Origin of the sequence: Streptomyces sp. KR80, from assembly GCF_052245555.1 — a bacterium.
Classification (GTDB): Bacteria; Actinomycetota; Actinomycetes; order Streptomycetales; family Streptomycetaceae; genus Streptomyces.
The window spans coordinates 1-57,671 of sequence record NZ_JBQQCD010000011.1; the positions used below are offsets into that span (position 1 = coordinate 1).

Sequence of the window (57,671 nt, forward strand, 5' to 3'; positions counted from 1 at the left end):
TCTGTCCCAGGGGTGGCCGGTCGGTATCTTCATAGTGTTTCGGTGGTTATTGCGTGAGGGAAACGCCCGGTTACATTCCGAACCCGGAAGCTAAGCCTTTCAGCGCCGATGGTACTGCAGGGGGGACCCTGTGGGAGAGTAGGACACCGCCGGACAATCATTGAGAGAGCCCTGTCGAGAGCTTCGGTTCCCGACAGGGCTCTCTGACGTTGTGCTGCGCGCCACGTGGAGTTCACGTTCCAGGGGCAGCATCCCTCTCATGGGACCGGGACAACCTGCTCAGACGCTTCAGCGAGCACTGACGACCGCCGGCGTGCGCGCCGGCGACGGGGTGGTCGTGCCGTCGTACGGGACTTGCGAGGTCGTGGAAGCCGTACGGCAGACCGGCGCGATGCCGGTGTTCGTCGACATAGACGCCGACAGCTACTGTGTCGATCCGGCTGCCGTGCAGGCGGCCGTGACACACCGCACCGCAGCGATCGTGGCTGTGCACCAGTTCGGCCATCGTGCCGACATGGCGCGGCTCGGCCAACTCGCCGAGCGCCGTGGCCTGTTGCTTGTCGCGCATGAGGGGGAGCAGTCCACGTCAGTGGAAACGGCGATGCGCCGCGCCAACGCTGCTTACCTCTCCCAGCGGCTCACCGACGTCATCACTCCTCGGGTCCGGCCCGGCGCCGCGCACACCTTCCTGCAGTACGTGGTGCGCGTGCCCGGTAACGGGCGGCCCGACCGGGACGCCTTCGCCCGCACACTGCGTGCGCGGGGCGTCCGCTGCCGGATTCCCGTCCAGACTCCGGTGCACCGAATGCCGCCGTTCCGGCGCGACATATGGCTGCCCGAGACCGAGCGGGCTGCGGACGAGTGTCTGGCGCTCCCGGTCGAAGCGGGCCTGACGCGACGCGAATTGCACCGTGTCGCCTCGGTCTGCAACGGACTCGGCGGCCTGCTGCAGCCGGCGTAGGTCTGCCGGCCCTGGGCTACTTCAGGTCCCGCGCGTCCTGGAGCGGTCGGTCATCAGGGGCGCATGCCCGTTCGGGTATCGTCTACGCCATTGCCGCGCCCCAATAGCTCAGTCGGCAGAGCGTCTCCATGGTAAGGAGAAGGTCTACGGTTCGATTCCGTATTGGGGCTCCATAGAGGATGGCCCCCCACCGTGCGCGGTGGGGGGCCATCCTCTATCGGGTCCGGTTTCGGGGGACGTTGGGCCGCACGGCGGCACTCAGACGTCCTGCGGCTCCGGCACACGCATCGCGAGGATCGCCATGTCGTCCGATGCCGGCTCCGCGGCAAAGCGCTCGACGGCCCGCAGGATGCGCGCCGCGACCGCGCCGGCCGTCAGCCCCGTACACGTCGTCAGGACGTCGACGAGGCCGTCGTCGCCGAGCATGCGGCTGCCCTCGCGGCGCTCGGTCACTCCGTCCGTGACACACAGCAGTACGTCGCCGGGATCGAGGCTGACCGTCTGCTCGTAGAGCTCAAGGTCGTCCATCACACCGAGCAGCGGCTGCGGTTCGGCGGCCGGCGCGACACTGCCGTCCTGACGCAGGCGCAGCGGTAGCGGGTGGCCGGCACAGACGACCTTCAGGAGCGCGCCGCCGTCATCCTGGGGCCACAGCTCGCCGTACAGGAGCGTGAGGAAGCGGCTGCGGGCGCCCTCGTCGAGGATCGCCGCGTTGAGCCGCTCGAGGACGGCCGGGGCGCTGAAGCCCTCACGAGCCAGGAGCCGCAGGGCATGCCGGGCGAGGCCGGTCACCGCAGCCGCTTCCGGACCCGTGCCGCAGACGTCGCCGATGGCGAAGCCGTATGCCCCGTCGCGGATCGGGAAGACGTCGTAGAAGTCGCCGCCGACCTCGTTCCCCTCGCCCGCCGCACGGTAGATGACCTCGACCTCGACGCCCGGCACCTCGGGGAGTTCGGGCGGCAGCAGGCTCCGCTGGAGGGACTGGCTGATGGCGGTGCGCTCGGAGTACAGCCGTGCGTTGTCGAGGGCCAGGGCCGCCCGGCGCGAGAGGTCCTCGGCCAACTCCAGGATCTCCTGGCGGAAGTGCTCCTCGGAGGGCTTGCCGAGGGTGAGCAGGCCGATGACCCGGTTGCGGGCCACCAGCGGCAGGACGACGGTCTCGCCGCCGACCGCGGAGGCGGTGGCCAGCGACGGGCCGGGTCCGGCGGTCAGTTGGGCAGGTTCGCCCATCTCGACGGCGCGCAGCGAGGACCGGAGCGCCGCCGCGTGCGCCGCCGCGCTGGGTGCGGTCCAGACACGGGCGCCGGGCGTCGGGACCGGGTCCGGCGGCGGAACCTTTCCGAGCAGCGTCTTGAGGCCGTCGATGCGGTCCTCGTCCTCATGGAGGACGTAGGACAGCTCGGGCTCGGAGGACTGGTCCGCGACGGTGTAGACGGCGCACCAGGTGGCGAGGGTGGGAACCGTCATCTGGGCCATCAGCGCCAGAGTCTGGTCGCGGTCGAGGGTTCCTGCGAGCAGATCCGAGGCCTCGACGAGGAAGGAGAGCGAGCCGCGGCGCAGGCGCTCGAGTTCGGTGAGGCGGGCCCGTTCGACGGCGAGGGCGATGCGATCGGCGGCGAACTGGAGGCGCAGCGCCTCCTCGTTGGTGTAGCGGCCGGGGGCCTCGGCCGCGACGCCGAGCGAGCCGGTCAGGCGGCCCTCGACCTTCAGCGGCACGGTGACGACGGAACGCATGCCGGTGCCGCCGAGGAGCGGTACGGCGCCGGGTACGACGGTGAGGTCGTCGTGGACGGCGGGCATCCGTGCCGAGCCGTAGCGGCCCGTACCGGCTTCGACGGGGACGCGGGCGAAGCGCTGGCGGGCCGAGGGGAGCCCGGTCGAGGCCCGTACCTCCAGCTCGGTCTCGTCATCGGTGGCGAGCAGGAGATACGCGGCGTCGCCGTCGAGCATGTCCCGCGCGCGTTCCACGGTGCGCTGGAGAAGGCCGTCGAGATCGTCGGGGGCGGGGGAGCCGATGAAGACCTCGAACGGGTCGGCGACGGGTCCGCGGCCGTCACCGGACGCCGCGCCGCTGTCGCCGGAGGACGGGCGCAGCGTGGTCTGGAGCACCGCCCGCTCATGGTCGCGGACGAGCAGGAGAACGGTGGAGGGCTCGCCTTCGGCGTCGCGCACCCGGAGGTGGGAGGCGTAGATGGGGACGACGCGGCCGTCGGTGTCGCGGATGCCGTACGAGCCCTCCCAGCGGGAGAGCTGGAGGGCCTCGGCGATGCCGGTGCCCGTGCCGGGCGTGTGCGGCCACGCGGCGAAGTCGGTGAGGGCCTTGCCGACGACCTGATCCGGGGGGTAGCCGAAGAGGTGCTGGGCGTCCTCGTTCCACGAGCTGACGGCGCCGCCCCGGTCGATCTGGACGACGGCGACGCGGACCCGGGCGTCGGCGACGGGCAGGGCGTCGGTGGGGAGGGCCGGACCGGCGGAGCGGGTGCCGGCGAGGCGTTCGGCGAGGTCGAGCTGGAACCAGACCCGCTTGCAGGCGGCGGTGTACTCGACGCCCCAGCTGCTCGCGAGAGCGCCGCACAGCAGCAGTCCGCGGCCGCCCTCACGGTCCGGATGCGCGAGGTGACGGCTCGCGTTCTGCAGCGGAAGTTCACGTTCGGGGTAGCGGTCGCCGACCTCGATCCGTACGCCCTGGTCGGTGCGCAGGCAGATCACATCGGCGGCCGTGCCCGCGTGGACCACCGCGTTCGTGACCAGCTCGCTGGTGAGGACGACGGCGTCGTCGACGATGTCGGGGAAACCCCAGCCCTGGAGCGTGTCGCGCACGAAGCCGCGGGCAGCGGCGACCGAGCGTCCGATCGGCTCGAAGGTGGCCACGGCCCGCGCGGTGATCACGTCTCTCCTCACGATGGGTGTTTCGTCGCCCGGCACAGGGGCCGGCCGTCCGTCTCTGGGCTCGGTGTGCGTGGCGTCGCCGGGGTCGTCGGCTACGTGGCCGATATCACTTCCCGCGCCGGCCTGCCGGACCAGGCCATCGCCGCGCTCCTTCATCCCCGCTCCCTACGACCGGACGGGCCCCCGTCGCCGCGCCCCTCCGATGCCTTGTCGCCCTTGCGCCACCGCCTCCCGTCGGGGAGGCGGATGGACAGCCGGATGCCAGGTTACTTACCTTCGCCGTCGGTGCGGATGCCGGTCGCGAGTGTTTCCGCCGGGAGAGTGCCCTAGGGCTTGTGCGATGCTGCCGAACTGTTATGGCCTGGTTCGGCCAAGGTGAAACACTGGGAAGTCTTCGAGCGAAGGCCTGACGAGAACGGTCGACCCTGCGGGAGGGACACGGTGGAGTCTGGCGCAGCGGCGCGCGGCGCAAGCACGCGCGCGAAAGGCGGGCGTTCCCGTAAGAACGGGACGACCGAAGTGGATACGGCGGCGCTGAACCGGCTTCTCACCGCTCTGGTGGCCATGCGGGACGGGAACGCCCGCAAGCGGCTCACCGTCTCGGGTGAAGGCGTGATGTCCGAGATCGCCGCCGTGTTCAACGAGGTGGCGGACCGCAATCTGCATCTGACCGGCGAGCTGGCCCGGGTGCGGCGGGTCGTCGGCCGTGAGGGAAAGCTCACAGAGCGACTCGAGACCGGGGCCTGTGAGGGCTCCTGGGCCGCGGCGATCGATGCGTCGAACGCACTGGTCGACGACCTGGCCAGGCCCGTGTCCGAGGTGGGCCGGGTGCTGTCGGCGGTGGCCGAGGGCGACCTCGAGCAGCGGATGGATCTGCGGGCGCTCGGCGCGAACGGCACGGCGCATCCCCTGCGCGGCGAATTCCTGAAGGTCGGCCGTACGGTCAACGGGCTGGTCGACCAGTTGTCGGCATTCACCGACGAGGTGACCCGGGTGGCCAGTGAGGTGGGCACCGAGGGCAAGCTCGGCGGGCAGGCCAAGGTGCGCGGAATGTCCGGTTCGTGGAAGGATCTGACCGACTCCGTCAACACCATGGCGTACCGGCTGACGGCTCAGGTCCGGGACATCGCGCTCGTCACCACGGCGGTCGCCAAGGGCGATCTGTCGCGGAAGGTCACGGTGCATGTGGCCGGCGAGATGCTGGAGCTGAAGAACACCGTCAACACCATGGTGGACCAGCTGTCCTCCTTCTCCTCCGAGGTGACCCGGGTGGCCCGCGAGGTGGGCACCGAGGGAGAGCTGGGCGGCCAGGCGCAGGTGCCGGGCGTGGCGGGCGTGTGGAAGGACCTCACGGACTCCGTCAACCTCATGGCGGGCAACCTCACCGCTCAGGTGCGGGGGATCGCCCAGGTGACGACCGCGGTCGCCAGCGGCGATCTGTCGCAGAAGGTCACGGTGAGCGCACGGGGTGAAGTCGCCCAGCTCGCCGAGACGATCAACACCATGACCGAGACGCTGCGCACCTTCGCCGACGAGGTGACACGGGTCGCCAGCGAGGTGGGTGCCGAGGGTCTGCTGGGCGGTCAGGCGCAGGTGCCGGGTGCCGCGGGGACGTGGAAGGACCTCACGGACTCGGTGAACACGGCGTTCCGTAACCTCACCGCTCAGGTGCGGGACATCGCTCAGGTGACGACGGCGGTGGCGAACGGTGATCTGTCGCAGAAGGTCACCGTCGATGTGGCCGGCGAGATGCTCGAGCTGAAGAACACCGTGAACACGATGGTGGATCAGCTGTCGTCCTTCGGCGCCGAAGTGACCCGGGTGGCTCGCGAGGTCGGTGTGGAAGGTGAGCTCGGCGGTCAGGCGCAGGTGCCGGGTGCCGCGGGGACGTGGAAGGACCTCACGGACTCGGTGAACACCGCGTTCCGTAACCTCACCGGGCAGGTGCGCAACATCGCTCAGGTGACGACGGCGGTGGCGAACGGTGATCTGTCGCAGAAGGTCACCGTCGACGTCTCCGGCGAGATGCTGCAGCTGAAGAACACCGTGAACACGATGGTGGACCAGCTGTCGTCCTTCGCCGACCAGGTGACCCGGATGGCGCGTGACGTGGGTACGGAGGGCCGGCTGGGCGGCCAGGCTCGCGTCGACGGGGTCTCGGGCACCTGGAAGGACCTGACCGACTCCGTGAACTTCATGGCCGGGAACCTCACCTCTCAGGTGCGGCAGATCGCCCAGGTGACGACGGCCGTGGCGCGCGGAGATCTGTCGCAGAAGATCGAGGTCGATGCGCGCGGCGAGATCCTCGAGCTGAAGAACACCATCAACACGATGGTCGACCAGCTCTCCGCCTTCGCCGAGCAGGTGACCCGGGTGGCCCGCGAGGTGGGCACGGACGGGCGACTCGGCGGCCAGGCGCAGGTGCCGGGCGTGGCGGGCGTATGGCGCGACCTGACCGACTCGGTGAACGGCATGGCGGGGAACCTCACCGCCCAGGTCCGTAACATCGCTCAGGTCGCGACGGCCGTGGCCCGCGGTGATCTGTCGCAGAAGATCGACGTGGACGCGCGCGGCGAGATCCTCGAGCTGAAGAACACCCTCAACACGATGGTGGACCAGCTGTCGTCGTTCGCGGACCAGGTGACGCGGGTGGCCCGCGAGGTGGGCACCGAGGGCATCCTCGGTGGGCAGGCCGAGGTGAAGGGTGTCTCCGGCACGTGGAAGGACCTCACCCAGTCCGTCAACTTCATGGCGAACAATCTGACCTCGCAGGTGCGCAACATCGCCGAGGTGACGACCGCGGTTGCGCGCGGTGACCTGTCCAAGAAGATCACCGTCGACGCCAAGGGCGAGATCCTCGAACTCGTCACCACCGTGAACACGATGGTCGACCAGCTGTCGTCGTTCGCCGAGCAGGTGACCCGGGTGGCCCGCGAGGTGGGTACGGAAGGCCAGCTGGGCGGCCAGGCCCGGGTTCCCGGCGTCACCGGCATCTGGAAGGACCTGAGCGGCAACGTCAACCTGATGGCCAACAACCTCACCATCCAGGTGCGCAACATCGCCCAGGTCGCGACCGCGGTCGCCAACGGCGACCTCACCAAGAAGGTGACGGTCGAGGCGCGCGGCGAGGTCGCGCAGCTCGCCGACACCGTCAACACCATGGTGACGACGCTGTCGTCGTTCGCCGACGAGGTGACCCGGGTGGCCCGCGAGGTGGGCACGGACGGCATCCTCGGCGGCCAGGCCCGCGTACCGGGCGTGGCGGGCACCTGGAAGGACCTCACCGAGTCGGTGAACTCGATGGCGTCCAACCTCACCGGCCAGGTGCGCAACATCGCCATGGTCACGACCGCGATCGCCAAGGGCGACCTCACCAAGAAGATCGACATCGATGCGCGAGGCGAGATCCTCGAGCTCAAGACGACCATCAACACGATGGTCGACCAGCTGTCGTCGTTCGCCGAGCAGGTGACCCGGGTGGCCCGCGAGGTGGGCACGGAAGGCCAGCTGGGCGGCCAGGCCCGGGTACGGGACGTCGACGGCACCTGGCGCGACCTCACCGAGTCCGTGAACGAGATGGCGGGCAATCTGACTCGCCAGGTGCGGGCGATCGCCGCCGTGGCCGCGGCAGTGACCCGTGGCGATCTCAACCTGAAGATCGACGTGGACGCGGCGGGGGAGATCCTGGAGCTCCAGGACAACATCAACACGATGATCGCCACGCTGCGCGAGACCACCCTCGCCAACAAGGAGCAGGACTGGCTCAAGGGCAACCTCGCCCGGATCTCGGGTCTGATGCAGGGCCGCCGCGACCTGAAGGACGTGGCCGGTCTGATCATGAGCGAGCTGACGCCTGTCGTCTCCGCGCAGCACGGCGCGTTCTTCCTTGCGATGCCGACGGGCGATAGCACGGAGGTCGGCGCTCCGCCCGGGGAGGGCTCGTACGAGCTGCGCATGATCGGGTCGTACGGCTACTCCATGGGCACCATGCCGACGTCCTTCCGGCCCGGTGAGACGCTCATCGGCACGGCCGCCGAAGAGAAGCGCACGATCCTGGTGGAGAACGTGCCGCCGGGCTATCTGAAGATCGCCTCCGGACTCGGTGAGGCGCCGCCGGCCCATGTGATCGTGCTGCCGGTGCTCTTCGAGGGCAAGGTCCTGGGCGTGATCGAGCTGGCCTCCTTCCAGCCCTTCGCGCAGATCCAGAAGGACTTCCTCAGCCAGATCGCCGAGATGATCGCGACGAGCGTCAACACCATCAGCGTCAACACCAAGACCGAGGTGCTGCTCAAGCAGTCGCAGGAGCTGACCGAGCAACTGCGGATCCGTTCGGCGGAGTTGGAGAACCGGCAGAAGGCGCTCCAGGCTTCAAACGCCGAACTGGAGGAGAAGGCCGAGCTGCTGGCCCGACAGAACCGCGACATCGAGGTGAAGAACACCGAGATCGAGGAGGCGCGGCAGGTCCTGGAGGAGCGGGCCGAGCAACTCGCGGTCTCCATGCGCTACAAGTCCGAGTTCCTGGCGAACATGTCGCACGAGCTGCGCACCCCGCTGAACTCGCTGCTGATCCTGGCCAAGCTGCTCGCCGACAACGCCGAGGGCAATCTGTCGCCGAAGCAGGTCGAGTTCGCCGAGACCATTCACGGTGCCGGCTCCGATCTGCTCCAGCTGATCAACGACATCCTCGACCTGTCGAAGGTCGAGGCGGGAAAGATGGACGTCAGCCCCACCCGTATCGCCCTGGTGCAGCTGGTGGACTACGTCGAGGCCACCTTCCGGCCGCTCACCGCCGAGAAGGGGCTGGACTTCTCCGTGCGGGTCTCGCCGGAGCTGCCGGCCACGCTGCACACCGACGAGCAGCGACTGCTCCAGGTGCTGCGCAACCTCCTCTCGAACGCGGTGAAGTTCACCGACAGCGGTGCCGTGGAGCTGGTCATCAGGCCGGCCGGGACCGATGTGCCGGACTCCATTCGCGAGCAGCTGCTGGAACACGGCTCACTGCGCGATCCGGAGGCCGAGATGATCGCCTTCTCGGTGACGGACACCGGTATCGGAATCGCGGCCAGCAAGATGCGAGTGATCTTCGAGGCCTTCAAGCAGGCGGACGGCACGACCAGCAGGAAGTACGGCGGTACGGGTCTGGGGCTGTCCATCAGCCGGGAGATCGCCCGGCTGCTGGGTGGTGAGATCCACGCGGCCAGCGAGCCCGGCCGTGGCTCGACCTTCACGCTGTACCTGCCGCTCAGCCCCATCGAGCTGCCGCCGCAGGGGTATCCGCAGCTGGCCCCCGTCGGGCCCACAGGGGCCGGGTCGGTGGCGGCGCCCGCAGGCGACCCGTTGCTCGGAGCGCTGGTCGCGGGCGCCGAGGCTGCGTCGGCGGACGTGCGTACGGCCGAGGACGCGGCCCAGGCCCCGGCGGCCGTCCCGCAGATTCCGCGGCGGGTGGCCGGAGGGGCGTCGCGGCTGCGTCGGCGGCCCGCGCCGCCGGCCGACCAGCGGCCCGCCGGTGGGGCCGCCCAGGGGGAGCCGGTCCCGGACGACTCCTGGCTGGACAACGGCCAGGACCTCGTGGACCCCAGCTTCGACGGTGGCTTCCGCGGCGAGAAGGTGCTCATCGTGGACGACGACATCCGCAATGTGTTCGCGCTGACCAGCGTGCTGGAGCAGCACGGTCTGTCGGTGCTCTACGCGGAGAACGGCCGCGAGGGGATCGAAGTCCTGGAGCAGCACGACGATGTGACCGTCGTGCTGATGGACATCATGATGCCTGAGATGGACGGCTACGCCACGACCGCGGCGATTCGACGCATGCCGCAGTTCGCCGGCCTGCCGATCATCGCCCTGACTGCCAAGGCCATGAAGGGAGACCGGGAGAAGAGCATCGAGTCGGGTGCGTCCGACTATGTCACCAAGCCGGTGGACACGGACCATCTGCTCACGGTCATGCAACAGTGGATCGGCCGTGCCGCCGACTGACGGTCAGCGAACACGTGTGGGAACGCGAGATCCGGGGAACCTTCTGGGCTTCCACTGCGTTTCTGCTACGTGCACAGTGACATCGCGGTGACAGGGTGTGGCGACAGGCGGGGTGCGGCTACCATGACCGGCACAAGGACGGGCGACGCAAAGGAGTCGTCCCCTGGGGCGGCGCCCGGTGCTTCCCCGAGCTCTTCGAGCAGGGGCGGCCCTATGCCGGGGCGAGGAGGACGGGCCATGGTGCAGAAGGCCAAGATCCTCCTGGTCGATGACCGGCCGGAGAATCTGTTGGCGCTGGAGGCCATTCTCTCCGCGCTCGATCAGACCCTGGTGCGGGCATCGTCAGGGGAGGAAGCGCTCAAAGCGCTGCTGACGGATGATTTCGCAGTGATCCTGCTGGACGTCCAGATGCCGGGCATGGACGGTTTCGAGACCGCTGCGCACATCAAGCGGCGGGAGCGGACCCGGGACATCCCGATCATCTTCCTGACGGCCATCAACCACGGTCCCCACCACACCTTCCGGGGTTATGCCGCGGGTGCGGTGGACTACATCTCCAAGCCGTTCGACCCGTGGGTGCTGAGGGCGAAGGTCTCCGTCTTCGTCGAGCTCTACATGAAGAACTGCCAGCTGCGGGAGCAGGCCTCGCTGCTGCGGCTGCAGTTGGAGGGCAGCCAGCCGGATCCGGGAGAGTCCAAGGAGCCCGCGGGGCTGCTGGCCGAGTTGTCCGCACGGCTCGCGGCGGTGGAGGAGCAGGCGGAGGCGCTGTCCAAGCAACTCGATGAGTCCGCGGATGCGGCAGCCGTGGCCACCGCCGCGCATCTGGAGCGCAAACTCACTGGGCTGCGACGGGCGCTGGACGCGCTGGAGCCGGGCACGGGCAGCGGCGCGTCGGCGGTGCCTTCCCAGAGCTGACAGCAGCGCTTCGGAACGGCTGTTGAGGGCAGTCGTACATTGACGCAGCGTCACCACGGCATCAGCACAAATGCGACACGAACGGCCTAACGTCTAGGCACAGGTGTCCCACCCGTCCATCACCGGTAACCTCGGCACCATGGCTGCACGTACGTCCGGCAAAGGTTCCCCGAGCGCGTCGGGCACCTCCAAAACGCGCGCCGGCCGTACGGGGAGCACGGCCAAGAAGGCAACAGCGAAGAAGACTCCGGCCAAAAGGGGCGCAGCGCCCGCCAAGAAGGCCGCGGCGAAGAAGGCTGCGGCGAAGAAGGCCGCCCAGAAGCCGGCGCCGTCCCCGACGGGCGGTATCTACCGTCTCGTCCGCGCCCTGTGGCTCGGGCTCGCCCACGCCGTCGGTGCCATCTTCCGCGGCATAGGACGCGGTGCGAAGAATCTTGATCCCGCGCACCGCAAGGACGGTCTGGCACTGCTGCTTCTGGGCCTGGCCCTCGTGGTCGCCGCCGGCACCTGGTCCAGTCTCCGCGGCCCCGTCGGCGACCTCGTCGAAATGCTGGTGACCGGGGCGTTCGGGCGCCTCGACCTGCTCGTGCCACTCCTGCTCGGCGGCATCGCGGTGCGGCTCATCCGCCACCCGGAACAGCCGGAGGCGAACGGACGGATCGTCATCGGGCTTTCCGCACTGGTCATCGGCGCCCTCGGCCAGGTGCATCTGGCCTGCGGGGCGCCCGGCCGCGGAGAGGGCACCGAAGCCATCCGGGACGCGGGCGGGTTGATCGGCTGGGCCGCCTCGCGGCCGCTGCTGCTGACCGTCGGGGAATCGCTGGCGGTGGCGCTCCTGGTGCTTCTCACCGTCTTCGGGCTGCTCGTGGTGACCGCGACTCCGGTGAACGCCATTCCGCGGCGCCTGCGGCTCCTCGGCACCAAGCTCGGACTCGTGAGCGGTCCCTCCGCGGAGCGGGACGAGGGCCGCGCGGAGGGGGCCGACGCGGGCGAGTACGCGGATGACTGGCGCGAGGCGCCCACCCGCAGGTCGCGCCGGGGCGCCGCACGCGCCGCGGCCGCGGTGAACGATCCCGACCGGGCCGAGGAGGAGGCGCTCGCGAAGCGGCGCCGGTCCCGCGGGCGGGCAGCATCGCCCGTGCCGGAGCGCGCAGATGACGCCGTGGACCTCGCAGCAGCCGCGGCGGCCGAACTGGACGGGGCCGTGCTGCACGGTGTGCAGCCTTCGCCGCTGGTGGCCGACATCAGCCACGGCATCTCCGCGGACCGGACGGCGACGGACGGCGTGCGGGATGCGCGTGAGGCCGAGGGGCAGGAGGCGCCATCGCCCGCCGAGGAAGAGCGCACCGAGAGCACATCGAATGCCCGTCCGGGCCGGGCCGGCCGGCGCAGCGGCGTACCGGATCTGACGAAATCCGCTCCCGAGCCCGCCGAACCTCTACCGCCCCGCGCCGAGCAGCTCCAGCTCTCCGGGGACATCACCTACTCCCTGCCCTCCCTGGACCTGTTGGAGCGCGGGGGACCGGGCAGGACGCGCAGCGCCGCGAATGACGCCGTCGTGGCGTCGCTCACCAAGGTCTTCGGGGAGTTCAAGGTCGATGCCGCCGTCACCGGCTTCACCCGCGGCCCCACCGTCACGCGCTACGAGGTCGAGCTCGGCCCCGCGGTCAAGGTCGAGCGGATCACTGCCCTGACCAAGAACATCGCCTACGCCGTCGCCAGTCCCGACGTCCGGATCATCAGTCCCATCCCCGGCAAGTCCGCCGTCGGCATCGAGATCCCCAACACCGACCGCGAGATGGTCAATCTCGGCGACGTGCTGCGCCTGGCGGACGCCGCCGGCGACGAGAATCCGATGCTCGTTGCGCTCGGCAAAGACGTCGAGGGCGGCTATGTGACGGCCAACCTGGCCTCGATGCCGCACGTGCTGGTCGCCGGTGCCACCGGTTCCGGAAAGTCCTCCTGCATCAACTGTCTGATCACCTCGATCCTGGCGCGTGCCACGCCGGAGGACGTGCGGATGGTGCTGGTCGACCCCAAGCGCGTCGAGCTCACGGCCTACGAGGGAATCCCGCACCTGATCACGCCCATCATCACCAACCCCAAGCGCGCCGCCGAGGCCCTGCAGTGGGTCGTGCGGGAAATGGACCTGCGTTACGACGACCTTGCGGCGTACGGCTTCCGGCACATCGACGACTTCAACGCGGCGGTGCGGAGCGGCAAGGCGACAGCGCCGGAGGGCAGCGAGCGGGAGCTGTCGCCGTACCCGTATCTGCTGGTGATCGTCGACGAGCTCGCCGACCTGATGATGGTCGCACCGCGCGACGTGGAGGACGCCATCGTCCGGATCACGCAGCTCGCCCGGGCCGCGGGCATTCACCTGGTGCTGGCCACCCAGCGCCCGAGCGTCGACGTGGTCACCGGCCTGATCAAGGCCAATGTGCCCTCCCGGCTCGCCTTCGCCACCTCCTCCCTCGCCGACAGCCGGGTCATCCTCGACCAGGCGGGCGCCGAGAAGCTCATCGGCAAGGGCGACGGGCTCTTCCTGCCCATGGGTGCCAACAAGGCCATCCGGATGCAGGGCGCCTTCGTGACGGAAAGCGAGATCGTGGCCCTCGTCGAGCACTGCAAGGCGCAGATGACGCCTGTCTTCCGCGACGACGTCACGGTGGGGACGGCGAAGAAGAAGGAGATCGACGAGGAGATCGGCGACGACCTGGATCTGCTCTGTCAGGCGGCGGAGCTGGTGGTCTCCACACAGTTCGGGTCGACCTCGATGCTGCAGCGCAAGCTGCGGGTGGGCTTCGCGAAGGCGGGTCGGCTGATGGACCTCATGGAGTCGCGGGGGGTCGTCGGGCCGAGCGAGGGGTCGAAAGCGCGCGATGTGCTGGTCAAGCCGGATGAAATGGACGGAGTGCTCGCGCTGATCCGGGGCGAGACTCACTCGTAAGGGCGGCGAGAGGCAACCGTTTGCCCATCCGATACGTCAAGTTGATGGAAACGATGAATGGGTAGGGAATCCTATAGTGGCGCGGCCGTCCTGATGGCGTACAAAGTTCGTCCTCCCGGTTGCCCCACCCTTTCGTACCACCCCTAGACTGAACATCCAGCAGGTGGCTCACGCTCGAAAGGCGCCCCCGTGTCCATCGGCAACTCCCCCTCAGACGACCGGCCTTCCGCTGACGACATCGTAAAAGTTGCAGTCGACGATCCTTCCGCCGACGGCGTCGAACTCGAAGAGGTCGCGGCCGACCGGCCCTCAGTCGGCCGCGCCCTGCAGCAGGCCCGCATCGATGCCGGACTGACCGTGGAAGAGGTCAGTTCCACCACGCGGGTGCGCATCCCCATCGTCCATGCGATCGAGCAGGACGACTTCACCCGCTGCGGCGGCGATGTCTACGCCCGCGGCCATATTCGGACGCTCGCCCGCACGGTCGGTCTCGATCCGGCAGTGCTCGTCGAGCAGTACGACGCCGACACTGGCGGGCGGCCTGCGCCGACCCCCGCGGCGCCGCTGTTCGAGGCGGAGCGGTTCCGGTCCGAGCCACGTCGGCCCAACTGGACGGCGGCGATGGTCGCGGCGATCGTGGTCGTCGTCGCGTTCGTCGGCTTCACGCTGTTCAGCGGTGACGACGCGGGCTCCGGCAAGAGCGTGGCCAGCCAGAGCACGGGCTCCAAACCGGATTCCACCCGGAACCCGAACAAGCCCGCCGATCCGAAGCCGGAGCCGTCCGACAGCGCCATCGCGGCTGTGCCGGCCGACAAGGTCACGGTGAAGCTCACCGCCGAGGAAGGATCGAGCTGGATCTCGGCGAAGGACCACAACGGGCGGCTGCTCCACGAGGGCGTCCTCAAGCAGGGTGACTCCAAGACGTTCACCGACAAGGAGCGGATCGACCTGGTGCTCGGCAACGCCGGCGCCATCGAGCTCTACGTCAACGGCAAGCAGATCGACGACCGGTACGAGAACGGTCAGGTCCAGCGGTTGAGCTACACCAAGGGAGACCCGGCGGCAGGCTGACACAGCGCCCCTGAGGGCAGGCAGAGCAGCCCCTGGCAGCGGATGGAGCGGCCAGGACAAAGTAGGCTGAGCGCATGCCCGAACCCCGTACCGTCGCTCTCGTCACCCTTGGATGCGCCCGTAACGAGGTGGACTCCGAGGAGCTCGCCGGCCGTCTGGCGGCGGACGGGTGGGAACTCGTCCAGGACGCGGCCGACGCCGACGTCGCCGTCGTCAACACCTGCGGCTTCGTCGAAGCCGCGAAGAAGGACTCGGTCGACGCCCTCCTCGAGGCGAACGATCTCAAGACTGCGGCTTCCGAGGGGGGCGGCCGCACTCAGGCCGTGGTCGCCGTGGGCTGCATGGCGGAGCGCTACGGCAAGGAGCTCGCCGAGGTGCTGCCCGAGGCTGACGGGGTACTCGGCTTCGACGACTACGCGGACATCTCCGACCGGCTGCAGACGATCCTGTCCGGGGGAGTGCACGCCTCCCACACGCCGCGGGACCGGCGCAAGCTGCTGCCGGTCAGCCCGGTCGAGCGGCAGGGCGTCGACGTGGCCCTGCCCGGGCACGGTGCTCCTGCCGATATCCGCCTGACGACGGGTGGTGCCGATATCTCCCCTCTCGTGGGGGACCGCCCCTCGGCGCATGCCGATCTGCCCGAGGGGATCGCTCCGGCCTCCGGGCCGAGGGCGCCGCTGCGCCGCCGTCTGGACGCCGGCCCCGTCGCCTCGGTCAAGCTGGCGTCCGGCTGTGACCGTCGCTGCTCGTTCTGCGCCATCCCCGCTTTCCGCGGGTCCTTCGTGTCCCGCCGCCCGGCCGATGTGCTGACCGAGACCCGCTGGCTGGTGGAGCAGGGCGTCAAGGAAGTGATGCTGGTCTCCGAGAACAACACCTCGTACGGCAAGGACCTCGGCGACATCCGGCTCCTGGAGAGCCTGCTCCCGGAGCTGGCAGCGGTCGACGGGATCGAACGGGTCCGGGTCAGCTATCTGCAGCCGGCCGAGATGCGGCCGGGGCTGATCGAGGTCCTGACGTCGACACCGAAAGTCGCGCCCTACTTCGACCTGTCCTTCCAGCACTCGGCCCCGGGGGTGCTGCGCGCAATGCGGCGGTTCGGCGACACCGATCGCTTTCTGGAGCTGCTGGACGCGATCCGGTCGAAGTCGCCGCAGGCCGGGGCAAGGTCGAACTTCATCGTGGGCTTCCCCGGCGAGACCGAAGACGACCTGGCGGAGCTGGAGCGCTTCCTCGTCGGCGCGCGGCTGGATGCCATCGGAGTCTTCGGGTACTCCGACGAGGACGGCACCGAGGCCGTCGGCTACGACAACAAACTCGACGAGGACGTCATCGCTCAGCGGCTGGCCCATATCTCGCGGCTCGCCGAGGAGCTCACGGCGCAGCGCGCCGAGGAGCGGCTGGGAGAGACGGTCGAGGTCCTGATCGAGACCGTCGACGAGGAGGACGGTGCGGTCGGCCGCGGGGCGCACCAGGCGCCCGAGACCGACGGCCAGGTGATCCTCAGCGACTCCCGGGGTCTCGCCCCAGGCCGTATCGTCGAGGCCAAGGTGGTGGCGACAGAAGGCGTCGACCTGGTCGCCGAGCCGCTCATCGGCGCAGCGTGTCCTGACGAGGAGGCGGGCACATGAGCGGAGTCCCCGCGTCCGCAGCGGGCGGTGCCGGCCGCGCGCAGCTCCGGGGCGGCCCGGTGGGTGCGCCGGTGACGTCGCAAGCCGGATTGTGGAACATCGCCAACATCCTCACCATGGTCCGGCTGCTCCTTGTGCCCGGCTTCGTCTTGTTGATGCTGCATAACGGGGGCTACGACCCGGCCTGGCGTTCCTTCGCCTGGGCGGCCTTCGGGATCGCCATGATCACGGACCTGTTCGACGGCCACCTGGCGCGGCGGTACAACCTGGTCACCGATTTCGGCAAGATCGCCGATCCGATCGCCGACAAGGCCATCATGGGCGCGGCGCTCATCTGCCTGTCTGCGCTCGGGGACCTTCCCTGGTGGGTGACCGGAGTGATCCTCTTCCGGGAGATCGGCATCACCCTGATGCGGTTCTGGGTGATCAAGCAGGCGGTGATCCCGGCGAGCCGTGGCGGCAAGTTGAAGACGCTCGCCCAGGGCACCGCGGTCGGGATGTACATCCTCGCCCTGACGGGGCCGCTCGCCACCCTGCGCTTCTGGGTGATGGCCGTCGCCGTGGTGCTGACCGTCGTGACCGGCCTGGACTACGTACGGCAGGCCGTGGTGCTGCGCCGGGCCGGGCCGGCCGCGGGGCGCGGGCGGGCGAGCGGAGCCCTGCAGCGATGACCGGCGTGCCGTCCGCTGATGTGCTCGCCGCTGAGGTGCTCGAGCTGCTGGTACGGCGTGGTCAGACGCTCGCGGTCGCCGAGTCCCTCACCGGGGGTCTGATCGCGGCGGAACTGACCGAGGTGCCCGGGGCCTCGCGGGTCTTCCGGGGCTCGGTGACTGCGTATGCGACTGATGTGAAGCGGGGCATGCTGGGCGTGGACGGTGCGCTGCTCACCGCTCGAGGAGCGGTGGACGTCGAGGTGGCCCGGCAGATGGCGGCAGGCGTGCGGCGGATTCTGGGCGCAGACTGGGGAGTGTCGACCTCGGGTGTCGCCGGCCCGGACCCCCAGGACGGACAGTCCGTCGGCACGGTCTATGTGGCCGTCGCGGGGCCTGACGGCACCGCAGAGTCCCGGGAGCTCAGGCTCGACGGAAACCGGACCCGGATCCGCCGGGAGAGCGTCCAGGAGGCGTTGGGCATGCTTCTGGGGGAACTGATCGAGAAGATGCGGGCACAGGATACGGAACAGAGCGCGGGGGATTGATGTTTGCAGCCCTGAGTGAACACGTCATCGCTCCCCGCACGGCCGCGGCCCGAGGCGGTACGGTGGGGCGAGAAGGATCCGGATCCGAGGTCCGAGGAGGGAGCCACCGATGATTCTGCTCCGTCGCCTGCTGGGTGACGTGCTGCGTCGGCAGCGCCAGCGCCAGGGCAGAACCCTGCGCGAGGTCTCCTCGTCGGCGCGGGTCTCCCTCGGCTATCTCTCGGAGGTCGAGAGAGGGCAGAAGGAGGCCTCCTCCGAGCTCCTCTCCGCGATCTGCGACGCGCTCGACGTGCGGATGTCCGAAGTCATGCGCGAGGTGAGCGACGAGCTGTCGCTGGCCGAGCTGGCGGAGTCGGCGGCCAGCGAGCCGGTGTCTGCGCCGATGCGACCGATGATCAAGTCGGTCTCGGTGACATCCGTCACGGGTGTCCCGGATGAGCGCGTGACGATCAAGCCGCCTGCGGGGGCGGTGGACGTGGTCGCGGCCTGACGACGGCCCAACATCGTTGATCCCGGCCCCGGGGCGGCACTGCCGCCCCGGGGCCGAGGGCATTCCGGGCTCGTGCGGGCCCCGGCCGCCGGGGCTTGGCATGCCCTCGGCCTGGGGTTCCTCATGCCGCAGGCCGGGGGAGGGTATGCGATGGTTGAGGGGGATCAAGAGGGATCAGTACGACGAATCGGGAGGAACCGAATGTCCGTCGTCAAGAGTCCGCTGTCCGACCAGGACCTCAAGACCGTCGGCGACGCCCTTCAGGGCGCGCTGGTCGACCTGGTTGATCTCTCCCTGGTGGCCAAGCAGGTCCACTGGAACGTCATCGGTCCTCGATTCCGCTCCGTTCATCTGCAGCTGGACGAGGTCGTGACGAGCGCCCGCGTGCACACCGACACGGTGGCCGAACGGGCTGCCGCCCTGGGTGTCTCCCCGGATGGCCGGTCCGGCACCGTCGCCCGGAGCAGCGGCATCGACACGGTCCCCGACGGCTGGACCAAGGATGAGGACGCGGTGCGGATTCTGGTCACTGCCCTCGGATCCGTGACCAGCCGGATGCGGGAGCGCATCGAGGCCACGGAGAAGCCCGACCCGGTGAGCCAGGGCATCCTCATCGACCTGACCGCCGATCTCGAGAAGCACCGCTGGATGTTCCAGGCGGAGCACGCCTGAGACGGGCCGGGGCGAGACCGCAGCCGGCGCCCGAGCCGGTGCCCGGATGGGCCGGCAGGCCCGATGCCCCAGTTGCCCGCGAGCCCGTACGCCCCGCTGCTCGGCCATCCCGGCCGACCGGCCGTCGGGGTCCCGAGGAGGCAGCCATGGCCGCGGTACGCCGGGGGCGCGAGGGGCGGTGCAGCACACAGGCCCGTGCGGCCACCGCCGCCGCCGTCGCCCCGGACCGAATACGGGTGCGCCGAGCCCTGCGCTGGGCGATCGTGCCCGCTTCCGCCGCCGCCTGGGGCTGGGCCGCGGTGCGCCTGCTGATACAGCCGGGCGGGGCCGGACCGCTCGAGACGGCACTCGCCGCCGGAGGGTGGGGACTGAGCCTGCTGCCCGTCCACTGTGTGCCCGGGCCGGCGGACGGCGCGGCTACCAGGGCATCGCGACGCCGCCGTTCGGACGCAGGATCTGACCCGTGGTGAACGAGGAGGCGTCCGAGGCCAGGTGGAGAACGGCGTGGGCGATGTCCTCCGCCTCGCCCACCCGGCCAAGGGGGGAGGCGCGGGCCATCGCCGCTTCCACCCGGTGCTGGGCTTGCGCGTCATGACGGTCCGTCATGGGGGTGCGGATCCAGCCGGGTGCCACCGCGTTGACTCGTATGCCGTGCCGCCCGACCTCGGACGCCAGCGTCCTGGTGAGCTGTACGACGGCCGCCTTGGCGACGCTGTAGCAGAGCAGGCCCGGGGTGCCGGTGTCGACCGCGCCGGAGGCCATGGTGACGATGGAGCCGGGGGTGTTCGTCGCGATCATTGCGCGGGCCGCTTCCTGGCAGCCGTGCAGGACACCCTTGAAGTTGACCGCCAGAACGCGGTCGAGGTCGGCGTCGGCCGTCTCCAGAACCGGACTGCTGTGCATGATCCCGGCGATGGTCGCCATCACGTCGAGGCGGCCCCCGGTGCGTACGACTTCGCCGATGGTGGCCGCGACTTGGGCGCGGTCGGTCACGTCCAGGGGGTGGGCCGTGCTGCTGCCGCCCTGGGCCTCGATCCGTTCGGTGGTCTCCCGTAGGCCCTTCTCGTCGAGGTCGGCGCAGTGGACCGTCGCGCCGGCCTGTGCGAGCAGGAGGGCGGTCGCGCGGCCGATGCCGCTTGCGGCGCCGGTGACGAGGGCGGCGCGTCCGGTGAGGTCGTACGCCTGGATGGACATGGGCGTGACGGTACGAGCGGAACTGACGGGCCGTCAATCAGGCTGCAGGGACGGCCCCCTCTGACAGGACGGACACCAGTACGTGGTGCGCTCCCCCGGGGAGGTCCGCTCGGCGGTGAGCACGGCGGTGCCACAGCGGCGACAAGGGCGCCCCGCTCTGCCGTACACCCACAGGCGCTGGTCGCGCCGCGGGTCGGCGGTGGTGGCGCGGGCGAGCCGGGTCTTGTTGGCCTCCAGCAGCTTCTTGGCCAAGGCGACCAGGCGGTCCGGGGCAGGTACCTCACCCACCGGGAGCCAGGGGGTGCAGCGCGCCAGAAAGCACAGCTCGGACTTGTAGACGTTGCCGATGCCGGCGAGGTTGCGCTGGTCGAGCAGCGCCTCGCCGAGGGGGACGCCCGGCGCGGAGAGCAGCCGTCGCAGGGCCTCGTCCGGGTCCCAGTCGGGGCCGAGTAGATCGGGGCCCAGGTGACCCACGACCGAGTCCTCCTCGGCGGTGCGCAGCAGGCCCAGCACAGGGAGGCGGTAGCCGACGGCGGCCCGCTGCCCGGTGTCCAGGATGGCGCGGATCTGGTGCTCCGGACCGCCGCGCCAGCGCTCGCCGGCGGCGTAGAGGTGCCATGCGCCGTCCATCCGCAGATGGGAGTGGAGAGTGAGACCACCCTCGAACCGGGTGAGCAGATGTTTGCCGCGCGAGACGACCTCGATGACCTTCCGGCCGGACAGGTCGACGGTGGCCAGCCTGGGCACGCGCAGATCGGAACGCACCAGACGCTCGCTCGCGATCCCCTCGTGCAGCGCGCGGGCCGTCCGCCAGACGGTGTCTCCTTCGGGCATGCAGCCATCATGCCGCTGGAGGACGGCCTCGTGGCGAGGGCCCTCGGCCGGCGGCGAGACCGTCGGCGGCACTTCAGCGCGGTCGATGGTCCGTGACGAGGCGCTCAGCGCCCGGCCGAGCGCTGTGTCGGCGGGTGCTGGCCCTCCTGGGTGCGGTCCGCTTCCGGTGGGGCCGCGTCCGGGGCGGGGACGAGCCTCACGTCGGGCGGAGACGAAGGCCGCGCGGAGTAGCGTGGAAACCGGCGGCTTCCAGGGCGCGGCCTATCGGGGAGGTCAGGGCGGGGGAGCCGTTGGCGCGCTCCACCGTGACCGTGCCGAGCGCGCCGTCCCGGGCCGCCCCGGCCAGCGCCTCGGCCGCCAGGTGCAGCCGTGCGTCGCTGTCCGGGCTGTCCGCCTCGGGCCCCGGCCACGCGAGGAGCGTCTTGCCACCGCGCTCGACGTACAGCACGAGCTCGCCGTCCACCAGCACCACCAGCGCCCCCGCCTTACGGCCCGGCTTGTGCCCGGCGCCGGTGGGCGGCTCCGGCCAGGGCAGCGCCGCGCCATAGGCGTTGGCCGGGTCCGCGGCGGCCAGCACCACCGCCTTGCCCCGGCCGGCGGAGTGGGCGGTTCCGTAGGCAGCGGGAGCCATCGGTGCCTCCGCGGACTCGCGCTCCCGGGCCGTGGCCACCGCCCGGAGGCGGTCGACCGCGCCGTCCATCGCGAACTGCGCGGCGCCCAAGCCCTCCACCACATAGCCGCGCCGGGCCTGCCCGGTCTCCTCGAACGCGGACAGCACGCGGTAAGCGGCCGAGAAGCCGCCCTCCACGCCCTCGGCCTGAACGGCGCCCCGGGTCACCACTCCGTGCCGGTCCAGGAGTGTACGAGCCAGAGCGTGCGCCCGATGGGTGACCTCGGTCTCGCGCTCAGGCAGCAGGGACCAGCGGCCCGCCACCGTCGGCGGCCCGCTCCGGGAGGCGGTCCCCCGGACCGTACGCGGGCTGAGGGCGGTCAGCGTGCCGTACCGGCCGCGCGGGACCGAGCGCTTCGCACGATGCGCGGTCGCGCCCGCGGTACGGCCGGAGCCCAGCAGGGAGCGCAGCGGGGACAGCGTGTCGTTGGTGAGCCGGCCGGACCACGCCAGATCCCAGACGGCGTCGGCGAGTTGCGGGTCGGTGCACTCGGGATGCACGGCGCGAACCTGATCGGCGATCTGCCGGAAGAACAGCCCATAGCCGCCCGACAGGGCGTCGAGCACCGCTTGGTGCAGCGGTCCGGTCTCGAACGGATGGGGCGGCGGCAGCAGCAGCGGTGCGGCGTCCGCGACGAACAGCGACACCCAGCCGTCCTTGCCGGGCAGCGCCCCCGCCCCGGCCCAGACGACCTCCCCTGCGGTGGTCAACTCGTCGAGCATTCCCGGGGCGTAGTCGGCGACCCGGGACGGCAGCACCAGCTTCTCCAGGGCGGAGGCAGGCACCGCGGCGCCCTGGAGCTGCTCGATCGCCCGCACCAAGCCGTCGACGCCGCGCAGGCTGTGGGTGCCCACGTGCTGCCACTGCGGCAGGAAGGAGGCGAGCGCGGTCGGCGGCACGGGCTCCATCTCCTGCCGGAGCGCGGCCAGCGAGCGTCGCCGCAGTCGGCGCAGCACCCCGCTGTCGCACCATTCCTGGCCGATGCCGGCAGGGTGGAACTCGCCCTGGACGACGCGCCCCGTCGCGGCCAGCCGGTGCAGGGACCCGTCCGTGACGGCGACGCCGATGCCAAAACGCTGCGCGGCCTCGGCAGAGGTGAACGGCCCGTGGGTGCGGGCGTAGCGGGCGAGGAGATCGCCGAGCGGGTCCTTGACCGGTTCGGTGAAGGCCTCGGGCACACCCACCGGCAGCGCGGTGCCCAGGGCGTCGCGCAGCCGCCCGGCGTCCTCGACGGCGGCCCAGTGATCGGCGCCCCCGATCCGTACCCGGATGGCACGGCGGGCCCCTGCCAACTCCCGCGCCCACTGCGGCTGCCCACCGCGCTCTGCCAGCTCCGCGTCGGTGAGCGGGCCGAGGAAGCGCAGCGCGTCGGCGAGGCTCTCCACGTCCTTGATGCGGCGGTTCTCGGTCAGCCACTGCAGCTCGCGCTCCAGCTCGGTCAGCACGTCCGCGTCGAGCAGTTCGCGCAGTTCGGCCTGGCCCAGCAGCTCGGCCAGCAGCCGGGAGTCCAACGACAAGGCGGCCGCGCGCCGTTCGGCCAGCGGGGAGTCACCCTCGTACAGGTACTGCGCGACATAGCCGAAGAGCAGTGAGCGGGCGAAGGGGGACGGCTCGGGGGTGGTGACCTCGACGAGCCGGACCCGGCGGGCCTCGATGTCGCCCATCAGCTCCACCAGACCCGGGACGTCGAAGACGTCCTGCAGGCACTCGCGCACGGCCTCGAGGACGATGGGGAACGAACCGAACTCCGAGGCGACCTGGAGGAGCTGGGCGGCACGCTGGCGCTGCTGCCACAGCGGGGTGCGCTTGCCGGGGTTACGGCGCGGCAGCAGCAGGGCGCGGGCCGCGCACTCGCGGAACCGGGACGCGAACAGCGCCGAGCCGCCGACCTGGTCGGTGACGACCTGGTCGACCTCCCCCTTGTCGAAGGCCACGTCCGCGGCGCCGACCGGGGACTGCTCGGCGTCGTACTCCCGCCCTCGCAGAGCCGGATCCGTCTCCATGTCGAGCAGGTCCAGACCCATCAGGTCCGCGTCCGGCAGACGCAGCACGATGCCGTCGTCAGCATGCATCACCTGGGTGTCCATGCCGTAGCGCTCGGCGAGGCGGGCGCCGAGCGCGAGCGCCCAGGGGGCGTGCACCTGGGCGCCGAAGGGGGAGTGGATGACGACGCGCCAGTCGCCCAGCTCATCCCGGAACCGCTCGACCAGGATGGTTCGGTCGTCGGGGATGTGCCCGCAGGCCTGGCGCTGCTCCTGCAGATACGACAGGACATTGTCCGTCGCCCAGGCGTCCAGCCCGGCCGCCAGTAGGCGCAGCCGGGCGTCATCGGGGGCGAGGCTCCCGACCTCGCGGAGGAACGCGCCCAGCGCACGGCCCAGTTCGAGCGGGCGGCCCAGCTGGTCGCCCTTCCAGAAAGGCAGCCTGCCCGGAACCCCGGGCGCGGGCGAGACCAGCACCCGGTCGCGCGTGATGTCCTCGATGCGCCACGTCGTGGTGCCCAGCGTGAAGACGTCGCCGACCCGCGACTCGTAGACCATCTCCTCGTCGAGTTCGCCCACCCGTCGCCCGCCACCGCCCCGAGCCGAAGCGCTTCGCGCTGCTGTGTCTGATGGGCCCCCGCCCTTCTTCGGGTCGGCACCGGCCAGAAAGACCCCGAAGAGCCCTCGGTCCGGGATCGTGCCGCCGGAGGTGACCGCGAGCCGCTGGGCGCCCGGCCGGCCCCTGACGGTCCCCGCCACGCGGTCCCACACCAGGCGCGGCCGGAGCTCGGCGAAGGCGTCCGACGGATAGCGGCCCGCCAGCATGTCCAGGACCGCGGTGAACGCCGACTCCGGCAGGGCGGCGAAGGGCGCCGCGCGGCGGACCACGGCCAGCAGCTCGTCCACGTCCCAGCTGTCCATCGCCGTCATCGCGACGATCTGCTGGGCCAGGACGTCCAGCGGGTTGGCCGGAACGCGCAGCGACTCGATGGCCCCGCTGCGCATCCGCTCCGTGACCACGGCCGCCTGCACCAGGTCACCGCGGTACTTGGGGAAGACCACGCCGGTCGACACGGCGCCCACCTGGTGTCCCGCGCGGCCGACGCGCTGCAGCCCCGAGGCGACGGAGGGCGGCGACTCGACCTGGACGACGAGATCGACCGCGCCCATGTCGATCCCCAGCTCCAGGCTCGAGGTGGCGACGACCGCGGGCAGCCGGCCCGCCTTGAGGTCCTCCTCGACCAGGGCCCGCTGCTCCTTGGAGACCGAGCCGTGGTGCGCGCGGGCCATGACGGCCGGCGCACCCCGGGCAGCGCCCGAGCCGCCCATCAGCTCCGCCGGTGAATGATGCTCGGGGGACGGCTCACCCGTGCTGCGCTCGTAGGCGATCTCGTTGAGCCGATTGCAGAGCCTCTCGGCGAGGCGGCGGGAGTTGGCGAAGACGATCGTGGAGCGGTGGGCCTCCACCAGGTCCGCGATCCGCTCCTCCACATGCGGCCAGATCGAGGGCTTCTCGCCGACCGCCCCGCTGTCAGGATCCGTCGCCGGGGAGCCTCCGAGCTCGCCCAGGTCTTCCACCGGCACGACCACCGACAGATCGAATTCCTTGCCGGCCGGCGGCTGCACGACCTGCACCCGGCGTTGCGGTGACAGAAAGCGCGCCACCTCGTCGACGGGTCGTACGGTCGCTGACAGCCCGATCCGACGGGCCGGGCGCTCGAGCAGCTCGTCGAGCCGCTCCAGGGAGACGGCCAGATGCGCACCCCGCTTCGTGCCCGCCACCGCGTGCACCTCGTCGACGATCACGGTTTCCACGCCGGTCAGCGCTTCCCGAGTGGCCGAGGTCAGCATCAGGAACAGCGACTCGGGGGTGGTGATGAGGATGTCCGGCGGCCGGTTGGCAAGGGAGCGGCGCTCGGCGGCGGGAGTGTCACCGGAGCGAATGCCGACCCGCACCTCCGGCTCCGGCAGCCCGAGTCGCACGGCCTCGTGCCGGATCCCCGTCAGCGGGCTGCGCAGATTGCGCTCCACATCGACCGCCAGTGCCTTGAGCGGCGACACATACAGCACCCGGCAGCGCTTCTTCGGATCGGCGGGCGCGGGACTGCTCGCCAGCTGGTCCAGGGCGGCGAGGAAGGCGGCGAGCGTCTTCCCCGAACCGGTGGGAGCGACGACCAGCACGTCCGAGCCCTCGTCGATGGCCCGCCAGGCACCCGCCTGTGCGGCGGTGGGCGCGGTGAATGCCCCGGTGAACCACGCACGAGTCGCCGGGGAGAACGCATCGAGGGCCGAGGCCGGCTGGTCCGACATGTTCCCCATCGTGCACCCAGGCACTGACAACAGGCCGGACTCGCAGGTCAGCGTCGCGTCCGGCCACCGTTCGGCCGGGACTCATCCGAGCGCCGGCCCGGTCGGCGATCCGCGGCACCTCGTCATCGTGGCGGCCTGCCGTGCTCGCCACCGCAGGCGTACGGGCGCTGGCCGGCCAGGACACCCTCCAGACCTAGTCCGGCCCGGCGAGCGGCCGTCCGAACGCGCGCAGCGTCAGCAGCGACTCGATGGTTACGATCGGCCGCCACTCGAGGCTCGTCCCAGGAGCCCACGACCGCCACCGGATCGGCCAGCCCCCGTCCTCCTGCTGCTCGTCCGCGAGAAAGTCCAGCGACCGCTCGAACTCGGCGTCGGTGAACCAGCGGTGGGCCAGCGAATCGGGGGTCCGGGCGAAGTCGTACGGGAAGTGGTACTCGCCCGGCCCGTAGCCGTCCGGCAGCGGATAGTCCTCCGCGCGGTCCGGCTCCAGCACCACAAGCCGTTGCTCCCGCACCAGCCGCCCGAGCCGCTCCGCGGCCGCCTCGGCGCGCGCCCGGTCGGGTGCGCCGTCCAGGAAGGCGACCGCCGCCTGCAGCTCGTAAGGATGGGACTTCTCCAGAGACTCGACGGCCGCCCAACAGAAGTCGGTAGCCCGGAAGAGCCACGCATGCCACACCTCGTTGCGATGCAGCAGCCCCACCACCGGACCGGTCGACAGCAGCGCGCTCGGCGGGTGGTCGACGACCGGGATCCACGGTGCCGCGGGGTAGCCGCGCAGGGAGGGGTGCAGCGCCGGCAGCGCACCGTCCTCGGTGGAGACCTCCGTCAGATAGCGGCAGATCTGCTCGACCCGTCGCCCCCCGCAGCGGCCGATGCCGTCCAGGACGCGCAGCGCGTGCGCGGTGTGCAGCGGCTGGCTGACCGGGCCCCGCAGGTCGGGTTCCAGGGCGTGTCCGTACCCACCATCGGGATTGCGGTACGCGTCCACAGCCGCCTCGACGGCATCGGCGGCCTGGGACCGCTCCGCCTCCGCAAGGTCCCCGGTGGCACCGGAGAGGAAGTGATAGGCGAACCTGCGCTGCTCGAGGACACGGGCGGTCAGCCAGACGAACCGCTCGGCGTGGGTGAGAGATGCTCCGGATCGGGCCATGGACAGACCGTAGGCCGGAATGCGCGTCCGGGCGGTGGCAAGTGCCCGGCTGCACCCGTAGGACGGGATACTGGATGCATGCGGTTGACGGTCTTCTGGCAGCGGATGGCGGACTACTTCGGCGAGGCGTACGCGGACTCCTTCGCGCGTGATCATGTGATGTCCGAGCTCGGTGGCCGGACCGTGCACGAGGCGCTCGTCTCGGGATGGTCGGCCAAAGATGTATGGCGCGGAGTCTGCGCGGCCATGGACATTCCGGCGGAGAAGCGCTGACGGGACCTGGGCGGCCGACGACGGGAACCGACTCTCGCGGACCGGCGATGAGCCGTGACGGGAAGGGATGGCGCGGCGGGGCGGTGCCGTAGGTCAGACTTGCCGGGTGGCAGTGACAGAGGAACCCAGCCAGAGCGCCCCCTCACCGGACCCGTCCCCGGCGCGCAGTGAGCAGATGCCCCGCTGGCTGCCCCGCGCCATGGTCCTGGCACTGGCCCTGTTCGCCGCCTTCCAGCTCGCCAACTGGGCCTTCCACCAGCTGATCGGGCTCCTGGCCAACATCCTGATCGCGTTCTTCCTGGCTCTCGCGGTGGAACCGGCCGTGGACCGGATGGCCGCCCGAGGAGTGCGCCGCGGCCTGGCCACCGCGCTGGTCTTCCTGGGCGTCCTCGTCTTCTTCGCCGGGTTCTTCACGCTGCTCGGCTCGGTACTGGCCAGTCAGATCGTGACCATGGTCGAGAACTTCCCCCAGTACCTGGACTCGGTGATCCGCTGGATCAACCAGACCTTCGAAACCACCCTGTCGCGCGTCGAGATCCAGAAGAGCCTGATCCGGTCCGACTGGCTGAAGAGGTACGCGGAGAACAGTGCCACCGGTGTCCTGGATGTGTCGGCGACCGTACTCGGAGGGCTCTTCAAGGTCCTGACGGTGCTGCTGTTCTCCTTCTACTTCGCCGCCGACGGGCCCCGGCTGCGGCGCGCACTGTGCTCGGTGCTGCCCCCCGCGCGGCAGGCGGAGGTGCTGCGCGCCTGGGAGATCGCCGTGGTCAAGACCGGCGGCTATCTCTACTCCCGTGGTCTGATGGCGCTGATCTCCGGGATCGCGCACTATGTGCTGCTGGAGATTCTCGGCGTGCCGTACGCCCCCGCCCTGGCCGTGTGGGTAGGCGTGGTGTCCCAATTCATCCCGACCATCGGCACCTATCTGGCAGGCGCGCTGCCGACGCTGCTGGCCTTCACCGTGAACCCCTGGTACGCGCTGTGGGTGCTCGGCTTCGTCGTGGTCTACCAGCAGTTCGAGAACTACCTTCTGCAGCCGCGCATCACCGCGAGGACCGTGGACATCCACCCGGCCGTCGCATTCGGTTCGGTGGTCGCGGGCGCCGCGCTGCTGGGGGCCGTCGGCGCGCTGATCGCCATTCCGGCGACGGCGACGCTGCAGGCCTTCCTGGGGGCGTACGTGAAGCGGTACGACGTCACCGACGATCCGAGGGTGCACGGGCGTCCGCGCCGGAAACGAGGTACACCGCCCCTCGCATGGGTCGGACGCGTACTGCGCCGCGGCCGCTGACACCACTGCACCGCCGTTGCCGCCGGGCGTCCCGCGGCGCCCCATCTGGTCCGGATGGCCCCGGCCCGATCGTGGGGCGGCCGTGCCCAGTCCACACTGGTCCGGATGACGCCCTGGCCGGGCGAGCCCGCACGCCGGAAGGACGCTGCCATGCCCACGGACGCCCACCCCGGTCCGCTGCGGGTACTCGTCTTCGGCGCTGCGCTGCGGACCGAATCCACCAACGCCCGCCTCGCCTCCCTCGTGGCCCGCCTGATCGCAGAAACCGGGGCCACCGTCGACCTCGCCGCCATGCGCGACTTCGCCATGCCCTCGTACGACGGCGATGTGGAGGCCGCCGAGGGGCTGCCGAGTGGCGCTCTGGCGCTGCGCGACCGGCTCGAGCAGTGTGACGCCTTTGTGATCTCCTCCCCGGAGTACAACGCCTCCGTGCCCGGAGCGCTGAAGAACGCGATCGACTGGGTCTCCCGCGTCCAGCCTCAGCCGTTCAAGACCAAGCACGCGCTGCTCGTCTCCGCCTCCCCGTCTCTGATCGGCGGCAACCGCGGGCTATGGGCGCTGAGGGTTCCCCTGGAACACCTCGGTACCCGCGTCTATCCGGACATGTTCAGCCTTGCCAGGTCACACCAGGGCTTCAACCAGGACGGTCAGCTCACCGATTCCGGACTGCAGCAGCGTCTTGCCGAGACGGTCACAGCCTTCCTCCGGCTCGTCGAAGCCGATGTGCGGTACGTCTGCCTGCGGCGCAGGTGGTACGAGTTCCCGGGAGACCGCACCGAGGCGCCCATCACCCAACGCGCGGAAGACTAGCCAGGACAATCGCTCGTGGGAGCGCTGCCTCGCCGCCTCGCCGCCCCGCTGCCTCGCCGACTCGCCGACTCGCCGCCCCGCTGCCTCGCCGACTCGCCGCCCGTCGTCGACACGTGTGCGCGGGCCTCGCCGGCCAAGACGCCAACCCGCCGGCGAGCCCGCCGACGAGGCGGCAGCCACACCACAACACCAGGGTCCGGTGGTGCACTTGACATCAAAATCGAACATCCATTCTCATGGTGATCCGGCCCTGGTTATCCACAGGCCGGACGACGCCCGGGCGCGTTGTCAGTGGCAGGCGTTAGCGTCGTGGACGTGAAGCGATCGACTCAAGCAAACCGGGTGGAACCCATGGCAGGAACCGACCGCGAGAAGGCGCTCGACGCCGCGCTCGCACAGATTGAACGGCAATTCGGCAAGGGCGCCGTGATGCGCATGGGCGAGCGGTCGAACGAGCCCATCGAGGTCATCCCCACCGGGTCGACCGCTCTCGACGTCGCCCTGGGCGTGGGCGGCCTGCCGCGCGGCCGCGTGGTGGAGGTATACGGACCGGAGGCTTCGGGGAAGACCACGTTGACGTTGCACGCGGTGGCCAACGCCCAGCGGGCTGGCGGCACGGTCGCCTTCGTGGACGCCGAGCACGCCCTGGACCCCGAGTACGCCAAAAATCTCGGGGTGGACATCGACTCGCTGATCCTGTCCCAGCCGGACAACGGTGAGCAGGCGCTGGAGATCACGGACATGCTGATCCGTTCCGGGGCCCTCGACCTCATTGTCATCGACTCGGTCGCTGCACTGGTGCCGCGCGCCGAGATCGAGGGCGAGATGGGCGACTCCCACGTCGGCCTCCAGGCGCGGCTGATGAGCCAGGCACTCCGCAAGATCACGGGTGCGCTGAACCAGTCGAAGACCACCGCGATCTTCATCAACCAGCTCCGCGAGAAGGTCGGCGTGATGTTCGGGTCGCCTGAGACGACGACTGGTGGCCGGGCACTGAAGTTCTATGCCTCGGTGCGGCTCGACATCCGCCGGATCGAGACTCTCAAGGACGGCACCGATGCGGTCGGCAACCGCACCCGCGTCAAGGTCGTGAAGAACAAAGTCGCACCCCCTTTCAAACAAGCGGAGTTCGACATTCTGTACGGCCACGGCATCAGTCGTGAGGGCGGACTGATCGACATGGGTGTCGAGCACGGCTTCATCCGCAAGTCCGGCGCCTGGTACACGTACGAGGGCGACCAGCTCGGCCAGGGCAAGGAGAACGCCCGCAACTTCCTCAAGGACAACCCCGATCTCGCCAACGAGATCGAGAAGAAGATCAAGGAGAAGCTCGGCATCGGTGTGAAGCCGGAAGACCCGACAGCGGAGCCGGGTGCGGACGCGGCGAGTGGCGCCGGTGCGGTGGCCGATGCGACGGCCAAGGCGGCTTCCGCTCCGGCGGCCAAGGCCACCAAGGCGACCAAGACCGGCACGGCCAAGAGCTGATCCGTACCGTGCCGGATTCACCAGCGAGGCGAACCGACGTCGGGGACGTCGGCCGCAGCGGCGGCAAGGTACGCACGGACAGCGGTGGCCCCGGCTCGTCGAGGGCCGAGCAGGGGCCACCGCGCAGCCCGGAGGAGCAGGCGCGGGCGATCTGCCTGCGCCTGCTCACCGGGACTCCCCGGACCCGCAAGCAGCTGGCGGATGCGCTGCAGAAGCGCGGCATCCCGGAGAACGTGGCGGAAGAGGTGCTCTCCCGGTTCGAGGATGTCGGGTTGATCGACGACGCGGCGTTCGCCGAGGCCTGGGTGGAGTCCCGGCACCACGGCCGGGGCCTCGCCCGCCGGGCGCTCGCGCGCGAACTGCGCACCAGGGGCGTGGATTCCACGCTGATCGACGAGGCCGTCGGACAGGTCGACTCCGAACAGGAGGAGGAGACAGCCCGGGAGCTCGTCGAGCGCAAGCTGCGCGGGACGCGCGGCCTCGACCGGGAGAAGCGGATTCGCCGCCTCGCGGGGATGCTCGCCCGCAAGGGCTACTCCGAGGGCGTTGCCGTCCGCATCGTCCGGCGCGCACTGGAGGAAGAGGGCGAGGATCCGGAACTGCTGGAGTACCACCTGCCCGAGGCCTGAGTCGCCGCCGCCTCGGGCAGATGCGTGCGCCATGACCCCCCTGGGAGCTGAGCTGGGCCCGCCGGTGTCCGCCGTCGATCAGCGGTCGGCCGACGGCGCGGCCGACCGGCCGCACCGTGGGACGGCCGGCGGCTCCACGGGCAGTCCCGGCGGCTCCACCGGCAGTCCGGCCGCGCGCCAGGCCTGAAAGCCGCCGTCCAGATCCGTGGCGCGATGGAGGCCCAACTGCCGTAGCGAGATGGCTGCGAGGCTGGAGGCGTAGCCCTCGTTGCAGACCACGATCACCTGGAGATCGTGGCTCGTCGCCTCCGCCGCGCGGTGGCTGCCCTGGGGGTCGAGCCGCCACTCCAGTTCGTTGCGCTCGACGATCAGCGCGCCCGGAATGGTGCCGTCGCGGTGGCGCAGTGCCGCGTACCGGATGTCCACCAGCAGCGCACCGGCCGCTGCGGCCTCGGCGGCCTGTTCCGGCCCGAGCCGGTCCAGTTCCGTACGGGCCTCGGCCAGCAGGACGTCGATGCCCTTCGGTTTCGGCTGTGCCGCGCTCACGGTATGGCTCACGCCCACTCCTCCGGTCGCTCGATGTCCTCCAGCCGCAGCACTGGACCCGTACGGCTGTAGCGCCGCATCAGCGGCAGCGGTGGATAGTAGGCGTGCACCGAGACCGCGTGCTCCTCGGCGGAGAGGTTCAGCACCTGGTGCACATGGTGTGGGCCGAAGGCGCGGCCCCGACCGCTGGGCAGCCGCCGTTCGCGGTCGACCCCCTCGGCCAGCTCGAGAGTCCGCCACCCCTCGGTGGGCAGCTGCGCGGCGAGGGACTGCTCCGTCAACTCGCCCGTCGCTGTGGCGAAGGCTCCCCAGGAACCTCCGTGGTCGTGCCAGCCGGTGCCGGTGCCCGGCGGCCAGCCGATGAGCCAGGCCTCACTGCCGCCGGGGCCGTCGAGCCGCGTCCAGGTGCGGCCCTCGGGGTCGAGCGGGAGTGCACCGACCAGTTCCTGGTCGGTGGCGGTACGGCGGGCGAAGTCCAGCAGCTCCGCGGCTGTGGGACCGGTGGCCGGGTGCGGGCGTTCGGCGCCCGGCATGTGGTGTGCGGGCGCCGAGGGAAGCGTGGGTGCGGAAACGGGTGGGATGGCGGTGAGGCCGCCGGAAGCAGTGAGAGACACTGGTCCGTCCTGGTGATCGCGAAGGGGCGCGGCACGGGCCGCGCGGAGGAAATGGGGGCACCGCCCAGCGATAGCTGGGGGAGGATCAGAAGGACGGACGACACACGCAGCCCGCGTAGCGGACCAGGTCCACGTGGACCCTCCGCCAGAAGCACGGCCGTGTGTCAGTCACGTTCCGGAGTGAATCATGCGCCTGTGCACGGGTCAACTTGGGGACGGCGGGCCGCGGCGGCACCATCGGTCCGTCACCTTCGGTCGGTCGACCCGCCTGCCTGTCCGTACCGCACGGGTTCAGCGGCGTGCCGACGCCCGCCCCTCGGCCTTCGTGGCGTTCTCCGCCGTGGCCTGTGGCGGGACCGTCGCCGCGCCTCGGGATGCATCGGCGCAGGCGTACAGTTCGGCCGGCCGTACGCCCTCCATCGCCGCGACGAGATGCCCGTCGGGCCGCACGAGGAGGACGGTGTGCGCCGCGGCCCCGGGGTAACCTTCCGTGACCAGGAGTTCGGCCCTGACCGGCAGTGCCGCGACAGCGGCCGCGAGCCGAGGCATCAGTCCGGCGCTCATCCAGTGGCGCCGGTCCCATACGCACGTCCCGGGCGCGACCAGCAGCACGAGCAGGTCGCGCCCCAGCCGGTCCCGCAGCCGGGCCGCCGACCCGTCCGGCGCGGTGACCGGCACATCGACAACCTGGGCTCCCGGAGCCGTACCCGCCGGAACCGAACTCGGTGGCGCGGGAGGTGTGAGGGGGGAGTCCGCGTACACAGGTGGCGCGCCCAGTGGCCCGTTGCCCAGTCGGCCGTCGGTGAGCAGCGCGTCGAGGCCGCGCGCCGCGCCCGGCAGCAGGGAGCGCCGTACGGTCGGCCATCCGCCGTTCGATCGCACCAGCGGCAGCGCCTGGTCGGCCGCGCGTAGCCGGGCGGCGACCGCGGCGCGGCGCTCGGCCTGGTAGCTGTCGAGGATCGGGTCGGGGGCGTGCCGGTGCCAGGCCAGGGCGAGTTTCCAGGCGAGGTTCTCGGCGTCGCGCAGCCCTTCGTCGAGCCCTTGGGTGCCGAGTGCGCCCAGCAGGTGGGCGGCGTCGCCGGCCAGGAAGGCCCGGCCCGCGCGCCAGCGCAGGGCGAGCCGGTGATGGACGGTGTGCACGCCGGTGTCCAGCAGTTCGTACGGGGGTGTCCGGCCGCACCACAGGGCGAGCGTGTCGCGGATCCGGGCGACGAGGGCGTCGGGGGTGACGAGGTCGCCCCGCGGTGGCAGCAGCCAGTCGATCCGCCAGAGGTCGCCCGGCAGCGGACGCGCCGTCACTTCCTCGCCGGGCGACGGGGACAGGTGCAGCGCGGCCTCACCGGGCCAGGGCAGCTCGGCGCGCAGCGCCGCCACGGCGTGCCGCTCCACGGCCGTACGCCCCGGGAAGCGCACCTCCAGCAGCTTGCGGACGGTGGACCGAGGGCCGTCGCAGCCGACCAGATGGCTGCCGCGCCACCACGTCCCTGTCTCCGAGTGTGCCGGGGCGCTTCCCGGGCCGCGAGTGTGCGCGGTGAGACCGGTCTCGTCTTGTTCCAGTGCGTCGAGTTTGCTGTCGGTGGCGATCTGGGCGAGGCGTTCGTCGGTGAGGGCTGCTCGCAGCCGGCGGGTCAGCACGTGCTGCGGTACGTGCAGGGGGGATCGCGGCGCGACGACGCCTGGGTCCGAGTCGCCGGCGGCGAACTCCACCCGGCGCTCGGGGTGTCGGCGGCGCATCGTCCGCCAGGCGGTCCACCCGCCGCCCTCGTGGGGCGTCGGCGTGCAGCCGAGACGCGCGAGGAATCCGGCGGTGTCCGGGCTGAGTACGGCGGTGCGCGCGGACCGGACCTCGTCCTGTCCCGAGCCCTCGTCAAGAACGACGACGGGTACGGCGCGCCGGGTGAGGGCGAGGGCGAGTGACAGCCCGACCGGCCCCGCCCCGACGACGATCACCGGGTCCACGGCGCGACTTCCTCGGCCAGGCGGGTCGTTGAGGGATAGGCAAGGGGGGCCCGGTGCGCGATCACAGCAAAAGTATGCAGCCCCTCGGGGTGCTTATACCAAAGCGAAGCGGCAGCGGCCGGGAGGCCGCTGCCGCGCGCAGTGTTCTCAGGAACCGATGGGCCGTCAGGCCGGGGCCTTAGGGTCGCGAGTCGACGAGGTCGGCTGCGTGGGGACTCTGATGTTGAGCCCGATCGCGGAGCCCTCCGACCCCGCGGCTCCCGCTGCCCCGAGCTCGTCGCCGACCCCGGCCGTCACCACCGCACCGGTCCCGCGCTTGCCCCGTCGGATCCGGCCTTCGAGCCAGCTCGCGAAGCTGGTGAGCAGGAAGTTGAGCACGATGAAGATCACCGCGACCACGATGAAGCTGGGGATGACGTTCGCGAAGTTCGCGGCCAGCGTCTTACGGGCACTGAGCAGCTCGGTGAAGTTCAGCACCGCGCCGCCGAGGGCGGTGTCCTTCACGATGACGACGAGCTGGCTGACGATTGCCGGCAGCATCGCCGTCACGGCCTGCGGCAGCAGCACGGACATCATCGTCTGTCCCTTGCGCAGACCGATCGCCTTGGCCGCCTCCGTCTGACCCTTGGGCAGCGCCAGGATGCCGGCGCGCACCACCTCGGCGAGCACGGAGGCGTTGTAGAGCACCAGACCCGTGACGACCGCGTACAGCGGGCGGACGTCGACGTCGATCCCGGTGGAGATCGCGTAGAACTGGTTGGCGAAGATCATCAGGAGGAGCACCGGGATCGCCCGGAAGAACTCGACGATGGTGCCAGCCGGAACCCGGATCCACCGGTGGTCCGAAAGACGCGCGATGCCGAAGATCGCGCCCAGCGGGAGGGCGATCAGCATGGCGAGGGCCGCCGCCTTCAGCGTATTGCCGAGGCCGGGCAGCAGATACGTCGTCCACGCCTGGTCAGTGAAGAAGGGGCTCCACTTGACCCACTCCAGCTGCCCCTTGTCGGCCATGGCGCCCCAGGCCCACCACAGCACCAGTGCCAGGACGGCGACGAAGGCCACCGAAAAGACGATATTGCGCCGCTTGGCGCCGGGGCCGGGGGTGTCGTAGAGGACGGAGCTCATCGCTTCACCGCCAGTCGCTTGCTGAGCCACCCGAAAAGGAAGCCGGTCGGCAGGGTCAGCACCAGGAACCCCAGAGCGAAGATGGCGGAGATGAGGAGCAACTGTGCCTCGTTCTCGGTCATTTCCTTCATCAGCACGGCGGCCTCGGCCACACCGATGGCCGCCGCGACCGTCGTGTTCTTGGTCAGTGCGATCAGCACGTTGGCGAGCGGGGCGATGACCGAGCGGAACGCCTGGGGCAGCACGATGAGGGTGAGGACCTGGGTGAAGCTCAGCCCGATGGCGCGCGCCGCCTCGGCCTGACCGACGGGCACGGTGTTGATGCCGGACCGCAGCGCCTCGCAGACGAAGGCGGCTGTGTAGGCGGTGAGACCGAGCACAGCCAGCCGGAAGCCCAGAGCCTCAAAGTCGTCGACCGCGCCGAGGGTGACACCGAAGACGTCGGCGAGGCCGAGTGAGCTGAACACGATGATGACGGTCAGGGGGATGTTCCGGACGATGTTCACATAGGCGGCGCCGAATCCGCGCATGAGCGGAACCGGGCTCACCCGCATCGCGGCCAGCACGGTGCCCCAGATCAGGGAGCCCACGCCGGAGAGGAGGGCGAGCTGCACCGTCGTCCAGAACGCCCCGAGCAGGTCGTAGCCTTCAAGAAAGTCGAACACGATCTCCCGCGCTCTCGCATGTGGTGGTGGCCGGGCGCACCGCCGCCGCTACGGGCGGCGGCGGTGCGCCGACAGGGCGCTTCTGCCAAGCGGCTCGGCCGAGGGGTCAGCTGACGATGTCGCCGATCCTCGGGGCGGGCTCGTACTTGTAGTCCGGGCCGAAGTTGGCCTTCACGGCCTTCTCCCAGGAGCCGTCCTTGACCATCTTCTCCAGGGCGGCGTTGATCTTGTCCTTGAGCTCGGTGTCGCCCTTCTTGACGCCGACGCCATAGTTCTCGTTGCTGAGGTTGAGCCCGGCGAGCTTGAACTTGCCCTTGTGCTGGTCCTGTGCGGCGTAGCCGGCGAGGATCGAGTCGTCCGTGGTGATCGCGTCAACAGCTTCGCTCGCCAGTCCGTCGATGCACTCCGAGTACGTGCCGTACTCCTTCAGCTGGGCCTTCGGGGCGATCTCCTTCTTGACGTTCTGCGCCGACGTGGAGCCGGTGACCGAGCAGAGCTTCTTGCCGTTGAGGTCGTCACCCTTGCTGATCTTGTCGTTGGACCGGACCAGCAGGTCCTGGTGGGCGAGGAAGTACGGGCCGGCGAAGTCGACCTTCTGCTGGCGCTCCTCGTTGATCGAGTAGGTCGCCGCGATGAAGTCCACGTCGCCGCGCTGCAGCGCGGTCTCGCGGTCTGCGCTCGGGGTTTCCTTCCACTCGATGTCCTTGGCGTCGTAGCCCAGCTCCTTGGCGAGGTACGTGGCCACGTCGACGTCGAAGCCCGCGTACGTGCCGTCCGGCGTCTTCAGTCCGAGTCCGGGCTGGTCGAACTTGATGCCGACCGTGATCTTCTTCCCCCCGCCGGAGCTGTCGCCGGAGTCGGAGTCGGAGCCGCCCGAGCCACAGGCGGTGGCGGTGAGGGCGAGGGCGGCTACAGCAGCGGCCGCGGTGGTGACCTTGCGGATCCTCATGGTGAACTTCCCTAGGGTTTTAGGACGGTGGAGTTAAGGACGCCGGGCGTCTGTCAGTGGTGAAGGATCTTCGACAGGAAGTCCTTGGCGCGGTCGCTGCGCGGGTTGTTGAAGAACTGATCCGGCTGGGCTTCTTCGACGATCCGGCCGTCCGACATGAAGACGACGCGGTTCGCTGCCGATCGTGCGAAGCCCATCTCGTGGGTGACGACGACCATCGTCATGCCGTCCCGGGCGAGCTGCTGCATGACCTCCAGCACCTCGTTGATCATCTCCGGGTCGAGAGCGGAGGTCGGCTCGTCGAAGAGCATCACCTTCGGGTCCATGGCCAGGGCTCGGGCGATCGCCACCCGCTGCTGCTGGCCGCCGGAGAGCTGGGCCGGGTACTTGTCCGCCTGGCTGGCGACGCCGACCCGGTCGAGCAGGGCGCGGGCCTTCTCCTCGGCCGCCTTCTTGTCCTTCCGCCGGACCTTGACCTGGCCCAGCATCACGTTCTCCAGCACCGTCTTGTGCGCGAAGAGGTTGAAGGACTGGAACACCATGCCGACGTCCGCGCGCAGCCGGGCCAGTTCGCGGCCCTCCTGGGGCAGCGGCTTGCCGTCGATCGTGATGGAGCCGGAGTCGATCGTCTCCAGGCGGTTGATCGTGCGGCAGAGCGTCGACTTGCCGGATCCGGACGGTCCGATGACCACCACGACTTCGCCGCTCGCGATGGTCAGATCGATGTCCTGGAGCACATGCAGCGCGCCGAAGTGCTTATTGACGTTGTCCAGCACGACCAGCGGTTTCGCCGTGGGTGCGGCGTCCTTGGTCACCGATACTTCGGTCATCGGCCTCTTGCTCCGTCCTCCTCGGTTGGGAGGACCTTAATGAGCTGTGCCGACCAGCGTCAGTACATCTGAGCTGAAATTGAGCATAACGATACGGCCACCGACCAGGACTTTTAGTGAGGAAAGCCGCATCCTTGATCCCGTCGCCCACGGTTTCGCTACCGGCTCCGTAACGGATGGCCGGGCACCGCCGGACGCCCCTTGACGTTCACCGTGCGCATCGGGCTGGATGCAGAGGGACCGCATACTCATACGTTCATGACCCGGGACAGGGACAGGGAGAGGGATCGATGCGACTGCTGCTCGTCGAGGACGACGATCATGTCGCTGCTGCCCTGTCGGCCGTCCTGACCCGGCACGGTTTCGAGGTCACGCATGCCCGCAGCGGTGAGGAGGCCCTGCGCGCCCTGCTGCCCGACCAGGGTGCGCCCTTCGGCGTCGTCCTGCTCGACCTCGGGCTCCCCGACCAGGACGGCTTCGAGGTCTGCGGCCGCATCCGCAAGCGCACGGCGACTCCTGTGATCATGGTGACGGCGCGCGCCGATGTGCGCTCCCGGATCCACGGGCTCAACCTCGGCGCCGACGACTACGTGGTCAAGCCGTACGACACCGGTGAGCTGCTGGCGCGAATCCACGCCGTCAGCCGCCGCACCGTCCCCGGCGAGGGCGGCCCCGAGGACCCGGGGGCGGGCGACCCGGCCGATCCGCTGCGCCTCGGACCGGTTCTCATCGAACTGCCCACCCGCCGGGTCTCGGTCGACGGGGTCTGCGTCCCGCTGACCCGCAAGGAGTTCGATCTGCTCGCTCTCCTCGCCCAGCGCCCCGGTGTCGTCTTCCGCCGTGAGCAGATCATCAGCGAGGTGTGGCGGACCAGCTGGGAGGGGACCGGTCGCACGCTCGAAGTGCATATCGCCTCGCTCCGCTCCAAGCTGAGCATGCCCGCCCTCATCGAGACGGTCCGCGGGGTCGGTTACCGCCTCGTCGCGCCGGCCGCCTGATCCCGGAGAGACCGTACAGCCCCGTGCGCGCCCGACTCCTTCCGCTGCTCATCGTCCTGATGGCAGGTGTGCTGCTCGCGCTCGGCTTCCCGCTCGCCGGGAGCCTGGCGGCAGCCGAGCAACAGCGCGTGGTCGTGGACCGGATCGACGACACCGCGCGCTTCGCGGCCCTCGCCCAGTTCGTCACGGCCCGCCCCGCGGCCAGCAAGCCCGAGGACGAGGGCGGCCGGTTGGCCACGCTGCGCTCCGAACTCGACCGGTACCACGAGGTGTACGGGATCCGGGCCGGAGTCTTCTACCGCGACCGATCGGCCATGGCCGTGGCTCCCCGCGGTTGGTCACTGCCCACCGAGGGCGAGGGCGATCAGGCCTTCCGGGAGGCGCTGGCGGGCCGCCGCAGCCATGATCCGCGACAGGTGTGGCCCTGGCAGGACGGGCGGCTGCCGGTCGCCTCGCCCGTGGTCCGCGATGGTGACGTGGTCGCGGTCGTCGTCACCGATTCGCCCACCGGGCAGATGCGGTCCCGGATCCTGCGCGGCTGGCTGCTGATCGGCGCGGGCGAGGCCGCGGCCATGCTGCTCGCCGTGGGGGCCGCGATCCGCCTCACGGGCTGGGTGCTCCGGCCCGTACGCATCCTGGACGCGGCCACCCACGGCATCGCGACCGGCAGGCTGAACTCCCGAGTCGCGGCGGCCGGGGGGCCGCCGGAGCTGCGCCGGCTGGCCCGGTCGTTCAACGAGATGGCCGACCATGTGGAAGAAGTCCTGGAGCAGCAGCGCGCCTTCGTCGCCGACGCCTCCCATCAGCTGCGCAATCCGCTGTCGGCGCTGCTGCTGCGGATCGAGCTGCTCGCGCTCGAACTCCCCGACGGCAACGAGGAGATCGCCTCGGTCCGCACCGAGGGCAAGCGCCTCGCCCGCGTCCTGGACGACCTCCTCGACCTGGCCCTCGCCGAGCACGCCGCCGCGGACCTCCAGCTGACGGACATCGCCGAGCTGGTGGAGGAGCGGGTCGGGGCCTGGCGTCCGGTCGCCGACCGCGAGGGTGTCCGGCTCGCCTACGAGGGTCCGTCCGGGGCCGCCGGGTGGGCGGATCCGGTGGCTCTGTCCAGTGCGCTCGACGCCGTGGTCGACAACGCCCTCAAGTTCACCCCGGAGTCGGAGACGGTCGCGGTCGGAGTGGCCGTGGACGGCGAGACCGTACGCATCACGGTCGCGGACGGCGGTCCCGGTCTGACCGAGGACGAGCTGGAACGGATCGGCGACCGCTTCTGGCGGAGCAGCCGCCACCAGAACGTCTCCGGGTCGGGCCTGGGTCTGTCCATTTCGCGCACGCTGCTGGCGGCGGGCGGTGGCTCGATCGCCTATGCGCCGAACGAACCGCACGGCCTGCGGGTGACGGTCGCGGTGCCGCGCACGGCGCCGCAGGTCTGACCACCGCGCAGCGTCGCCTCGTACGGACGCCGCCTCGGTGCGAGGTGGCCCGAAGGGTATGAGGCGGAGGAGGTCTCGAGGGCCACCCGGCGGGCTGGTTCAGGGGGACCCGGCGGGCGGCCCTCGAGAGTCAGGAGGACTCGGCCGCGAGCTCGGCCGGCGCGCCGTGCGCCCCCGGCCGGGTCGCGGGCTCCGCCGCGCCGTCACGGAGCTTGTCCTGCGGCCGCTTGGCGACGAGGTAGAGAAGGCCGGTGGCGAGGACCACCCCCGTGCCGATGAGCCCGGCCCACACCTGGTACCAGGGAGCGCCGGGCGGAGCGAGGATGGCGCGCGGCCAGCAGACGTTGACCACCTCGAAACCGGTCCACAGCACCGCCAGCACATTGAGGAAGGTGCCCTTCCGCCCCAGCCGGACGTGTCCGTTCGGCACCCAGCTGCCGCGTAGCCGGGCTATCAGTGCGGCCAGGGAGACGAGGAAGAACGGCAGGAAGGTGGCCGCGGTGCCGAAGGCGATCAGGCTGCCGATCGCGGTGGCGTTGAGCCCCAGGAGCAGGGCGCTGCTGCTCACCAGGGTGGACGCGATGAGACCGCCGATGGGGGCCCGGCGCTTGTTGACCTTGCGGACCTGCCGGGAGAAGGGGAAGACGCCATCCCGGGCCAGGGAGTAGAGACCGCGGGCGGCACCGCCCTGGGAGGCCATCGCACAGGCCAGGAAACCGACCAGCACGACCGCGACGAAGGGCTTGTCGGACCAGGAGCCGAACGAGTGCACCACCGCGGTGGTCACCGGATCGATGTCCTCGCCGAGAACGACGGACTCCGGGTCGGGGTGGGCGAGTGCGACCGCCATCGCGTTGAGGATGACGACCACGCCGACGCTCAGCAGCGCCCACCACATGGCCCGTGGCACCTGTCGGCCCGCGTCCTTGGTCTCCTCCGCTGTGGAGACGCAGGCGTCGAAGCCGATGAAGGCCCAGCCGGCGACTGCGAGGGCCGCGAGGAACGCCATCGTGGTGGAGCCGCCGGACAGCGCCTCGGCGCCCAGGGTCTCGGTGAACAGCGCGAAGCCGTGCTCCCGGAAGAACAGCAGCAGGGCGAAGCCGACCAGCACGGATGCGATCGCCTCGGCGGCGATGCCCAGGGAGACGAACCAGCTGAGGATCTTGATCCCGTAGGCGTTGATCAGCATGCACCCCAGCAGGACGGCGACCGACACCGCCACCATGGCGCCCGGCGTGGGAGTGGCCCCGAAGAGGGCGAACACCCAGGGAGCGGCCAGATAGGCCACGGTCGTATTGCCGAACATCACCGAGAACTGCCATACCCAGCCGCCCAGCCAGCCGAAGGACGGGCTGAGCAGGCGCCGTCCCCACTGGTACGGGCCGCCCGCGAGCGGCCATTGCGAGGTCAGCTCTGAGTAGACCGTCACTACCAGGCACTGGCCGAGCAGGGCGAGCGGCAGGGCCCAGATCCAGGCGGGCCCGGCGATGGTCGTGCCGACCATGGCCACCGCGTAGAGCGCGACCACGGGAGAGACCACGGCGAAGCCCATGGAGATGTTGCCCAGCACGCTGAGGCTGCGGCGGAGCTCCTGCTGATAGCCGAGGTCGCGCAGGCGGGCGGCGTCGCTGTCCTGGGGCGTCTCGGCGGCGATGCCGCTGGGGGAGGGTTCGTTCACGGTGTGCACCTCGGGGGAGGGGAACGGGCCGACCGAGTCGGCGAGGGCGTTCACCCGCTAAATCTAACGTCGTTAGATATTGGGGTTGCGGGGACCCTAACCGGCAGGTGCGCGCTTGTGAAGCCCCCGCCGGGTAATCTGGCGGCCGGAAGAGGGGGAGCTGACCATGGGCCGACCCAGTCGGGCACTGCTGAGCCGCGAGATCATCGCGCGTGCTGCCCTGGAACTCCTCGACCAGGAGGGGCCCGCCGCCCTGACGATGCGGACGCTTGCCCAGCGGCTCGGGGTGCGCGGTGCGTCGCTCTACCACCACGTCGCCTCGAAAGACGATCTGCTCGACGCCGCCTCGCAGCTGATCAACGAGGAGATCGATCTCAGTCCCCTCGAGGATCCCCGGTGGCGCGAGGGCATCGCCGCGTACGCCCGCGGCTACCGGCAGGTGTATCTGCGCCACCCGAACATGATCGCGCTCGTGGCGCGCCGCCGGGTCGAGGCCGAGAAGGCGCTCCTCGGGTACGACGCGCTGCTGGCCGCGCTGATCCGGGCCGGCTGCACGCCGGCCGAGGCGTCCGAGGTCGCCGCCGCCATCGACTATCTGGTGCTCGGCTCCGCACTGGAGACCTTCACCGCCGGCTTCACCCGCTCGCCGGACGGCTACCGCCCGGCCTACCCCGCCCTCGCGGACTCGCTCGACGGAGCGGCCGGTCATCCCGGCGGCCTGCGCGGGCTGGACGATCGTGGCTTCGAGCTGGGGCTTGCCCTGGTCCTCGACGGACTGGCCGCCCGGTCGCCCAGTCGGCCGGGCTGAGGCGCGTCACGGCCCGGCCGACCGGGCGGAGGTCACAACAGGTCGAGTCCGAGGACGTCGTTCACGAGGTTGCCGAGAAAGCCGTTCAGGATGTTGATGTCCAGGAAGTCCCGGTCTCTGGAGTTCGGGAATTCCTTGACGTCGGAGTTCGGGAAGTCCCTGACTGACGAGGTGCCCTCGCCGTCCCTGCCTCCGTGGCAGGACTCGCTTCCGTCGGGCTTCGTGGCGCACTTACGGATCTCCGGGCCGAGGAGCGTGTCGCCGGTCCGGAAGACGAGGACCGCGGTCTGCCGCGGGTCTCTCGGGTTGACTGCCCCCTTCGCCGTCGCGTGGCCGGTGAAGCGGGTGCCGTACGCGCTCTTCACCTGCCTCTGCTTGCGGTGCGGTGCGTTGACCTGCAGCTCGGCGATGATGCTGGTGGGGCGCCGGCAGGAGATCGTCCAGCTCGCGGTCGTTCTCGCGGTTCTGTGGTCCGGGTCCACCTTGACGGAGAGACGGTGCCGGCGAAGGGTGCAGTCCGGATCGGCGATCGTGCCGGTGCTGGACGGGGCGAGGCGGGGTGGAGTGCTGTGTGACGCTGCTGCGACGGCCGGTGGGCCGGCCGTCAGTCCGGCCAGGACGGTCAGGGCGAGCAGGGCTGTTCGAGGCAGGTGAGGGCGCATCGGCGATTCTCCCAGCGAGTCCGAAACGAAGCGTCCGGACATTTCCGGACAATCTGAATATTCGCCGGTCGCGTGGTCACGATGGCTGAGCCGCGCGGTCCCTCAGTCCGGAATGCACCCCTTTACACCACCCTCCGCGCCGCGGTTGAACGCCCTGATGCGCTCGGAGGCATCGCCATGGTCGGTCGCCTCGGTCCAGGGCGTGTCGTCGGCGAGCACGGTCAGGGCCTGGGTCAGCTCGTCTGTGTCACCCGCCTCAAACTGAATCGTCCCGTCTTCGGCGGCACCGACCAGCACCGCCCCCGCCAGGCAGTCGGCCTGCAGTTCCAGCTCCAGGGCCACCAGGTCGGTGTTGAGCCGGTTCTGGACCGCGTGTCCCCACTCATGGGCGATCACCAGATAGACCCAGGCGTCTCCGGCGCGATGGCCGGCGGTCATCAGGTCGACGTCCCATGCCAGATAGTCACCGGGCGGGCAGTAGACCGCGTTGTCGTCGGCCAGTGGCTCGCCCCCGCAGGTGGGAACCTCCCGCGTATCGCCGTCGTAGGCGCCGACGACACGCGGCGGGCGGTACGACCCGGTGAACAGCTCGGACCAGTGCGTGGACCAGTACCGGTCCACGGCCGCCACCGCCGACTCGATGTCCTCCGCGACGCTCTTCTCCACGGTGACCGCAGGCGGCGAGGCGGTCCGCGGCGGGGGAGAGGCGGTCGGCGTCGGCGTGGTCGTCCGGGTGCCGTCGCCCTGCGTGCCGTCCCCGATGCCGCAGCCGGCCAGCAGAGCGAGCAGCAGCGCCACGACCGCGACGAGAGCGGATCGCGTGCTCTCGGACCTCCGAGCGATCATCGCCGCCTCCGCGTGCGCTCATCCGCCGGTGCCCTGTCCTCCCACACAACGCCCGCACCGCGGAACCCGCAACCGACTGGCGGTGGGTGCGCATGATCCGCGTTCGGGGCCACAAGGCGTCGCGTCCGGGCCCATTTCGCCGGAACCGGGTCGACGGGCCGGACGTATGACCCCGGCTCTTTGGGTATCACCGAGGTCGTCCGTCCGGATCAACAGGACCGGATCAGCAGGGACCCGATCAACAGGACCGGATCCGCAGGGACCCGATCAACAGAACCGGATCCGCAGAACCATCGCCCACCAGCAGCGACGGGAGCGCCCCCACATGCACGACGACCGCAGCCTCATCGAAGCCCGCCTGCAGCGCGTCCTCGACGAGCGCATCCGCCCCGCCGTCCACCCCGAGTCGGTTCCGCTGGAGGTGGCGGCCTGGACCGCCCCGGGCGAGCCGGTGCCCGTCGCCGAGGGGCTGGCCGCCGCGTACTCCCCGATCGCCGTGGGCGAGAAGTGGGGCGCGCCCTGGGGGACCACCTGGTTCCGGGTGTCCGGCACCGTACCGACGGCGTGGGCGGGCCATACCGTCGAGGCTCTGCTCGACCTGGGATTCGACGAGCGCATGCCGGGGTTCCAGTGCGAGGCGCTCGTCTACGAGCCGGACGGTTCGCCCGTCAAGGGGCTCAATCCGCGCAACCAGTGGGTCCGGGTCGGCTCGCCCGTGTCCGGTGGCGAGGAGGTGCTGTGGCACCTGGAGTCGGCCTCGAACCCGGTGATCCTGGGGGACTCCGGGTTCCGGCCGACCCCTTTCGGTGACAAGGAGACGGCCGGAACCGATCCGCTCTACCGGCTGACCCGGATGGATCTCGCCGTCTTCGACGAGACGGTGTGGGCGCTCGTACAGGACCTCGAGGTACTCGGCGAGCTGATGCACGAACTGCCCGTCGACGGGGCCCGCCGCTGGGAGCTGCTCCGCGCCCTGGACCGCGCACTCGACGCGATCGATCTGCAGGATGTGAACGGCACCGCGGCCGCGGCACGGGAGCGGCTCGCCGGCGTGCTGGCCACCCCGGCCGGTCCCTCCGCGCACCGGATCAGCGCCGTCGGACACGCGCACATCGACTCCGCCTGGCTGTGGCCGCTGCGCGAGACGGTCCGCAAGGTGGCCCGTACGGCCTCCAACATGACCGCGCTGCTCGCGGACGAGCCGGACTTCGTCTTCGTCATGTCCCAGGCGCAGCAGTTCGCCTGGCTCAAGGAGCACCGCCCGGAGGTCTACGCGAAGGTCAAGAAGGCCGTCGCGGACGGCCGGTTCGTGCCGGCCGGCGGCATGTGGGTGGAGTCCGACACGAACATGCCCGGATCCGAGGCCATGGCCCGTCAGTTCGTCCACGGCAAGCGGTTCTTCATCGACGAGTTCGGCATCGAGAACGAGGAGGCATGGCTGCCGGACACCTTCGGCTTCGCCGCGGGACTGCCGCAGATCATCAAGGCCGCCGGAGCACGGTGGCTGCTCACCCAGAAGATCTCCTGGAGCCGGACCAACCAGTTCCCCCACCACACCTTCCTCTGGGAAGGCATCGACGGCACCCGGATCTTCACCCACTTCCCGCCGGTCGACAGCTACAACTGCTCCATGCAGGGCCGGGAGATCGCCCACGCCGCCCGCAACTTCAAGGACAAGGGCGTGGCCCGGCACTCGCTGGCGCCGACCGGCTGGGGCGACGGCGGTGGCGGCACTACACGGGAGATGGTCGCCAAGGCCGCGCGCATGCGGGACCTGGGCGGCTCGGCGAAAGTCGTCTGGGAGACGCCGTCGGAGTTCTTCGCCAAGGCCGAGGCCGAGTACCCGAACCCGCCGGTGTGGGTGGGCGAGCTGTATCTGGAGCTGCACCGGGCCACGCTGACCAGCCAGGCCAGGACCAAGCAGGGCAACCGGCGGAGCGAGCATCTGCTGCGCGAGGCCGAGCTGTGGGCCGCCACCGCCGCCGTACGGACCGGGTTCGGCTACCCGTACGAGCAGTTGGACCGGCTCTGGAAGACGGTGCTGCTGCACCAGTTCCACGACATCCTGCCGGGTTCCTCCATCGCCTGGGTGCACCGCGAGGCGGAGGCGACGTACGCGGCGGTGGCCGAGGAACTGAACGGAATCATCGATCGCGCCCAGCGCGCTCTCGCCGGTGACCCGAGCTCGGGCGGAGAGCTTCTGTTCAACCCGGCGCCGCACGCGCGGGGCGGTATCGCTGCGGGAGGCGCCCGCCCAGTCGCGCCGAACGAGGGCCGGGCCACGGTCGCACCGCGCCCCGGCGGGGGCCACATCCTCGACAACGGCCTGCTGCGTGTCGCGATCGACGCGCGTGGCCTGGTCGTTTCCGCCTACGACCTGGCGGCGGGCCGGGAGGCGGTCGCCCCGGGCCATGCGGCCAACCTGCTGCAGATCCACACCGACTTCCCCAACATGTGGGACGCCTGGGACGTCGACGCCTTCTACCGCAACACCGTCACCGACCTGGTCGATGTGGACGAGGTCGCGGTGGTGGCCGACGGCCCGGAGGCGGTGTCCGTCCGGGTGGTCCGCTCGTTCGGAGCGTCGAAGGCGACCCAGGTGCTGACCCTCGCGGCAGGTGCCAAGCGCCTCGACATCGACACCGAAGTGGACTGGCACGAGACCGAGAAGTTCCTCAAAGCGGCCTTCCCGTTGGACCTGCACACCGACCGGTACGCGGCCGAGACCCAGTTCGGCCACCTCTTCCGGCCCACCCATACCAACACCAGCTGGGAGGCGGCCAAGTTCGAGGCCTGTAACCACCGCTTCGTGCACCTGGAGGAGCCCGGCTGGGGCGTCGCGCTCGTCACCGACTCGACGTACGGGCACGACGTCTCCCGGACGGTCCGCGACGACCGGGGTACGACCACCACGGTGCGAGTGTCCTTGCTGCGGGCGCCGCGTTTCCCGGACCCCGAGACCGACCAGGGCGTGCACCGCTTCCGCCATGCCCTCGTCCCGGGTGCGCAGATCGGCGACGCGGTCCGCGAGGGCTACCGGATGAATCTGCCCGAGCGACGCGTCCCCGGCGACGCCGAGGTCGCCCCACTGCTGGCCGTGGACAACGACGCCGTGGTGATCACCGCGGTCAAGCTCGCCGACGACGAGAGCGGTGACGTGGTGGTGCGGGCCTACGAATCCCGCGGCGGCCGAGCCGCCGCCCGCTTGACCGCCGGGTTCGGTGTCACCGGTGTCACCGTCTGTGACCTGCTGGAACGGCCGCTGGCGGAGGTGCCTCAGCCGGAGCGGGCCGGCGATTCGGTGCTCTTGTCGTTGCGGCCCTTCGAGATCGTCACCCTGCGGCTGTCCCGAGCCCGGGCCTGAGCGTCCGGGGGCCACGGACCTCCGGTCGCGTCGCTTCGGATGGCACCTGCCGGAGGCGACGCGACCGGAGTCAGGACTTCACCGAGCGGTAGTAGCGGCGGGCGCCCTCGTGCAGCTCCAGCGGGTCCGTGAAGATCGCCGTACGGAGGTCCACCAGCTGTGCGGCGTGCACCTGGCTGCCGATGCGGTCGCGGCTGTCGATCACGGTCCGCGTGACGCCCTCGGTGAGCCCGGGGTCCGTGCGGTCCGTGGTCACCAGCAGATTGGCCACGGCGACCGTCTTCACCGCCCGGCCGTTCTGCACATCCGAGTACGCGTCGGCCGGCATCACCGCCGCGCGGTAGTGGCGCGTCGGCGCGCCCTGGGCGTGCAGCTCGTCGACGAGGTCCCCGAGCTGCACGAGCCGGATGCCGAAGTCGTCCGCGAGATCCGAGACGGCGGCGGTCGGCAGTCCGCCGGACCAGAAGAAGGCGTCGATCTCTCCAGCGCGCAGCAAGTCGGGCATCTTGTCGATGCCGACCCGGACCGGGTCGATGTCCGTCTCCGGGTCGAGTCCAGCGGCCTTGAGCAGGCGGGCTGTTATCAGGCTCACGCCGGATCCCTCCTGGCCTATGGCGACGCGCTTCCCCCGTAGATCGGCTGTCCGGTCCACGTCCGATCCGGCGGGGACCACCAGTTGCATGTAGTCGTCGTAGAGGCGGGCGCACGCCCGCAGCCGGGCCGCGCGCTGGTCGCCCCCGTCTTGGTAGGCGGCGACGGCATCGGCGGTGGAGATGGTGAAATCCGCCTCTCCCGACACCAGCCGCCGGATGTTCTGGACCGACCCCTCGCTCGGGCGCAACCGCACGTCGACGCCGGGGAGATCCTTGGCCAGATAGCGCTTCAGCAGCTCCCCGTAGCGCGCGTACACCCCCGTCGGTACACCCGTCGTGAACGCCACCGTGCCCCGCGGCGACGGCGCCTTGCCGAGCGGCAGCAGCCACCACAGCAGCAGCGCGAGTGCCACCGCGGCCGCGACCGCGGCCTGCACGGCGCGGCGCCTGCCGATCCGGCGGGGGCACCCCCGGCGGTAGCTGGGGGAGAGTGCCGTAACCATGGGCGAGATCCTGCCAGGTCGCTGACGAGCCGTGCCAGCCGTACCGGCCGGGGCCCGAGCTCGCCCTGGTCAGAGGCGGGAGGACCGTGGGCAAGGAAAAGTCCCCCGGGCAGTCCAAGGCGACGGCCCGAGAGACCCTTCCCCTCATGTCAGGGAACTGCCGCGCAGACCTCGTCAGCCGAGGGTCGCGACGGCCTCGTTGAAGATCTTCGACGGACGCATGACAGCGGTCGCCTTGGCCTGGTCGGGCTGGTAGTAGCCGCCGATGTCGGCCGGGGAGCCCTGCACCGCGATCAGCTCGTCGACGATCGTCCGCTCCTGCTCGGTCAGCGTCGTCGCCAGGGGCTTGAACGCCTCCGCGAGCTGCGCGTCGTCGGTCTGCTTGGCCAGCTCCTGCGCCCAGTAGAGCGCGAGGTAGAAGTGGCTGCCGCGGTTGTCGATGCCCCCGACCCGGCGGGTGGGCGACTTGTTCTCCTCGAGGAAGGTCGCCGTCGCGCGGTCGAGGGTGTCGGCGAGGATCTGGGCGCGCGCGTTGCCCGTGGTCTGCGCGAGGTGCTCGAAGCTGGCCGCGAGCGCGAAGAACTCGCCCAGGCTGTCCCAGCGCAGGTAGTTCTCCTTGACGAGCTGCTGGACGTGCTTGGGCGCGGAGCCGCCGGCACCCGTCTCGAACAGGCCGCCGCCGTTCATGAGCGGGACGACGGAGAGCATCTTGGCGCTGGTGCCGAGCTCGAGGATCGGGAACAGGTCGGTCAGGTAGTCACGCAGCACGTTGCCGGTGACCGAGATGGTGTTCTCGCCGCGGCGGATCCGCTCGAGGGAGAACGCGATCGCGTCGACCGGCGACATGATCTCGATCCGCAGACCCTCGGTGTCGTGCTCGGGGAGGTACTGCTTGACCTTGGCGATGAGGTTGGCGTCGTGCGCGCGGCCCTCGTCCAGCCAGAACACGGCCGGGTCGCCGGTCGCGCGGGCGCGGGTCACGGCGAGCTTGACCCAGTCCTTGATCGGCGCGTCCTTGGTCTGGCACATGCGGAAGATGTCGCCGGCGCTCACGGTCTGCTCAAGCACGACGGTGCCGCCGGCGTCGAGGACCCGTACGGTGCCGGTGGTGGGGATCTCGAAGGTCTTGTCGTGGCTGCCGTACTCCTCGGCCTTCTGCGCCATCAGACCGACGTTCGGCACCGAGCCCATCGTGGCGGGGTCGTAGGCGCCGTTGGCCCGGCAGTCGTCGACGACGACCTGGTAGATGCCGGCGTAGCTGCTGTCGGGGATGACCGCGAGGGTGTCGGCCTCGTTGCCGTCCGGGCCCCACATGTGGCCGGAGGTACGGATCATGGCCGGCATGGAGGCGTCGACGATGACGTCGCTCGGCACGTGCAGGTTGGTGATGCCGCGGTCGGAGTCGACCATCGCCAGCTCCGGGCCCTGGGCGAGCTCGGCCTCGAAGGACGCCTTGATCTTCGCGCCCTCGGGCAGCGACTCCAGGCCCTTGAGGATGCCGCCGAGACCGTCGTTCGGGCTCAGGCCCGCCGCGGCGAGCGCCGCACCGTGCTCGGCGAACGTCTTCGGGAAGAAGGCCCGTACGACGTGGCCGAAGATGATCGGGTCGGAGACCTTCATCATCGTGGCCTTCAGGTGCACGGAGAACAGCACGCCCTCGGCCTTGGCGCGGGCGACCTGAGCGGTGAGGAACTCGCGCAGCGCGGCGACGCGCATGACGGCGGCGTCCACGACCTCGCCCGCGAGCACCGGCACCGACTCGCGCAGCACGGTGGTGCTGCCGTCATCTCCGGCCAGCTCGATGCGCAGCGCGCCGTCCTCGGCGATGACCACGGACTTCTCGGTGGAGCGGAAGTCGTCGACGCCCATGGTCGCGACGTTCGTCTTCGAGTCGGCCGTCCACGCGCCCATGCGGTGCGGGTGCGCCTTGGCGTAGTTCTTGACCGAGGCGGGGGCGCGGCGGTCGGAATTGCCCTCGCGCAGGACCGGGTTGACGGCGCTGCCCTTGACCTTGTCGTAACGGGCGCGGATGTCCCGCTCCTCGTCGGTCTTGGGATCGTCCGGGTAGTCCGGCAGCGCGTAGCCCTGCTGCTGCAGTTCGGCGATCACGGCCTTGAGCTGCGGAATCGAGGCCGAGATGTTCGGCAGCTTGATGATGTTGGCCTCGGGCGTCCTGGCCAGCTGACCGAGCTCGGCGAGCGCGTCGTCGATGCGCCGGCTCTCCTCGAGGTACTCGGGGAACTGGGCGATGATCCGCCCGGCCAGGGAGATGTCGCGGCTCTCGACGCTGACCCCGGCCGTCGAGGCGTACGCCTGGACCACGGGCAGGAACGAGTACGTCGCCAGGGCCGGGGCCTCGTCAGTATGCGTATAGATGATGGTCGAGTCAGTCACCGGTACTCCGCTTCACGTTACTCCATCGTCTCGATGTCAAGATATCTCGAGATCGTCCCTGCCGGACACCGGCCCCCGCGTCGGCCCCCGGTCAGGACCGGACGAGAGGGCCCTGGCGGACCGCCTACCCTGGGGGGCATGGGCAGCAGCGACCGGAGTCAGGCAGTGGGCGTTAACCGAAGCTACGAGATCCGCACCTACGGGTGCCAGATGAACGTCCACGACTCCGAGCGGCTCGCCGGCCTGCTGGAGGACGCCGGTTACGTCCGGGCCCCCGAAGGAATCGCCGAGGGCGAGGCCGACATCGTCGTCTTCAACACCTGCGCGGTGCGGGAGAACGCCGACAACCGGCTCTACGGCAATCTCGGCCGGCTCGCCCCGATCAAGGCGAAGCGGCCCGGGATGCAGATCGCCGTGGGCGGCTGCCTGGCACAGAAGGACCGCGACACCATCGTCAAGAAGGCCCCCTGGGTCGATGTGGTGTTCGGTACGCACAACATCGGCAAGCTGCCGGTACTGCTCGAGCGGGCGCGCGTCCAGCAGGAGGCCCAGGTCGAGATCGCCGAGTCCCTCGAGGCCTTCCCGTCCACGCTGCCGACCCGCCGCGAGTCCGCCTACGCCGCCTGGGTGTCGATCTCCGTCGGCTGCAACAACACCTGCACGTTCTGCATCGTGCCCGCGCTGCGGGGCAAGGAGAAGGACCGTCGGCCCGGGGACATCCTCGCCGAGGTGGAGGCGCTCGTGGCCGAGGGCGTCACGGAGATAACGCTGCTCGGCCAGAACGTCAACGCCTACGGCTCGGACATCGGCGACCGCGAGGCGTTCTCGAAGCTGCTGCGCGCCTGCGGAACGATCGACGGGCTCGAGCGCGTCCGCTTCACCTCTCCCCATCCCCGCGACTTCACGGACGACGTCATCGCGGCGATGGCCGAGACGCCGAATGTCATGCCGCAGCTGCACATGCCGCTGCAGTCCGGCTCGGACCGGGTCCTCAAAGCCATGCGCCGCTCGTACCGCCAGGAGCGCTACCTCGGCATCATCGAGAAGGTGCGGGCCGCGATCCCGGATGCCGCCATCTCGACGGACATCATCGTGGGTTTCCCCGGTGAGACCGAGGAGGACTTCGAGCAGACGATGCACGTGGTGCGGCAAGCGCGCTTCGCGCAGGCGTTCACCTTTCAGTACTCGAAGCGCCCCGGGACGCCGGCGGCGGAGATGGACGGCCAGATCCCCAAGAAGGCCGTGCAGGCCCGTTACGAGCGGCTGGTCGCCCTTCAGGAGGAGATCTCCTGGGAGGAGAACAAGAAGCAGGTCGGCCGGACTTTGGAGGTGATGGTCGCGGAGGGCGAAGGCCGCAAGGACGACGCCACACACCGCCTGTCCGGCCGCGCACCCGACAACCGTCTCGTGCACTTCGACCCGAGCGTGCGAGGGTTGAACGATCAGCGCAGCGCCAGTCCCGGGCAGCCGATTCGGCCGGGCGACGTGGTCGAGGCCGAGATCACGTACGCGGCTCCGCACCACCTGCTCGCCGAAGGTCCGGCGAACAGTGTCCGCCGGACCCGCGCAGGCGACGCCTGGGAGCGTCGCAAAGCGGCTCCGCCGGCTCCCACGGGCGTCATGCTGGGCCTGCCCACCGTGGGGGTCCCGGCCCCTCTTCCCGCCGCTCCGGGCGGCTGCGGCTGACCTCCGGTCGGCTCGCCGACCGGTCGCTCCGCGTCGCGTCGGGCGCCGTCACATGGCTCGGTGTCCCTGGCGCCGTGGACCGCTGCGCCCGGCGCGGTCCGACACGGCCGCGAGCGTAGGGTGCGCACATGCTTGTCGCAGCTGCCGTCGCTCCGTCGCCGCCGCTCCTCGTTCCCGACGTCGCCGCCGGTGCCGCGCACGAACTCGACGCCCTCCGCGCCGCTTGCTCGGATGCGGTCGCCGTCCTCGCCGCGGCCCGTCCCCGGCGCCTCGTCGTCGTCGGCCCCGCCGAGCCGGCCGGGCGCGGACGGCATCCGCAGGGAGCCGTCGGCTCGTTCCGCGGGTTCGGCGTCGAGCTGGACGTCGTACTCGGCGGGGCCGACGAGGCCGTCCCCGGTCGACCGCTGCCGTCTTCCCTCGCCGTGGCCGCCTGGCTGCTGGACCGCGCGGCCTGGGCGACCGCTCCCGTGGAAGGGCTGGGGGTCGGCGAGACGCTCGCCCCGGACCGTTGCGCCCAGGCGGGCCGGGAGCTGGCGGGGGCCGACGAGCGGGTCGCCCTGCTGGTCATGGGGGACGGCAGCGCCTGCCGAACGCTCAAGGCCCCGGGTTATCTGGACGAGCGCGCCACCGGCTTCGACACCGAGGCCGCCCGAGCACTCGGTGCGGCGGACACCGCGGCTCTGCTGGCTCTCGACGCCCAGCTGGCCCGCGACTTGGAGGCCGCGGGGCGCGCCCCTTGGCAGGTCCTGGCGGGAGCTGGTGAAGGGGCCGGACTCCGCGGCGAGCTGCTTCACCACGACGCTCCGTACGGTGTCGGGTACTTCGTCGCGGTCTGGTCATGACGAAAACGGCCGCGAAGCACACGACTTCGCGGCCGTTCACAGGCGCACGGTGGCGACGAAGGATCAGGCGCCGCCGCCCTTGTCCTTCTTCTCCGAGAGGCGGTCGAGGGTTTCCCTGGCCTTGTGCCTACCGGCGTCGATCCGGCCGCCGTACTTGCCCTTGGTCTTCTTGTCGGCCGTCGACGCTGTCTTGTCCAGGCCTCGGTCGATCTTGTCCCTGTGCTTCCGCACGAAGTCTTCGGCCTTGCCCCGGCTGAGCTTGGCCTTAAACGTGTCCAGCATCCCCATGGCCATTCCCTTCTCGGAGGACTACTTCCGAGCGTTCTCACCGGCCTCGCTGTCGACGGCCTCCTCCGGGGACTGCTGCTTGGGGATCTCGACCCCGTCCGCCGCCTCGGGCGACTTCGCAGCCCCGGACGCCTCGTCGCCGAAGGACTCTGCCTCTGCCTCTGCGTTGTCCGCCGTCACGGCGGAAGCCGTCGCCTCGTCGGGTGACGCACCGGACGATCGACGGCGAAGCCTGGAAAACACGCCCATATCCACTCCATACCTTACTCGTGCGAGCGAAATCCCGCGCTGCCCGGAGCGTCCCATTGCGACGCCCGGCGGCACCGGTCCGTAAACCGGCGGGCGGAACCTCGCAACAGGCAACGAACCCGGGCTCGCACCGTCACCTCACTCGTTCGAGGAGTAGCCCTGGGTTTGAAAGACTGTGTCGGTGAGAAGTGCAGCGCCCGCACCCCGGGTCATCGCCGTTGTCGGGCCCACCGCGGCCGGGAAGTCCGATCTGGGGGTCGCGTTGGCCCAGCACCTCGACGGCGAGGTGATCAACGCCGACTCCATGCAGCTGTACCGCGGCATGGACATCGGCACGGCCAAGCTGACGCCTGCCGAGCGCCATGGCGTACCACACCGGCTCCTGGACATCTGGGACGTCACGGAGACCGCGAGCGTCGCCGAGTACCAGCGGCTCGCGCGGGCCGAGATCGACCGGCTGCTGGCCGAACGCCGTACGCCGGTTCTCGTGGGCGGCTCCGGGCTGTACGTGCGCGGGGCGATCGACGCGCTGGACTTCCCCGGCACCGATCCGCGCGTACGAGCCCGTCTGGAGGCCGAGTTGCAGTCCGAGGGCAGCGGCGCCCTGCACGCCCGGCTCGCGGCGGCGGACCCGGAGGCCGGGCGGGCCATCCTGCCCAGCAACGGCCGCCGCATCGTTCGGGCACTGGAGGTGATCGAGCTCACGGGCCGTCCCTTCACCGCCAACCTGCCTGGCCATGAAGCCGTCTACGACACGGTGCAGATCGGTGTGGACGTCGAGCGGCCCGAACTGGACGAGCGGATCACGCTGCGGGTTGACCGGATGTGGGAGGCCGGTCTGGTCGACGAGGTGCGCGCACTCGAGATGGTCGGCCTGCGCGAGGGACGTACGGCCTCGCGGGCGCTCGGCTATCAGCAGGTGCTGGCCTTCCTGGCTGGCGAGTGCACCGAAGAGGAGGCGCGCGCCGAGACCGTACGCGCTACCAAACGCTTCGCGCGCCGCCAGGACTCATGGTTCCGCCGGGATCCCCGGGTGCATTGGCTCAGTGGAACGGCAGAGCGCCGACCGGAACTCCCCGGGCAGGCATTGACGTTGATCGAACGAGCGGTCACAGCCTGATCACGTGATGGCATCGGGACGCTCCGGGCGCCTTCCGGGCCTCGAACCGCGTGTCATCATCGACCTCCGATCGAGCCGTGGTGTCAGAGTTGGGAGGGCGCGTGGCGATGGAGGCCGGCCCTCGCAACAGACCGCAACAGCCGCAGGAGGAGCTCTCGGAAGGGCTCAGTCCGGACGGGCCCGAAACCGAGACCGAGCCCCCGGGCGGCGAGTCGTTCCGCGAGCTGCGACCGCCGCGACGGCTGCGGATCTGGCAAATCGCCCCGATCGTGGGTCTCGCGGCGGCCGGGTCGCTCATGTTCGCCTTCCCGCTCGCCTTCGACTTCGGTGACGGCGGAGCGGTCGTCGCGATGCTCGGCCTGCTGATCAGCGGCTGTGCGGCGGGCTGGGGGATGATGGCCGGACGCCGTGTCGGTCTCACCTGGCCGGGGCTGCCGGCCCGTGGCTCGGGCATGCGCCCGGACTGGCGTGTGGTCGCCCTCTACACCGTGGTGGTCATCACCATCACGGCCCTCGCCATCTGGCGTGTGGCCCGCCTCCGCTGAGCCTCCCCCACCCGCGAGGTGCCGCTCCGCGCGGAGGCGTGGGCGCCGGGCTCCGGCCTGCCCACCGGTCTCTCCGCGCCGGATTCACTGCACCCTCGCACGCGCAGACGTCGCCGCAGCAGCAGTCCCCCGACGTGGATCGCCGCCCCAGGCGGCGGCGTTCTCCGGCCCACATCGCGCCCTCCATGGTGCCGTCGGGACCCTTCCGGACCTGCCGGTCCTGACGATCGCGGAGCGGCCTTCGCGGCGGGCGGGTGCGTCCTGGACCTGTGGGGTCTGACCGTGTGTGGTCCCTGTCTCGTCCGTTCGCGGAGTGGTCTCTGCGGCGGGTGGGTGCGTCCCGGATCTGTCGGGCTTGATCGTGTGGCCCTCTGCCGCCTCCGACCGCGGAGCGGCTTCCGCGGCGAGCGGGTGCGTACCATCGGGGGGTGAGCACCTCCCGGATTCCCTTTCTCAAGGGGCACGGCACCGAGAACGACTTCGTGATCGTCCCCGACTTCGACAACGCCCTCGACTTCACCGCGCCCGCCGTGGCGCGGCTGTGCGACCGGCGGGCCGGAATCGGCGGGGACGGGCTGCTGCGTGTCGTACGGTCCGCGGTGCACCCCGAGGCCGCAGCCATGGCCGCCGAGGCCGAGTGGTTCATGGACTACCGCAACAGCGACGGAAGCATCGCCGAGATGTGCGGCAACGGCGTCCGCGTCTTTGCCCACTACCTGCAGCGCGCAGGACTCGTGAGCGCCGGCGATCTGGCGATCGCCACCCGCGCCGGGGTGCGCCGGGTCCACATCGCCAAACCCACCGCGCCCCACAGCGGCTCCGTCGCGGGCGGCGGCGAGATCACCGTCGGCATGGGCACGGCGCTCCTCCCGGAGGGCGAGGTCACGGTGGCGGTCGGCGACCGCAGTTGGCCCGCCCGGCACGTCGACATGGGCAATCCGCACGCCGTCGCCTTCGTCGAGAACCTCGCCCACGCGGGCGACCTGCTCACGGCCCCGACCGTGCATCCCGCCTCGGCCTATCCCTACGGCAGGAACGTCGAGTTCGTCGTCGACCGCGGCCCCGCCCACGTGGCGATGCGCGTCCATGAGCGCGGCTCGGGCGAGACCCGCTCCTGCGGCACCGGAGCCTGTGCCGTCATGGTCGCCGCCGCCCGGCGGGACGGAGTGGACCCGGCCGTCACCGGCCGCCCCGCCACGTACACCGTGGACGTACCCGGTGGACGGCTGGTGATCTCCGAGCACCCGGACGGGCGCGTCGAGATGACCGGCCCTGCCGTGATCGTGGGCGAAGGCCTGCTCGACCCCGAGTGGATCGCAATCGCCCTCGCCTGATTCCTCGCTCGAACGGGTGACGCGTTTCACGCTGAGCGAGAGCGGGTCAGCGGTGCGTGATGGGCTCGATAGCATCAAGCACCGGCCTGGGCGTCGGGCACCGGCCCGGGTGACCAGCCCTCGGCCGGTCGACGCCGCCGGAGGTGCCCATGAGCGCAGAGGCCACCAACCCTGGTTCACCCGCCCGCAGGCGTGGCCGCCCCCGCATCGACCTGCGCAGACTCGGTCGCGCCGCGCTCCTGGGCCCCACCCCCCGGGACC

The 57,671-nt window shown here is 70.6% G+C and carries 44 protein-coding genes, 1 tRNA gene, 1 rRNA gene and 1 pseudogene (1 of these 47 running past the window's edge); 27 read left to right on the forward strand and 20 right to left on the reverse strand.

Annotated elements, in window-relative coordinates:
* Positions 1-38: 38 nt before the first annotated feature.
* The 3 genes from rrf to ACTWQI_RS17180 all read left to right on the forward strand — a co-directional run bounded on the left by rrf (position 39) and on the right by ACTWQI_RS17180 (position 1,134).
* Positions 39-155, forward strand: a 5S ribosomal RNA gene (gene rrf, locus ACTWQI_RS17170).
* A gap of 104 nt (positions 156-259) precedes the next feature.
* On the forward strand, positions 260-961 hold the full coding sequence (locus ACTWQI_RS17175; protein WP_443271362.1) for a DegT/DnrJ/EryC1/StrS family aminotransferase: 702 nt from the start codon (positions 260-262) through the stop codon (positions 959-961).
* A 97-nt stretch (positions 962-1,058) separates the two neighbouring features.
* Positions 1,059-1,134: transfer RNA gene (locus ACTWQI_RS17180), tRNA-Thr, on the forward strand.
* A gap of 85 nt (positions 1,135-1,219) precedes the next feature.
* Here ACTWQI_RS17180 and ACTWQI_RS17185 read toward each other — a convergent pair.
* The gene (locus tag ACTWQI_RS17185) at positions 1,220-3,850 is read right to left on the reverse strand and encodes a SpoIIE family protein phosphatase (RefSeq protein WP_443271363.1); all 2,631 of its coding nucleotides are present in this window, start codon (positions 3,848-3,850) and stop codon (positions 1,220-1,222) included.
* Positions 3,851-4,291: 441 nt separating this feature from the next.
* Between ACTWQI_RS17185 and ACTWQI_RS17190 the strand changes: the two genes are divergently transcribed.
* From ACTWQI_RS17190 to ACTWQI_RS17230, 9 genes are all read left to right on the forward strand, one after another.
* Positions 4,292-9,826, forward strand: coding sequence for a HAMP domain-containing protein (locus tag ACTWQI_RS17190; protein ID WP_443271364.1), 5,535 nt, complete (start codon positions 4,292-4,294; stop codon positions 9,824-9,826).
* A gap of 237 nt (positions 9,827-10,063) precedes the next feature.
* Positions 10,064-10,741 (forward strand): response regulator, encoded by a 678-nt coding sequence (locus ACTWQI_RS17195; protein WP_443271365.1) that lies wholly within the window; start codon positions 10,064-10,066, stop codon positions 10,739-10,741.
* Positions 10,742-10,880: 139 nt separating this feature from the next.
* Positions 10,881-13,691 carry a DNA translocase FtsK gene (locus ACTWQI_RS17200; protein WP_443271366.1) on the forward strand — a complete coding sequence of 937 codons (2,811 nt, stop codon included), beginning with the start codon at positions 10,881-10,883 and terminating at the stop codon, positions 13,689-13,691.
* Between the two features lie 189 nt (positions 13,692-13,880).
* Positions 13,881-14,762 (forward strand): helix-turn-helix domain-containing protein, encoded by an 882-nt coding sequence (locus tag ACTWQI_RS17205; RefSeq protein ID WP_443271367.1) that lies wholly within the window; start codon positions 13,881-13,883, stop codon positions 14,760-14,762.
* A gap of 74 nt (positions 14,763-14,836) precedes the next feature.
* Complete coding sequence (rimO, locus tag ACTWQI_RS17210) at positions 14,837-16,390, forward strand: 30S ribosomal protein S12 methylthiotransferase RimO (RefSeq protein ID WP_443271368.1); 1,554 nt, start codon at positions 14,837-14,839, stop codon at positions 16,388-16,390.
* Entirely contained in the window at positions 16,387-17,061 is a 675-nt protein-coding gene (gene pgsA / locus ACTWQI_RS17215) for a CDP-diacylglycerol--glycerol-3-phosphate 3-phosphatidyltransferase (protein ID WP_443271369.1), read from the forward strand. Before rimO ends, pgsA begins: the two co-directional genes overlap by 4 nt.
* Complete coding sequence (locus ACTWQI_RS17220) at positions 17,058-17,588, forward strand: CinA family protein (protein WP_443271371.1); 531 nt, start codon at positions 17,058-17,060, stop codon at positions 17,586-17,588. Before pgsA ends, ACTWQI_RS17220 begins: the two co-directional genes overlap by 4 nt.
* 109 nt (positions 17,589-17,697) lie before the next feature.
* Entirely contained in the window at positions 17,698-18,078 is a 381-nt protein-coding gene (locus ACTWQI_RS17225; RefSeq protein ID WP_443271373.1) for a helix-turn-helix domain-containing protein, read from the forward strand.
* A gap of 201 nt (positions 18,079-18,279) precedes the next feature.
* The gene (locus ACTWQI_RS17230) at positions 18,280-18,750 is read left to right on the forward strand and encodes a Dps family protein (protein ID WP_443271375.1); all 471 of its coding nucleotides are present in this window, start codon (positions 18,280-18,282) and stop codon (positions 18,748-18,750) included.
* A 417-nt stretch (positions 18,751-19,167) separates the two neighbouring features.
* On the opposite strand, the gene ACTWQI_RS17235 is transcribed toward ACTWQI_RS17230, so the two are convergent.
* From ACTWQI_RS17235 to ACTWQI_RS17250, 4 genes are all read right to left on the reverse strand, one after another.
* Positions 19,168-19,944, reverse strand: a complete 777-nt coding sequence (locus ACTWQI_RS17235) for an SDR family NAD(P)-dependent oxidoreductase (protein WP_443271377.1) — start codon at positions 19,942-19,944, stop codon at positions 19,168-19,170.
* A gap of 33 nt (positions 19,945-19,977) precedes the next feature.
* The gene (locus tag ACTWQI_RS17240) at positions 19,978-20,778 is read right to left on the reverse strand and encodes a DNA-formamidopyrimidine glycosylase family protein (protein ID WP_443271379.1); all 801 of its coding nucleotides are present in this window, start codon (positions 20,776-20,778) and stop codon (positions 19,978-19,980) included.
* A gap of 196 nt (positions 20,779-20,974) precedes the next feature.
* Positions 20,975-25,741, reverse strand: a complete 4,767-nt coding sequence (locus ACTWQI_RS17245) for an ATP-dependent helicase (protein ID WP_443271381.1) — start codon at positions 25,739-25,741, stop codon at positions 20,975-20,977.
* Between the two features lie 193 nt (positions 25,742-25,934).
* Positions 25,935-26,891 (reverse strand): hypothetical protein, encoded by a 957-nt coding sequence (locus ACTWQI_RS17250; protein WP_443271383.1) that lies wholly within the window; start codon positions 26,889-26,891, stop codon positions 25,935-25,937.
* A 78-nt stretch (positions 26,892-26,969) separates the two neighbouring features.
* Here ACTWQI_RS17250 and ACTWQI_RS17255 point away from each other — a divergent pair, with 78 nt between their 5' ends.
* The 5 genes and pseudogenes from ACTWQI_RS17255 to recX form a co-directional block, all read left to right on the forward strand.
* Entirely contained in the window at positions 26,970-27,164 is a 195-nt protein-coding gene (locus tag ACTWQI_RS17255) for a DUF3046 domain-containing protein (protein ID WP_443271385.1), read from the forward strand.
* A gap of 175 nt (positions 27,165-27,339) precedes the next feature.
* The gene (locus tag ACTWQI_RS17260) at positions 27,340-28,455 is read left to right on the forward strand and encodes an AI-2E family transporter (RefSeq protein ID WP_443271599.1); all 1,116 of its coding nucleotides are present in this window, start codon (positions 27,340-27,342) and stop codon (positions 28,453-28,455) included.
* A 150-nt stretch (positions 28,456-28,605) separates the two neighbouring features.
* Positions 28,606-29,265, forward strand: coding sequence for an NADPH-dependent FMN reductase (locus ACTWQI_RS17265; RefSeq protein ID WP_443271387.1), 660 nt, complete (start codon positions 28,606-28,608; stop codon positions 29,263-29,265).
* 351 nt (positions 29,266-29,616) lie between these two features.
* Positions 29,617-30,750 carry a recombinase RecA gene (gene recA / locus ACTWQI_RS17270; protein WP_443271388.1) on the forward strand — a complete coding sequence of 378 codons (1,134 nt, stop codon included), beginning with the start codon at positions 29,617-29,619 and terminating at the stop codon, positions 30,748-30,750.
* A pseudogene (gene recX / locus ACTWQI_RS17275) lies at positions 30,642-31,379 on the forward strand (recombination regulator RecX); the annotation flags it as partial. The gene recA and the pseudogene recX, both read left to right, overlap by 109 nt.
* A gap of 78 nt (positions 31,380-31,457) precedes the next feature.
* On the opposite strand, the gene ACTWQI_RS17280 reads toward recX, so the two are convergent.
* The 8 genes from ACTWQI_RS17280 to ACTWQI_RS17315 all read right to left on the reverse strand — a co-directional run bounded on the left by ACTWQI_RS17280 (position 31,458) and on the right by ACTWQI_RS17315 (position 38,067).
* The gene (locus ACTWQI_RS17280) at positions 31,458-31,925 is read right to left on the reverse strand and encodes a rhodanese-like domain-containing protein (protein ID WP_443271600.1); all 468 of its coding nucleotides are present in this window, start codon (positions 31,923-31,925) and stop codon (positions 31,458-31,460) included.
* A gap of 8 nt (positions 31,926-31,933) precedes the next feature.
* Entirely contained in the window at positions 31,934-32,458 is a 525-nt protein-coding gene (locus ACTWQI_RS17285) for a cysteine dioxygenase (RefSeq protein WP_443271602.1), read from the reverse strand.
* Positions 32,459-32,624: 166 nt separating this feature from the next.
* Complete coding sequence (locus ACTWQI_RS17290; RefSeq protein WP_443271390.1) at positions 32,625-32,777, reverse strand: putative leader peptide; 153 nt, start codon at positions 32,775-32,777, stop codon at positions 32,625-32,627.
* 53 nt (positions 32,778-32,830) lie between these two features.
* Positions 32,831-34,498, reverse strand: coding sequence for an FAD-dependent monooxygenase (locus ACTWQI_RS17295; protein WP_443271392.1), 1,668 nt, complete (start codon positions 34,496-34,498; stop codon positions 32,831-32,833).
* Positions 34,499-34,663: 165 nt separating this feature from the next.
* The gene (locus ACTWQI_RS17300) at positions 34,664-35,623 is read right to left on the reverse strand and encodes an amino acid ABC transporter permease (RefSeq protein WP_443271394.1); all 960 of its coding nucleotides are present in this window, start codon (positions 35,621-35,623) and stop codon (positions 34,664-34,666) included.
* Complete coding sequence (locus ACTWQI_RS17305) at positions 35,620-36,288, reverse strand: amino acid ABC transporter permease (protein ID WP_443271396.1); 669 nt, start codon at positions 36,286-36,288, stop codon at positions 35,620-35,622. Before ACTWQI_RS17305 ends, ACTWQI_RS17300 begins: the two co-directional genes overlap by 4 nt.
* 106 nt (positions 36,289-36,394) lie before the next feature.
* Complete coding sequence (locus ACTWQI_RS17310) at positions 36,395-37,237, reverse strand: glutamate ABC transporter substrate-binding protein (RefSeq protein WP_443271397.1); 843 nt, start codon at positions 37,235-37,237, stop codon at positions 36,395-36,397.
* Positions 37,238-37,290: 53 nt separating this feature from the next.
* A complete protein-coding gene (locus ACTWQI_RS17315; RefSeq protein WP_443271399.1) occupies positions 37,291-38,067 on the reverse strand; it encodes an amino acid ABC transporter ATP-binding protein in 777 nt (258 codons plus the stop codon).
* Between the two features lie 290 nt (positions 38,068-38,357).
* On the opposite strand from ACTWQI_RS17315, the gene ACTWQI_RS17320 reads away from it, so the two are divergent.
* Both ACTWQI_RS17320 and ACTWQI_RS17325 read left to right on the forward strand, forming a co-directional pair.
* On the forward strand, positions 38,358-39,065 hold the full coding sequence (locus tag ACTWQI_RS17320; protein ID WP_443271401.1) for a response regulator transcription factor: 708 nt from the start codon (positions 38,358-38,360) through the stop codon (positions 39,063-39,065).
* Between the two features lie 23 nt (positions 39,066-39,088).
* Complete coding sequence (locus ACTWQI_RS17325; protein WP_443271403.1) at positions 39,089-40,498, forward strand: ATP-binding protein; 1,410 nt, start codon at positions 39,089-39,091, stop codon at positions 40,496-40,498.
* A gap of 130 nt (positions 40,499-40,628) precedes the next feature.
* Here the strand turns inward: ACTWQI_RS17325 and ACTWQI_RS17330 are convergent, their stop codons facing one another.
* Positions 40,629-42,230, reverse strand: a complete 1,602-nt coding sequence (locus ACTWQI_RS17330) for an APC family permease (protein ID WP_443271404.1) — start codon at positions 42,228-42,230, stop codon at positions 40,629-40,631.
* 112 nt (positions 42,231-42,342) lie between these two features.
* Here ACTWQI_RS17330 and ACTWQI_RS17335 point away from each other — a divergent pair, with 112 nt between their 5' ends.
* Positions 42,343-42,984 carry a TetR/AcrR family transcriptional regulator C-terminal domain-containing protein gene (locus tag ACTWQI_RS17335; RefSeq protein ID WP_443271406.1) on the forward strand — a complete coding sequence of 214 codons (642 nt, stop codon included), beginning with the start codon at positions 42,343-42,345 and terminating at the stop codon, positions 42,982-42,984.
* A gap of 32 nt (positions 42,985-43,016) precedes the next feature.
* Here ACTWQI_RS17335 and ACTWQI_RS17340 read toward each other — a convergent pair whose 3' ends face one another.
* Both ACTWQI_RS17340 and ACTWQI_RS17345 read right to left on the reverse strand, forming a co-directional pair.
* Positions 43,017-43,646 (reverse strand): hypothetical protein, encoded by a 630-nt coding sequence (locus ACTWQI_RS17340; RefSeq protein WP_443271407.1) that lies wholly within the window; start codon positions 43,644-43,646, stop codon positions 43,017-43,019.
* Between the two features lie 102 nt (positions 43,647-43,748).
* The gene (locus ACTWQI_RS17345) at positions 43,749-44,492 is read right to left on the reverse strand and encodes a neutral zinc metallopeptidase (protein ID WP_443271409.1); all 744 of its coding nucleotides are present in this window, start codon (positions 44,490-44,492) and stop codon (positions 43,749-43,751) included.
* A gap of 325 nt (positions 44,493-44,817) precedes the next feature.
* Here ACTWQI_RS17345 and ACTWQI_RS17350 point away from each other — a divergent pair, with 325 nt between their 5' ends.
* A complete protein-coding gene (locus ACTWQI_RS17350; protein ID WP_443271410.1) occupies positions 44,818-47,856 on the forward strand; it encodes an alpha-mannosidase in 3,039 nt (1,012 codons plus the stop codon).
* A gap of 70 nt (positions 47,857-47,926) precedes the next feature.
* Here the strand turns inward: ACTWQI_RS17350 and ACTWQI_RS17355 are convergent, their stop codons facing one another.
* Together ACTWQI_RS17355 and ACTWQI_RS17360 are read right to left on the reverse strand one after the other, a co-directional pair.
* On the reverse strand, positions 47,927-48,952 hold the full coding sequence (locus ACTWQI_RS17355; protein ID WP_443271412.1) for a TAXI family TRAP transporter solute-binding subunit: 1,026 nt from the start codon (positions 48,950-48,952) through the stop codon (positions 47,927-47,929).
* 174 nt (positions 48,953-49,126) lie between these two features.
* Positions 49,127-51,346: an NADP-dependent isocitrate dehydrogenase gene (locus tag ACTWQI_RS17360; RefSeq protein ID WP_443271414.1), complete on the reverse strand. Its 2,220-nt coding sequence runs from the start codon at positions 51,344-51,346 to the stop codon at positions 49,127-49,129.
* 138 nt (positions 51,347-51,484) lie between these two features.
* Between ACTWQI_RS17360 and miaB the strand changes: the two genes are divergently transcribed.
* Both miaB and ACTWQI_RS17370 read left to right on the forward strand, forming a co-directional pair.
* Positions 51,485-53,032: a tRNA (N6-isopentenyl adenosine(37)-C2)-methylthiotransferase MiaB gene (gene miaB / locus ACTWQI_RS17365; RefSeq protein WP_443271416.1), complete on the forward strand. Its 1,548-nt coding sequence runs from the start codon at positions 51,485-51,487 to the stop codon at positions 53,030-53,032.
* Positions 53,033-53,160: 128 nt separating this feature from the next.
* Positions 53,161-53,874, forward strand: coding sequence for a class III extradiol dioxygenase subunit B-like domain-containing protein (locus ACTWQI_RS17370; RefSeq protein ID WP_443271418.1), 714 nt, complete (start codon positions 53,161-53,163; stop codon positions 53,872-53,874).
* A gap of 63 nt (positions 53,875-53,937) precedes the next feature.
* On the opposite strand, the gene ACTWQI_RS17375 is transcribed toward ACTWQI_RS17370, so the two are convergent.
* Together ACTWQI_RS17375 and ACTWQI_RS17380 are read right to left on the reverse strand one after the other, a co-directional pair.
* Positions 53,938-54,162, reverse strand: a complete 225-nt coding sequence (locus tag ACTWQI_RS17375; protein ID WP_443271420.1) for an antitoxin — start codon at positions 54,160-54,162, stop codon at positions 53,938-53,940.
* Between the two features lie 21 nt (positions 54,163-54,183).
* Positions 54,184-54,411 (reverse strand): gliding motility protein, encoded by a 228-nt coding sequence (locus ACTWQI_RS17380; protein ID WP_443271421.1) that lies wholly within the window; start codon positions 54,409-54,411, stop codon positions 54,184-54,186.
* A gap of 181 nt (positions 54,412-54,592) precedes the next feature.
* Between ACTWQI_RS17380 and miaA the strand changes: the two genes are divergently transcribed.
* From miaA to ACTWQI_RS17400, 4 genes are all read left to right on the forward strand, one after another.
* Positions 54,593-55,531, forward strand: a complete 939-nt coding sequence (gene miaA, locus ACTWQI_RS17385; RefSeq protein WP_443271422.1) for a tRNA (adenosine(37)-N6)-dimethylallyltransferase MiaA — start codon at positions 54,593-54,595, stop codon at positions 55,529-55,531.
* 107 nt (positions 55,532-55,638) lie between these two features.
* The gene (locus ACTWQI_RS17390; protein WP_443271603.1) at positions 55,639-56,076 is read left to right on the forward strand and encodes a hypothetical protein; all 438 of its coding nucleotides are present in this window, start codon (positions 55,639-55,641) and stop codon (positions 56,074-56,076) included.
* A gap of 428 nt (positions 56,077-56,504) precedes the next feature.
* Positions 56,505-57,410: a diaminopimelate epimerase gene (gene dapF / locus ACTWQI_RS17395; protein WP_443271423.1), complete on the forward strand. Its 906-nt coding sequence runs from the start codon at positions 56,505-56,507 to the stop codon at positions 57,408-57,410.
* Positions 57,411-57,559: 149 nt separating this feature from the next.
* Positions 57,560-57,671, forward strand: the 5' portion of a protein-coding gene (locus tag ACTWQI_RS17400; RefSeq protein ID WP_443271424.1) for a RelA/SpoT family protein. The gene runs 2,078 nt beyond the window's last position; the window shows 112 of its 2,190 coding nt (coding positions 1-112); the start codon lies at positions 57,560-57,562; its stop codon lies off the right edge, out of view.

Bases quoted from the DNA above. Each gene is read 5' to 3' on its own strand.
- rimO (WP_443271368.1), top strand. From the start codon at position 14,837: ATGCCCGAACCCCGTACCGTCGCTCTCGTCACCCTTGGATGCGCCCGT.
- ACTWQI_RS17335 (WP_443271406.1), top strand. From the start codon at position 42,343: ATGGGCCGACCCAGTCGGGCACTGCTGAGCCGCGAGATCATCGCGCGT.
- ACTWQI_RS17230 (WP_443271375.1), top strand. From the start codon at position 18,280: ATGTCCGTCGTCAAGAGTCCGCTGTCCGACCAGGACCTCAAGACCGTC.
- ACTWQI_RS17195 (WP_443271365.1), top strand. From the start codon at position 10,064: ATGGTGCAGAAGGCCAAGATCCTCCTGGTCGATGACCGGCCGGAGAAT.
- ACTWQI_RS17250 (WP_443271383.1), bottom strand. From the start codon at position 26,891: ATGGCCCGATCCGGAGCATCTCTCACCCACGCCGAGCGGTTCGTCTGG.
- ACTWQI_RS17290 (WP_443271390.1), bottom strand. From the start codon at position 32,777: ATGGTGCCGCCGCGGCCCGCCGTCCCCAAGTTGACCCGTGCACAGGCG.
- miaB (WP_443271416.1), top strand. From the start codon at position 51,485: ATGGGCAGCAGCGACCGGAGTCAGGCAGTGGGCGTTAACCGAAGCTAC.
- ACTWQI_RS17245 (WP_443271381.1), bottom strand. From the start codon at position 25,741: ATGTCGGACCAGCCGGCCTCGGCCCTCGATGCGTTCTCCCCGGCGACT.
- ACTWQI_RS17220 (WP_443271371.1), top strand. From the start codon at position 17,058: ATGACCGGCGTGCCGTCCGCTGATGTGCTCGCCGCTGAGGTGCTCGAG.
- ACTWQI_RS17255 (WP_443271385.1), top strand. From the start codon at position 26,970: ATGCGGTTGACGGTCTTCTGGCAGCGGATGGCGGACTACTTCGGCGAG.
- ACTWQI_RS17260 (WP_443271599.1), top strand. From the start codon at position 27,340: ATGCCCCGCTGGCTGCCCCGCGCCATGGTCCTGGCACTGGCCCTGTTC.
- ACTWQI_RS17315 (WP_443271399.1), bottom strand. From the start codon at position 38,067: ATGACCGAAGTATCGGTGACCAAGGACGCCGCACCCACGGCGAAACCG.
- ACTWQI_RS17350 (WP_443271410.1), top strand. From the start codon at position 44,818: ATGCACGACGACCGCAGCCTCATCGAAGCCCGCCTGCAGCGCGTCCTC.
- ACTWQI_RS17235 (WP_443271377.1), bottom strand. From the start codon at position 19,944: ATGTCCATCCAGGCGTACGACCTCACCGGACGCGCCGCCCTCGTCACC.
- ACTWQI_RS17355 (WP_443271412.1), bottom strand. From the start codon at position 48,952: ATGGTTACGGCACTCTCCCCCAGCTACCGCCGGGGGTGCCCCCGCCGG.
- ACTWQI_RS17340 (WP_443271407.1), bottom strand. From the start codon at position 43,646: ATGCGCCCTCACCTGCCTCGAACAGCCCTGCTCGCCCTGACCGTCCTG.
- ACTWQI_RS17345 (WP_443271409.1), bottom strand. From the start codon at position 44,492: ATGATCGCTCGGAGGTCCGAGAGCACGCGATCCGCTCTCGTCGCGGTC.
- ACTWQI_RS17285 (WP_443271602.1), bottom strand. From the start codon at position 32,458: ATGCCGGGCGCCGAACGCCCGCACCCGGCCACCGGTCCCACAGCCGCG.
- ACTWQI_RS17380 (WP_443271421.1), bottom strand. From the start codon at position 54,411: ATGGGCGTGTTTTCCAGGCTTCGCCGTCGATCGTCCGGTGCGTCACCC.
- ACTWQI_RS17240 (WP_443271379.1), bottom strand. From the start codon at position 20,778: ATGCCCGAAGGAGACACCGTCTGGCGGACGGCCCGCGCGCTGCACGAG.
- pgsA (WP_443271369.1), top strand. From the start codon at position 16,387: ATGAGCGGAGTCCCCGCGTCCGCAGCGGGCGGTGCCGGCCGCGCGCAG.
- ACTWQI_RS17375 (WP_443271420.1), bottom strand. From the start codon at position 54,162: ATGGGGATGCTGGACACGTTTAAGGCCAAGCTCAGCCGGGGCAAGGCC.
- ACTWQI_RS17370 (WP_443271418.1), top strand. From the start codon at position 53,161: ATGCTTGTCGCAGCTGCCGTCGCTCCGTCGCCGCCGCTCCTCGTTCCC.
- recA (WP_443271388.1), top strand. From the start codon at position 29,617: ATGGCAGGAACCGACCGCGAGAAGGCGCTCGACGCCGCGCTCGCACAG.
- ACTWQI_RS17310 (WP_443271397.1), bottom strand. From the start codon at position 37,237: ATGAGGATCCGCAAGGTCACCACCGCGGCCGCTGCTGTAGCCGCCCTC.
- ACTWQI_RS17300 (WP_443271394.1), bottom strand. From the start codon at position 35,623: ATGAGCTCCGTCCTCTACGACACCCCCGGCCCCGGCGCCAAGCGGCGC.
- ACTWQI_RS17320 (WP_443271401.1), top strand. From the start codon at position 38,358: ATGCGACTGCTGCTCGTCGAGGACGACGATCATGTCGCTGCTGCCCTG.
- ACTWQI_RS17200 (WP_443271366.1), top strand. From the start codon at position 10,881: ATGGCTGCACGTACGTCCGGCAAAGGTTCCCCGAGCGCGTCGGGCACC.
- ACTWQI_RS17225 (WP_443271373.1), top strand. From the start codon at position 17,698: ATGATTCTGCTCCGTCGCCTGCTGGGTGACGTGCTGCGTCGGCAGCGC.
- ACTWQI_RS17265 (WP_443271387.1), top strand. From the start codon at position 28,606: ATGCCCACGGACGCCCACCCCGGTCCGCTGCGGGTACTCGTCTTCGGC.
- ACTWQI_RS17175 (WP_443271362.1), top strand. From the start codon at position 260: ATGGGACCGGGACAACCTGCTCAGACGCTTCAGCGAGCACTGACGACC.
- ACTWQI_RS17390 (WP_443271603.1), top strand. From the start codon at position 55,639: ATGGAGGCCGGCCCTCGCAACAGACCGCAACAGCCGCAGGAGGAGCTC.